At 68.3% G+C, this 54,325-nt stretch carries 51 protein-coding genes and 1 tRNA gene; 24 read left to right on the top strand and 28 right to left on the bottom strand.

What is annotated here, in order from left to right; all coding sequences use genetic code 11:
• A partial coding sequence (locus tag QAR72_RS09015) for a DUF3883 domain-containing protein (protein WP_304617040.1) occupies positions 1 to 206 on the top strand: 206 nt, incomplete at its 5' end.
• A gap of 3 nt (positions 207 to 209) precedes the next feature.
• Here the strand turns inward: QAR72_RS09015 and QAR72_RS09010 are convergent.
• Both QAR72_RS09010 and QAR72_RS15660 read right to left on the bottom strand, forming a co-directional pair.
• Positions 210 to 461, bottom strand: coding sequence for a hypothetical protein (locus tag QAR72_RS09010; protein WP_304617039.1), 252 nt, complete (start codon positions 459 to 461; stop codon positions 210 to 212).
• Positions 412 to 699, bottom strand: a complete 288-nt coding sequence (locus QAR72_RS15660) for a DUF488 family protein (protein ID WP_442953568.1) — start codon at positions 697 to 699, stop codon at positions 412 to 414. The genes QAR72_RS09010 and QAR72_RS15660 overlap by 50 nt, the downstream gene beginning before the upstream one ends.
• A gap of 81 nt (positions 700 to 780) precedes the next feature.
• On the opposite strand from QAR72_RS15660, the gene QAR72_RS09005 reads away from it, so the two are divergent.
• Positions 781 to 1,425 carry a hypothetical protein gene (locus QAR72_RS09005; protein ID WP_304617038.1) on the top strand — a complete coding sequence of 215 codons (645 nt, stop codon included), beginning with the start codon at positions 781 to 783 and terminating at the stop codon, positions 1,423 to 1,425.
• Positions 1,426 to 1,602: 177 nt separating this feature from the next.
• Complete coding sequence (locus QAR72_RS09000; RefSeq protein ID WP_304617037.1) at positions 1,603 to 1,797, top strand: hypothetical protein; 195 nt, start codon at positions 1,603 to 1,605, stop codon at positions 1,795 to 1,797.
• Positions 1,798 to 1,975: 178 nt separating this feature from the next.
• Here QAR72_RS09000 and QAR72_RS08995 read toward each other — a convergent pair.
• From QAR72_RS08995 to QAR72_RS08955, 9 genes are all read right to left on the bottom strand, one after another.
• Positions 1,976 to 2,052, bottom strand: a tRNA-Pro gene (locus QAR72_RS08995).
• Positions 2,053 to 2,099: 47 nt separating this feature from the next.
• Positions 2,100 to 4,685, bottom strand: coding sequence for a nitrate reductase (locus QAR72_RS08990; protein WP_304617036.1), 2,586 nt, complete (start codon positions 4,683 to 4,685; stop codon positions 2,100 to 2,102).
• Positions 4,682 to 5,011: a nitrite reductase small subunit NirD gene (nirD, locus tag QAR72_RS08985; RefSeq protein WP_304617035.1), complete on the bottom strand. Its 330-nt coding sequence runs from the start codon at positions 5,009 to 5,011 to the stop codon at positions 4,682 to 4,684. The genes QAR72_RS08990 and nirD overlap by 4 nt, the downstream gene beginning before the upstream one ends.
• The gene (gene nirB / locus QAR72_RS08980) at positions 5,008 to 7,437 is read right to left on the bottom strand and encodes a nitrite reductase large subunit NirB (protein ID WP_304617034.1); all 2,430 of its coding nucleotides are present in this window, start codon (positions 7,435 to 7,437) and stop codon (positions 5,008 to 5,010) included. The genes nirD and nirB overlap by 4 nt, the downstream gene beginning before the upstream one ends.
• 4 nt (positions 7,438 to 7,441) lie before the next feature.
• Complete coding sequence (locus QAR72_RS08975; RefSeq protein ID WP_304617033.1) at positions 7,442 to 8,236, bottom strand: ABC transporter ATP-binding protein; 795 nt, start codon at positions 8,234 to 8,236, stop codon at positions 7,442 to 7,444.
• An 11-nt stretch (positions 8,237 to 8,247) separates the two neighbouring features.
• On the bottom strand, positions 8,248 to 9,141 hold the full coding sequence (gene ntrB, locus QAR72_RS08970; protein ID WP_304617032.1) for a nitrate ABC transporter permease: 894 nt from the start codon (positions 9,139 to 9,141) through the stop codon (positions 8,248 to 8,250).
• A 10-nt stretch (positions 9,142 to 9,151) separates the two neighbouring features.
• Complete coding sequence (locus tag QAR72_RS08965; protein WP_304617031.1) at positions 9,152 to 10,444, bottom strand: CmpA/NrtA family ABC transporter substrate-binding protein; 1,293 nt, start codon at positions 10,442 to 10,444, stop codon at positions 9,152 to 9,154.
• Positions 10,445 to 10,720: 276 nt separating this feature from the next.
• Complete coding sequence (locus QAR72_RS08960; RefSeq protein WP_304617030.1) at positions 10,721 to 11,896, bottom strand: ABC transporter substrate-binding protein; 1,176 nt, start codon at positions 11,894 to 11,896, stop codon at positions 10,721 to 10,723.
• Positions 11,893 to 12,474, bottom strand: coding sequence for an ANTAR domain-containing response regulator (locus QAR72_RS08955; protein ID WP_304617029.1), 582 nt, complete (start codon positions 12,472 to 12,474; stop codon positions 11,893 to 11,895). The genes QAR72_RS08960 and QAR72_RS08955 overlap by 4 nt, the downstream gene beginning before the upstream one ends.
• A gap of 550 nt (positions 12,475 to 13,024) precedes the next feature.
• Here QAR72_RS08955 and nrdH point away from each other — a divergent pair.
• From nrdH to nrdF, 4 genes are all read left to right on the top strand, one after another.
• Positions 13,025 to 13,246, top strand: coding sequence for a glutaredoxin-like protein NrdH (gene nrdH / locus QAR72_RS08950; RefSeq protein ID WP_304617028.1), 222 nt, complete (start codon positions 13,025 to 13,027; stop codon positions 13,244 to 13,246).
• Positions 13,247 to 13,254: 8 nt separating this feature from the next.
• Positions 13,255 to 13,668, top strand: coding sequence for a class Ib ribonucleoside-diphosphate reductase assembly flavoprotein NrdI (gene nrdI, locus QAR72_RS08945; RefSeq protein WP_304617027.1), 414 nt, complete (start codon positions 13,255 to 13,257; stop codon positions 13,666 to 13,668).
• Positions 13,653 to 15,776, top strand: a complete 2,124-nt coding sequence (gene nrdE, locus QAR72_RS08940) for a class 1b ribonucleoside-diphosphate reductase subunit alpha (protein WP_304617026.1) — start codon at positions 13,653 to 13,655, stop codon at positions 15,774 to 15,776. Before nrdI ends, nrdE begins: the two co-directional genes overlap by 16 nt.
• A 69-nt stretch (positions 15,777 to 15,845) precedes the next feature.
• Positions 15,846 to 16,814, top strand: coding sequence for a class 1b ribonucleoside-diphosphate reductase subunit beta (nrdF, locus tag QAR72_RS08935; protein WP_304617025.1), 969 nt, complete (start codon positions 15,846 to 15,848; stop codon positions 16,812 to 16,814).
• Between the two features lie 31 nt (positions 16,815 to 16,845).
• On the opposite strand, the gene QAR72_RS08930 is transcribed toward nrdF, so the two are convergent.
• The 8 genes from QAR72_RS08930 to hutI all read right to left on the bottom strand — a co-directional run bounded on the left by QAR72_RS08930 (position 16,846) and on the right by hutI (position 26,503).
• Positions 16,846 to 17,922 carry a sensor histidine kinase gene (locus QAR72_RS08930; RefSeq protein WP_304617024.1) on the bottom strand — a complete coding sequence of 359 codons (1,077 nt, stop codon included), beginning with the start codon at positions 17,920 to 17,922 and terminating at the stop codon, positions 16,846 to 16,848.
• 118 nt (positions 17,923 to 18,040) lie between these two features.
• Positions 18,041 to 19,591: a TRAP transporter large permease gene (locus QAR72_RS08925; RefSeq protein ID WP_304617023.1), complete on the bottom strand. Its 1,551-nt coding sequence runs from the start codon at positions 19,589 to 19,591 to the stop codon at positions 18,041 to 18,043.
• On the bottom strand, positions 19,588 to 20,091 hold the full coding sequence (locus QAR72_RS08920; RefSeq protein ID WP_304617022.1) for a TRAP transporter small permease subunit: 504 nt from the start codon (positions 20,089 to 20,091) through the stop codon (positions 19,588 to 19,590). Before QAR72_RS08920 ends, QAR72_RS08925 begins: the two co-directional genes overlap by 4 nt.
• Before the next feature lie 56 nt (positions 20,092 to 20,147).
• Positions 20,148 to 21,233 (bottom strand): TRAP transporter substrate-binding protein, encoded by a 1,086-nt coding sequence (locus tag QAR72_RS08915; RefSeq protein WP_304617021.1) that lies wholly within the window; start codon positions 21,231 to 21,233, stop codon positions 20,148 to 20,150.
• Positions 21,234 to 21,287: 54 nt separating this feature from the next.
• On the bottom strand, positions 21,288 to 22,991 hold the full coding sequence (gene hutU, locus QAR72_RS08910; RefSeq protein ID WP_304617020.1) for a urocanate hydratase: 1,704 nt from the start codon (positions 22,989 to 22,991) through the stop codon (positions 21,288 to 21,290).
• Position 22,992: 1 nt separating this feature from the next.
• A complete protein-coding gene (gene hutG, locus QAR72_RS08905) occupies positions 22,993 to 23,778 on the bottom strand; it encodes an N-formylglutamate deformylase (RefSeq protein WP_304617019.1) in 786 nt (261 codons plus the stop codon).
• Complete coding sequence (hutH, locus tag QAR72_RS08900) at positions 23,775 to 25,301, bottom strand: histidine ammonia-lyase (RefSeq protein ID WP_304617018.1); 1,527 nt, start codon at positions 25,299 to 25,301, stop codon at positions 23,775 to 23,777. The genes hutG and hutH overlap by 4 nt, the downstream gene beginning before the upstream one ends.
• The gene (gene hutI / locus QAR72_RS08895) at positions 25,298 to 26,503 is read right to left on the bottom strand and encodes an imidazolonepropionase (protein WP_304617017.1); all 1,206 of its coding nucleotides are present in this window, start codon (positions 26,501 to 26,503) and stop codon (positions 25,298 to 25,300) included. The genes hutH and hutI overlap by 4 nt, the downstream gene beginning before the upstream one ends.
• Positions 26,504 to 26,587: 84 nt before the next feature.
• Here hutI and QAR72_RS08890 point away from each other — a divergent pair, with 84 nt between their 5' ends.
• Both QAR72_RS08890 and QAR72_RS08885 read left to right on the top strand, forming a co-directional pair.
• Positions 26,588 to 27,949, top strand: coding sequence for a formimidoylglutamate deiminase (locus QAR72_RS08890; RefSeq protein WP_304617016.1), 1,362 nt, complete (start codon positions 26,588 to 26,590; stop codon positions 27,947 to 27,949).
• Positions 27,949 to 28,647, top strand: a complete 699-nt coding sequence (locus tag QAR72_RS08885) for a GntR family transcriptional regulator (protein WP_304617015.1) — start codon at positions 27,949 to 27,951, stop codon at positions 28,645 to 28,647. Before QAR72_RS08890 ends, QAR72_RS08885 begins: the two co-directional genes overlap by 1 nt.
• On the opposite strand, the gene QAR72_RS08880 is transcribed toward QAR72_RS08885, so the two are convergent.
• Entirely contained in the window at positions 28,644 to 29,516 is an 873-nt protein-coding gene (locus QAR72_RS08880; protein WP_304617014.1) for a LysR family transcriptional regulator, read from the bottom strand. The two genes, QAR72_RS08885 and QAR72_RS08880, sit on opposite strands and share 4 nt — an antisense overlap.
• A 98-nt stretch (positions 29,517 to 29,614) precedes the next feature.
• On the opposite strand from QAR72_RS08880, the gene QAR72_RS08875 reads away from it, so the two are divergent.
• Positions 29,615 to 30,832 (top strand): aminopeptidase P family protein, encoded by a 1,218-nt coding sequence (locus QAR72_RS08875; protein WP_304617013.1) that lies wholly within the window; start codon positions 29,615 to 29,617, stop codon positions 30,830 to 30,832.
• 86 nt (positions 30,833 to 30,918) lie between these two features.
• Entirely contained in the window at positions 30,919 to 31,893 is a 975-nt protein-coding gene (locus QAR72_RS08870; RefSeq protein ID WP_304617012.1) for a hypothetical protein, read from the top strand.
• Positions 31,894 to 31,905: 12 nt separating this feature from the next.
• Here the strand turns inward: QAR72_RS08870 and QAR72_RS08865 are convergent, their stop codons facing one another.
• The 4 genes from QAR72_RS08865 to QAR72_RS08850 form a co-directional block, all read right to left on the bottom strand.
• Positions 31,906 to 32,253, bottom strand: coding sequence for a hypothetical protein (locus tag QAR72_RS08865; RefSeq protein ID WP_304617011.1), 348 nt, complete (start codon positions 32,251 to 32,253; stop codon positions 31,906 to 31,908).
• Between the two features lie 51 nt (positions 32,254 to 32,304).
• Positions 32,305 to 33,129, bottom strand: a complete 825-nt coding sequence (locus QAR72_RS08860) for a manganese catalase family protein (RefSeq protein WP_304617010.1) — start codon at positions 33,127 to 33,129, stop codon at positions 32,305 to 32,307.
• A 79-nt stretch (positions 33,130 to 33,208) separates the two neighbouring features.
• The gene (locus QAR72_RS08855; protein WP_304617009.1) at positions 33,209 to 33,709 is read right to left on the bottom strand and encodes a YciE/YciF ferroxidase family protein; all 501 of its coding nucleotides are present in this window, start codon (positions 33,707 to 33,709) and stop codon (positions 33,209 to 33,211) included.
• Positions 33,710 to 33,785: 76 nt separating this feature from the next.
• On the bottom strand, positions 33,786 to 34,787 hold the full coding sequence (locus tag QAR72_RS08850) for a LacI family DNA-binding transcriptional regulator (protein WP_304617008.1): 1,002 nt from the start codon (positions 34,785 to 34,787) through the stop codon (positions 33,786 to 33,788).
• A gap of 141 nt (positions 34,788 to 34,928) precedes the next feature.
• Between QAR72_RS08850 and iolG the strand changes: the two genes are divergently transcribed.
• The 9 genes from iolG to iolB all read left to right on the top strand — a co-directional run bounded on the left by iolG (position 34,929) and on the right by iolB (position 45,665).
• Positions 34,929 to 35,933, top strand: a complete 1,005-nt coding sequence (gene iolG / locus QAR72_RS08845) for an inositol 2-dehydrogenase (protein WP_304617007.1) — start codon at positions 34,929 to 34,931, stop codon at positions 35,931 to 35,933.
• 108 nt (positions 35,934 to 36,041) lie between these two features.
• Positions 36,042 to 36,965: a sugar ABC transporter substrate-binding protein gene (locus tag QAR72_RS08840; RefSeq protein WP_304617006.1), complete on the top strand. Its 924-nt coding sequence runs from the start codon at positions 36,042 to 36,044 to the stop codon at positions 36,963 to 36,965.
• Positions 36,966 to 37,022: 57 nt separating this feature from the next.
• Positions 37,023 to 38,129, top strand: coding sequence for an ABC transporter permease (locus QAR72_RS08835; RefSeq protein WP_304617005.1), 1,107 nt, complete (start codon positions 37,023 to 37,025; stop codon positions 38,127 to 38,129).
• 1 nt (position 38,130) lies between these two features.
• The gene (locus QAR72_RS08830) at positions 38,131 to 38,907 is read left to right on the top strand and encodes an ATP-binding cassette domain-containing protein (RefSeq protein WP_304617004.1); all 777 of its coding nucleotides are present in this window, start codon (positions 38,131 to 38,133) and stop codon (positions 38,905 to 38,907) included.
• Complete coding sequence (locus QAR72_RS08825) at positions 38,907 to 40,001, top strand: Gfo/Idh/MocA family protein (protein WP_304617003.1); 1,095 nt, start codon at positions 38,907 to 38,909, stop codon at positions 39,999 to 40,001. The genes QAR72_RS08830 and QAR72_RS08825 overlap by 1 nt, the downstream gene beginning before the upstream one ends.
• On the top strand, positions 39,998 to 41,914 hold the full coding sequence (locus QAR72_RS08820) for a bifunctional 5-dehydro-2-deoxygluconokinase/5-dehydro-2-deoxyphosphogluconate aldolase (RefSeq protein ID WP_304617002.1): 1,917 nt from the start codon (positions 39,998 to 40,000) through the stop codon (positions 41,912 to 41,914). Before QAR72_RS08825 ends, QAR72_RS08820 begins: the two co-directional genes overlap by 4 nt.
• A gap of 98 nt (positions 41,915 to 42,012) precedes the next feature.
• A complete protein-coding gene (gene iolD, locus QAR72_RS08815) occupies positions 42,013 to 43,842 on the top strand; it encodes a 3D-(3,5/4)-trihydroxycyclohexane-1,2-dione acylhydrolase (decyclizing) (protein ID WP_304617041.1) in 1,830 nt (609 codons plus the stop codon).
• A 10-nt stretch (positions 43,843 to 43,852) separates the two neighbouring features.
• A complete protein-coding gene (gene iolE, locus QAR72_RS08810) occupies positions 43,853 to 44,761 on the top strand; it encodes a myo-inosose-2 dehydratase (protein WP_304617001.1) in 909 nt (302 codons plus the stop codon).
• A gap of 109 nt (positions 44,762 to 44,870) precedes the next feature.
• Positions 44,871 to 45,665: a 5-deoxy-glucuronate isomerase gene (gene iolB / locus QAR72_RS08805; RefSeq protein WP_304617000.1), complete on the top strand. Its 795-nt coding sequence runs from the start codon at positions 44,871 to 44,873 to the stop codon at positions 45,663 to 45,665.
• Positions 45,666 to 46,133: 468 nt separating this feature from the next.
• Here iolB and QAR72_RS08800 read toward each other — a convergent pair whose 3' ends face one another.
• Entirely contained in the window at positions 46,134 to 46,334 is a 201-nt protein-coding gene (locus QAR72_RS08800; protein WP_304616999.1) for a nicotinate phosphoribosyltransferase, read from the bottom strand.
• Between the two features lie 202 nt (positions 46,335 to 46,536).
• Between QAR72_RS08800 and QAR72_RS08795 the strand changes: the two genes are divergently transcribed.
• The 3 genes from QAR72_RS08795 (at position 46,537) to QAR72_RS08785 (ending at position 51,456) form a co-directional block, all read left to right on the top strand.
• Positions 46,537 to 48,117, top strand: coding sequence for a sodium:solute symporter family transporter (locus QAR72_RS08795; protein WP_304616998.1), 1,581 nt, complete (start codon positions 46,537 to 46,539; stop codon positions 48,115 to 48,117).
• A gap of 147 nt (positions 48,118 to 48,264) precedes the next feature.
• A complete protein-coding gene (locus tag QAR72_RS08790) occupies positions 48,265 to 48,894 on the top strand; it encodes an NAD(P)-dependent oxidoreductase (protein ID WP_304616997.1) in 630 nt (209 codons plus the stop codon).
• A 75-nt stretch (positions 48,895 to 48,969) separates the two neighbouring features.
• A complete protein-coding gene (locus QAR72_RS08785) occupies positions 48,970 to 51,456 on the top strand; it encodes a membrane-bound PQQ-dependent dehydrogenase, glucose/quinate/shikimate family (RefSeq protein WP_304616996.1) in 2,487 nt (828 codons plus the stop codon).
• 181 nt (positions 51,457 to 51,637) lie between these two features.
• Here QAR72_RS08785 and QAR72_RS08780 read toward each other — a convergent pair whose 3' ends face one another.
• Entirely contained in the window at positions 51,638 to 52,867 is a 1,230-nt protein-coding gene (locus QAR72_RS08780; protein WP_304616995.1) for an extracellular catalytic domain type 1 short-chain-length polyhydroxyalkanoate depolymerase, read from the bottom strand.
• 26 nt (positions 52,868 to 52,893) lie between these two features.
• Positions 52,894 to 53,295, bottom strand: a complete 402-nt coding sequence (locus QAR72_RS08775) for a CopG family transcriptional regulator (RefSeq protein ID WP_304616994.1) — start codon at positions 53,293 to 53,295, stop codon at positions 52,894 to 52,896.
• Positions 53,296 to 53,458: 163 nt separating this feature from the next.
• On the opposite strand from QAR72_RS08775, the gene QAR72_RS08770 reads away from it, so the two are divergent.
• On the top strand, positions 53,459 to 53,596 hold the full coding sequence (locus QAR72_RS08770; protein ID WP_304616993.1) for a hypothetical protein: 138 nt from the start codon (positions 53,459 to 53,461) through the stop codon (positions 53,594 to 53,596).
• A gap of 14 nt (positions 53,597 to 53,610) precedes the next feature.
• Here the strand turns inward: QAR72_RS08770 and QAR72_RS08765 are convergent.
• Positions 53,611 to 54,325 (bottom strand): phospholipase D-like domain-containing protein (locus tag QAR72_RS08765; protein WP_304616992.1); only part of this gene is annotated, 715 nt, incomplete at its 5' end.

Below are 54,325 nucleotides of genomic sequence, written 5' to 3'. Positions count from 1 at the left end.
TCGAGGTCAAGACGACGAACGGATGGGAGCGCACGCCCTTCCACATCACCCGCAACGAACTGGCCGTGGCCGAGGAGCGCAGGTCGGAATGGCGTCTGTTCCGGCTCTGGAACTTCTCACGCGAGCCCAAGGCGTTCGAACTGCGCCCGCCGCTCGATGCCCATGTCTCGCTGACGGCGACGTCGTATCGGGCGAGCTTTCACTGAGGCTCAGTCGAACACCCGCCCCGGCTGCTCTTCCCACGGCAGGGACGCCACGAAGCACAGGTCGTAGATGCTGATCGTGCTGGGCTCGCGGTGGACAACCAGCCGCTCGAGCACCTCGGGCGCCAGCCACGCAAGCCGCAGGATGCGACTGACATAGCGATCGGAGAGGCCCTCGTCGGCGGCCAGATCGCTGAGCGTGGCGACGTCAGCGCGTTCCAGCCGCTGCCGCCTCCATGTGTGTCTCGAGCGAGCCATCTTGATGAATGTGTTGGACCTCACATCCAGCCTTCAAGAGCTCTTGAGACACCAAAATAGTACGATGGCAATCAAGTGGCTCCTTCTCGGCGCACATAAGAGCAATGCGATGATCCGTGGCACCTTTCAGCAATCGCGCTATCGCCTCCTTGAACTCCTTTCGTGAAGCTAGTCTCTGGCTGACAATGCGGCACAGGACGTCATCGTTTCCGCAGAAGGCTTTGACAACCTGAGCCATGCAGCCTTCAAGGACTTCCTCTCGCTTGTGCCGCATCAGGAAATATCAGTTGTCGCTTATGTCCGCCCGCCCCACGGGCACATGGAAAGCGCCATTCAGCAGCGCATAAAATCTGGCGCCATCAATATCAGTCAGCGACCGCCAATCCCTCGCTACGAGCGCATCCTGAGAAAATACAATGCCCCCAATATTGACTTTCAGCCCGTACTTTTTAGCAAGTCCACGCTAAGAAACGGTTGCGTCGTGCAGGATTTCTTTGCGCGCATCGGTCACACGATCAATCCTGATCAGGTTGTGCTTTTGAACGAAGGCATTTCTCGGGATGCCATCTCGTTCATCCTTGTCATGAACCTGTGGCGCGTTCAGCAGGGGTTTCTGCCTCTGAATATGAACCGGCTCGCTCCTTGGTTAAAGACACTCAAGGGGCCGAAGCTAACGATCCACCCGGACTCGTTCGACGCGGCTGCCCGGCTGAACCAAGGCAACATCTCGTGGGTCGAGAAGTTGCTTGATCGCGGGTTTGCGCGACGAGACCCGCTGCCTGAGGATATCCGTGACCTGTCAGAGCTTCTGACCCCGAGCGACGCGGCTGTTTCGTGGCTGCGGGCACAGGGGGCCGAGGGCGACGGGATACCGGAGGCGATGAACACCGCCTCCAGGACGCGCTTGCGGGCGATATCGGTGCCCGCCATCGAACCGCGCCGAGATCTTCTGGCTGCCCGATGAGATAGGGGGCGTCCACAAGGGAGCGCCTGCCCATGTTTTGCGCATCCTGGCCATTGCGCTTGAGACGGGGCGGCGGCCCGGCGATCTGCCGTTGCTGTCCAGCGAGCACATCCACCGACTCCCTCACGGCCGGCAGGTCGTGATCTGGACGCAGAAGCGCAAACGGCTGGCTTCGCTGTGCTGATCGACGCCACGCCCGCCGATCAGGCGCGGCTCATCGTGAACAAGCGCGGGATTCCCTACCAGCACGAAAACTACCTTGGCGACGCCGTCAGCCAGTGGCGTGACAGCCTGAAATTGCGGCGTGAGCTGAGGCTCTACGATGCACGCGGACCGCTGCGACCCGGCTGCTTGAGGCTGGGGCAGAGCTGAAGGAGATCGCCACCCATATGGGCTGGTCTCTCAAACAAGCTTCGGAGGTCATCGAGCGCTATTTGGCCCTGTCGCCCGCCATGTCCGACAGCCTCGCCGAGAAGCTGCGGAAGGCCGAAAAGCGAACGTCTCTGTAAAATGACCTGTAAGACGGAGACTAGGGAAGACCCCTAAGTCATGGTCGGGGCGAGAGGATTCGAACCTCCGACCTACGGTACCCAAAACCGTCGCGCTACCAGGCTGCGCTACGCCCCGACGCCTGCCGCATACCCCATCGCCCGGGCTGAGAAAAGCGCAAACCGCTACTCGGCCGCAACGGGAAGGGACCGGGCCAGGAGTGCGCGCAGTTCCGGCCGGCAGGAACCGCAATTCGTTCCCGCGCCGAGGGCTACGCCGATGGCCTCGACATTCTGCAGGCCCTCGCGGGCGATGGCGCGCATGATCGTGTTCACGCCGATCTCGAAACAGGCGCAGAGAATCGCGCCCTGATCGGGGGTCGTCTCGCCCGGATGCCCCGCCAGAATCGCGGGGTCGGGGCGGGTCAGGCTGTCGCCCAGATGCGCCCGCGACAGGCGGACCGGCTGATCCGATACGAACAGGGCGGCGACCAGCCCGCCTTCGTCCGACAGCGCGGCGCGGAACAGGCCGCGCGCGGGATCGACCAGGGTCATGTCGGGGGTCGCGCCGAACCAGTTGCGAAACCGGGCCGACCAGTCCGTCGGAATCGCGGCGCCGGCCATCTCGATCTGCCGCCCGCCCGGGATCGCGGCGCTGGCCCAGTAATCGCAATCCGGCACGACATCCCGGCGCGTCACGCAATAGCCGAACCACGACGCCGCAAAGGGACGCAGCTCGACCTGCATCGACTTGCTGGCGGGCTGGCCCGAAACCGGGTCGGTCCGCGCCTCGACCAGCGCGTCGATCCGGCCCGCCGAGGATGTCTGCCCGCTCCAGTGGATCGGCGCAAAAGGATGGCCGATTGCGACCGCGTCCGAGGGCAAGACCCGTAGGATCGCGCAACCGGCGTCGGTCTTCGCCTCGACCAGTCCGGCAGGCATCAGGCCCAGTCGGGCCATGTCCTCGGGGTGGATTTCCAGATAGGGCTCGGCCAGATGGCGGGACAGGCGCGGCGACAGACCGGTCCGCGTCATCGTGTGCCACTGGTCGCGGGTGCGGCCCGTGTTCAGGGTCAGCCTGTCGGGACGGCGCGCTGGCAGGGCGGCCGCCACCGGGACCAGCCGCGCCCGCCCGTCCGGGGTGTGAAAGCGGCCCGATCCGAAAAAGCGCCCGCCGCGCTGCGTGGGGCCTTGCGGCCAGAGCACCGGCGACAGCGCGTCGTAATCGTGCGATGCCAGATCCGAGATGTCGAAATCGCTGCCCAGCCCGCCCGCGATACCCGACAGGGCGGCATGTTCCGCGAAGATCTGCCCCGGGCTGGCCCAGTCGAAACCCTGAAAGCCCATCCGCTGCGCGACCTGCGCGATCTGCCACCAATCGGGCTGCGCCTGACCCGGTGCGGTCAGGGCCGCCCGCTGGCGGCTTATCATGCGCTCGGAATTCGTGACCGTGCCGTCCTTTTCGCCCCATGCGGCCGAGGGCAGCAGGACATGGGCCAGGCGGGCCGTGTCGGTATCGGCGCGGATGTCGCTGACCGAAACGAAGTCGCAGGCGGCGATGGCGCGGGACACACGGTCGGCCTCGGGCATGGTGACGGCGGGATTGGTGTGGATGATCCAGAGCGCCTTGATGCGGCCATCCTCGACCGCGCGGAACATATCCACGGCCTTGAGGCCAGGGCGGCTCGCCATGCGGGGGGCGTTCCAGAACGCGCCCACGGCGGCGCGGTGGGCGGGGTTCTCCAGCTCGAGGTGGCAGGCGAGCATGTTGGCGAGGCCGCCGACCTCGCGCCCGCCCATCGCGTTGGGCTGGCCGGTGACGCTGAAGGGGCCCATGCCGGGGCGGCCGATGCGGCCGGTGGCGAGGTGGCAGTTGAGGATGGCGTTGACCTTGTCGGTGCCGCTGTCGCTCTGGTTGATGCCTTGGGAGTAGACGGTGACGGTTTTTTCGGTCTGCGCCCAGAGGTCCAGGAAGTGCCGCAGGGGGTCGGGCGGCAGGCCCGTATCCTCGGGGCGGCTGGCGCGGGCGGCGGTCAGCGCGGCGTCGAAGCCGGTGACATGCGGCAGGAAGGCGGCGCTGGTGCGGGCGGTGTCGTGGAGGTGGCAGAGCAGCAGGTTGAACAGGTGCCCGTCCGCGCCGGGGGCGAGGGGCAGGTGCAGGTCCGCATCCTCGCAGGTGGCGGTGCGGCGAGGGTCGATGACGACGATCTTCATCTGCGGCCGGGCGGCGCGCGCGGCCAGCAGGCGCTGGTGCAGGACCGGGTGGCACCAGGCGAGGTTCGAGCCGGTCAGCACCACCAGATCGGCCAGTTCCAGGTCCTCGTAGAGGCCGGGGACGGTGTCGGTCCCGAAGGCGCGGCGGTGGCCGGCCACCGAGGAGGCCATGCAGAGGCGGGAGTTTGTGTCGATGTTGGCGCTGCCGATGAAGCCCTTCATCAGCTTGTTGGCGACGTAGTAGTCCTCGGTCAGCAGCTGGCCCGAGACGTAGAGGGCGACGCTGTCCGGCCCGTGCTGGGTCACAGCGTCGGTGAAGCGGTCGGCGATGAAGTCGAGGGCGGTGCTCCACGAGGCCTTGGCCCCGTGGATGCGGGGGGTCAGAAGGCGGCCTGCCGTGCTGACGGTCTCGCCCAGGGCTGCGCCCTTGACGCAGAGGCGGCCGCGGTTCGCGGGGTGGTCGGGGTCGCCCTTGATCGTCAGCCCCCCCTGCCCGTCCGGGCTCGCGAGGACGCCGCAGCCGACGCCGCAATAGGGGCAGGTCGTGCGGACCGTCATGCCGCCCTGCGCGACAAGAAGGCGGCGTCTAGAAGGATGCGGCCGTTCTTGACCTGCACCGCGTAGGTGGCCACGCGGCCCTCGTCTGCGCCCTGGGCCTCGCCTGTGGCCATGTCGAAGACCCAGTTGTGCAGGGGGCAGGTGACGGAGGTGCCGTGGACGATGCCCTCGGACAGGGGGCCGCCCTTGTGGGGGCAGCGGTCGTCGAGGGCGAAGACCTGATCCGTGGCGGTGCGGAAGATGGCGACGCAGCCCTGGGCGGTGCGGACGACGCGGGCGCCTTCGCGCGGGATGTCGTGGAGTGCGGCGATGTCGATGAGGTTCATTCGGCGGCCCTCAGGGTCAGGTCGGCGACGGGGGACCATTCCGCCGGGCGGGCGGCGTGGTCGGCCCAGGGATCGGCCTGGTAGACCGACTGGCTCAGCATGAAGCGGTCGTAGAGCGCCGCGCGGGTGGCGGGGTCCGCCACCTGCTCGCGGCACCAGTCGAGGCCGACCTTGTCCACCCATTTGTAAATGCGGTGCAGGTAGCGGGCGTTCTCGCGGTAGAGCTGGACGAAGGCGGCGGTGACCTCGCAGACCTCGTCTTCGGTGGCGACGGTCAGCAGGGGCACCGTCTCGCGCACGTCCATGCCGGCGGCGCCGGCGACCGAAATTTGGAAGCCGCTGTCCACGCAGACGATGCCGATGTCCTTGCAGGTTGCCTCGGCGCAGTTGCGGGGGCAGCCCGAGACGCCCAGCTTGACCTTGGCCGGGGTCCAGGAGCCCCAGAGCAGCTTTTCGAGGCGGATGCCGAGGCCAGTCGAATCCTGCGTGCCGAAGCGGCAGAACTGCTGGCCGACGCAGGTCTTCACCGTGCGCAGGCCCTTGGCATAGGCATGGCCCGAGACCATGCCGGCCTCGTTCAGGTCTGACCAGATGGCGGGCAGGTCCTCTTTCCGCACGCCCAGCAGGTCGATGCGCTGGCCGCCGGTGACCTTGACCATGGGCACGTTGTAGCGGTCGGCGGCATCCGCGATCGCGCGCAGCTCGGCCGGGGTGGTGACGCCGCCCCACATGCGCGGGACGACGGAGTAGGTGCCGTCCTTCTGGATGTTGGCGTGGTTGCGCTCGTTCACAAACCGGCTCTGGCGGTCGTCGCGGTAGTCCAGCGGCCAGTCGGCAAGCAGGTAGTAGTTCAGCGCCGGGCGGCAGGAGGCGCAGCCGCCGGTGCTGCGCCAGCCCAGCTCCTGCATGACCGCCGGGATGGACTTGAGGCCCATCGACTTGATGAGGCGGCGCACGTCCTCATGCGTGTGGTTGGTGCATTTGCACATGGGCGGGTTGGCGTTGGCCGCGAAGCCGTCGCCCAAGGTCAGGGCCATGACCTGCTCGACCAGCCCGGTGCAGGTCCCGCAGGAGGCGCTGGCCTTGGTCAGGCCGCGCACGGCGTCGAGGGTGGTGGCGCCGCCCTCGATGGCGCGGGTGATCTGTCCCTTGCACACGCCGTTGCAGCCGCAGATCTCCGCCTCAGGCGGCAAGGCTGCAACGGCTGCCAGAGGGTCCGCCTGGGCACCTCCGGCAAAGGCGGGGCCGAAGATGAGGGTGTCGCGGTCCGCGGTCACGTCGGCGCCCGAGCGGATCTTGTCGAAGAACCACGCGCCGTCGGCCGTGTCGCCATACATGACGGCGCCGATCAGGCGCTCGCCTTCCAGGATCAGGCGCTTGTAGATGCCGCGGCCGGGGTCGCGGAAGACGATGTCCTCGCGGCCGGGGGCGTCCGCGAAGTCGCCGGCGCTGAAGAGGTCGCAGCCGGTGACCTTCAGCTTGGTCGCGGTCTGGACGGGCTTGAAGGCAGACTCTTGCCCCGCCAGTGTCGCGGCCAAGACCTTGGCCTGATCGTAGAGGGGGGCGACGAGGCCGAAAAGCTGGCCGTCATGCTCGGTGCATTCGCCAAGCGCGTAGATCGCGGGGTCGGAGGTCTGAAGCTGGTCGTTCACGGTGATCCCACGCGCGACCTCAAGACCGGCGTCGTTCGCCAGCCGCGTCTCGGGGCGGATGCCGACGGCCATGCAGACGAGGTCGGCGGGGTAGACGGTGCCGTCTTCCAGCAGCACGGCTTCGACGCGATCCTCGCCGAGGATGGCTTTCGTGGCGCCCTTGCAGTGGATGCGGATGCCGCGTTTCTCGAGGTCCTTTTGCAGCAGGTAGCCGGCGGCGGGGTCTAGCTGGCGCTCCATCAGGTGGCCTATGAGGTGGATCACCGTCACCTCGGCGCCGCGGGCGGCCATGCCGGCGGCGGCTTCCAAGCCCAGAAGGCCGCCGCCGATGACCACCGCCTTCGCGCCGGGGCGGGAGGCGGCGATCATGGCGTTGGTGTCCTCGAGATCGCGGTAGGAGACGACTCCGGGCAGCTTGTGGCCGGGGACCGGGATGATGAAGGGGGCCGAGCCGGTGGCGATGACCAGCGCGTCGTAGGGCACCGCGCCGTTCCTGCCGTGGACAACCTGCGCCTCGCGGTCGATGGCGGTGACGGCCTCGCCGAAACGGGTGGTGACGCCTTGGGCCTGATACCAGGCCTCGTCATGGGTGACGATCTGCTCGTAGGTCTTTTCGCCCGACAGGACCGGGGAGAGCATCAGGCGGTTGTAGTTGCCGCGCGGCTCGGCGTTGAAGAGGGTGACAGTGTAGGCGCCGGGGGCGGCCTCGAACAGATGCTCCAGCATCCGGCCCGAGGCCATGCCCGCGCCGATGACGACGAGGTTCTTTGTCATGGGCTTACTCCGCCGCTTCGACGAAGCGGTGACGTTCGTAAAGGAAGCGCAGCACCGCCTCGCGGGCGCGCACGTAGTCGGGGTGGCTGGCGAGGCGGATGCGGTCGCGGGGGCGCGCGAGGGGAACCTCCAGCACCTCGCCCACGGTGGCAGCGGGGCCGTTGGTCAGCATGACGATGCGGTCGGCCAGCAATACGGCCTCGTCCACGTCATGGGTGATCATGATCATGGTGTTGCCGAGGCGGGCGTGGATCTCCATCACGGCGTCCTGCAAGTGGGCGCGGGTCAGGGCGTCGAGGGCGCCGAAGGGCTCGTCGAGGAGCAGGATCTTCGGCTCCATCGCCAAGGCGCGGGCGATGCCGACGCGCTGCTTCATGCCGCCGGACAGCTCGGCCGGGCGCTTCTGGGCGGCGTGGCCCATCTGCACCAGATCGAGGTTCTGCATGATCCAGTCGTGGCGCTCGGCCTTGGACTTGGTGCTGCCGAAGACCTTCTGCACGCCCATCTTCACGTTGTCATAGACGGTGAGCCAAGGCAGCAGGCTGTGGTTCTGGAAGACCACGGCGCGGTCGGGACCGGGGGCGTTCACCTCTCGCCCTTCCAGGATGATGCCGCCCGAGGTGGTCTCGGTGAGGCCCGCGATCATGTTCAGGAGGGTGGACTTGCCGCAGCCGGAATGGCCGATGACCGAGACGAACTCCCCCTTGGCGATGTCGAGGCGCACGTCCTGAAGAACGACGTTCGACCGGCTGCCCGAGGTGAAGGTCTTTCCGGCGTGATCGATCTTGAGATAGCTCATGGTGTTTCTCCTCAGACCGTGGTGCCGCGGCTGACCTTGGTGCCGATGAAGGCGACCAGGCGGTCGAGCGCGAAGCCGGTGGCGCCGATGTAGAGCAGCGCGACGAAGATGTCGGTCAGCATGGAGCTGTTCCACGCGTCCCAGATGAAGAAGCCGATGCCCACGCCGCCGGTCAGCATCTCGGCCGCGACGATGGCCAGCCAGGCGAGGCCGACGCCGATGCGCAGCCCCGAGAAGATGTAGGGGGCGGCGGCCGGGACCATGATCTTCCAGAAGAACTCGAGCGGGCTGAGGCGCAGGACGGCAGCGACATTGCGGTAGTCCTGCGGGATGGCGCGCACGCCGGCGGCGGTGTTGATGATGACGGGCCAGATCGCGGTGATGAAGATCACGAAGATGGCCGAGGGTCGGCTGTCCATGAAGGCGGCAAGGCTGATCGGCAGCCAAGCCAGCGGCGGCACGGTCCGCAGCACCTGGAACAGCGGATCGACGCCCCGCATTAGCCAGGCGGACTGGCCGATCACCGCGCCGACCGCGATGCCGACAAAGGCAGCGAGGCCGAAGCCGATGCCGACACGTTCCAGCGAGGTCAGGACGCGCCAGCCGAGGCCAATATCCTGGGTGCCGGCGACGTAGAAGGGCTCCAGGATCAGGTCCCCGGATTGTTGCCAGATCTCGATCGGCGAGGGCAAGGCGGCACCGCCCCCGGCCAGCAGGAGCTGCCAGAGGCCGAGGAGCGCGGCGACGACCAGCACGGGCGGCAGGACGTTGGCGGCGGCGGCGCGGCCGAGCCGGGCGGCGCGGGCAGAGGCGGCGCTGCGCGGGCGGGGGATCGCGTGGACGGTGGCCGCGGGCCGCGGGGCGGCGGCGGCGGCGGCGGGGCGCTTGAGGGCGGTGACGGTCATTCCTGCCTCCTCAGACCATGGCCTTGATGGACTGGGCGGCGAGATAGCCGTCCGCATCCGCGGGATCGAAGGTGGTGCCGTCGAAGAAGGTCTCGGTCCCGCGGCTGTCGCCCTTGTCGCCGGTCTCGAGGCCGAGCGCGGCGGCCGCCTCGAGCCAGAGGTCCGAGCGGTTGGTCTGATCGACCAGCGCGGCCGTGTCCAGATCGCCCGGCAGGTAGCCCCACCGCTTGTTCTCGGTGATGAACCAGCTGTCCAGCGACTTCCACGGGAAAGAGGCGCTGCCGTTCTCGCCCCAGAAGCGCATCGCCAGATCGGGGCGGCTCTCCTCGCGGCCGTTGCCGTAGTTGATCTCGCCCTTGATGCGGGCGGCGATGTCGGCGACGGGGACGTTGTACCATTGGCGCTTGGACAGGATCTCGGCCATCTCGTCCTTGTTGGCGGCCTCCTCGCACCACATCTGCGCCTCCATCACGGCCATCAGGATGGCGCGGGCGGCGTTGGGGTTCGCGTCCACCCAATCGGCGCGCATGCCGAGGATCTTCTCGGGGTGGTTCGCCCAGATCTCGCCGGTGGTGCAGGCGGTGAAGCCGATGCCCTGGTTCACCAGCTGCTCGTTCCACGGCTCGCCGACGCAGAAGGCCTCCATGTTGCCGACCTTCATGTTGGCGACCATCTGCGGGGGCGGGACGACGATCAGGTCGCACTCGGTCGTGGGATCGATCCCGCCCGCGGCCAGCCAGTAGCGCATCCACAGGTCATGGGTGCCGCCGGGGAAGGTCATGGCGACGGGGATCTCCTGCCCGGCGGCGCGGCGGGCGGCCCAGATCTCCTTCAGGGGGGCGCTATTCAGGCCGACGCCGCTGTCGGCATAGGCCTGGGTGACCGAGATGCCCTGGCACTGCTCGTTCAGGGACAGAAGGTTGTACATCGGCAGCGGCTGGTTGTTCTGCGTGACCGTGCCGGTGGAGTAAAGGTGCACCTTCGGGCGCAGGATGTGCCCGCCGTCGATGCCCCCGCCCGAGGAGCCGAGCGCCATGTTGTCGCGCGTGGCGCCCCAGCTGGCCTGCTTCTCGATCCGCATGTCGGTCAGGCCGTGCTTTTCGTAGAAGCCCTTTTCCAGCGCGATGATCAGGGGCGCGCTGTCGGTCAGCGCGATATAGCCGAGCGTGGCGCCGGTGGTTTCCAGCGCGGGCGTGGCGGCCCAGGCTCCGCCCGGCAAGGCAAGCCGCGCGGCAGCGGCGGTGGCCGCGACCGAGGCGGCGGATTTCAGGAAGCTGCGGCGGGTCGGCGTGATCAGGCTCATCTGGCGATCCTTTGCGTGGCCCAGGGGGCCGGGAATGGCGGGACGGCAATGGAAAAAAGCCACCGGCGCGTGACCCGTCATCGGGACAAGCGTGGTGGCGTCGTTGCCGGAGAAAGGGGGTCCGCAGCCTTGCGGAAGATCGGTGGCCGGGGCGCCGTTGCCCTGTGGCCTTGTTCTGACCTTGGCGCATCGGGGGCGAATCGGTCAAGAAAGGGGCCGTGGATTTCTGGCGGCTTTCGCCAAGTGCCGCCAAGCGCAGCGCGACTGCCTGCGAAATCAGCGCGAATAGATCGGCGGGTCGAAGGTTTCGCCGTCGAAGAAGGCATCGGGGCCCAGAATCATCTGCCCCTTCTCGCTGGCGACGGGGGTGGGATGGGTCATCGCCCCCTCGATCCGCGCCGAGGCGCCGGGCATGTCCGCCCCCGCCGCCCTGAGGTGCCGCCGGTAAAGGTCGGTGCGGAAGCAGGCGCCAGCCGCCTCCATCGCCGCTTGCGGGTCAAGGTGATGGGCCTCGGCGATCCCCCGCGCCAGCAGCGCCGCCGTGCTGCGCCAAGGGAAATTCGCCCCGCCCGCGTGGAAGCGGATGAAGTCGGGGAAATGCCGGACCTCGCCCTGCGGGGTGACATGGAGGCGGCCCAGAAGACCCCGCTCGCTGAGTTCCGGCGAGAGGTTCAGGTAGTCGGGCCTCGACAGGATCTCGACCGCGGTGCCGCGGTTCTCGGGGATGTCGAGCCAGCGGCAGGCGCGCCAGACGGCCCGCATCAGCGCGCCGGTCAGTTCGGGCTCGCCTTCGGTGAAGGCCCGGGTCAGGACCAGCCCCTTTTCCGGCGGCGCGTTCCAGATCGCACGCCCGGCCAGCAGCAACGCCCCCGCCGCCGTCTCGACGGCGTAGGAGGCCCAGGGCTCGCCCACGCAGAAGGCGTCGACCTCGCCCGAAGCCAGCGCGTCAGCCATCATCGGCGGCGGGACGGTGTGGATCGACAGGCGCGGCTCGAGCACCGACCCCTTCAGCCAGTGCCGGACCAGATGCGCCTGGGTCGAGAAAGTGAAGGGGACGCCAACCCGCAGCGACGGCCCCGCCACCTGCGCGAGTGCGTCCCGCGCTTCCTGCGCATCGCCGAAGCCGAAGCCGTGGCCGATGCCCCGCAGCCGCTCGGCGAGCGCTGCGTTGACCGCGATGGCCTGCCCGCCCTGGCTGATGAACATCGCCAGATCGAAGGCCGGGTAGTCCGGCCCAAGGCCAAGCGCCTGCGCGATGGGCAGCGGCACCAGCATATGCGCGGCATCGATCCCGCCCGTGCCCAGCATGTCGCGGCTCTGCGCCCAGGAGCGCAGGCGGATCAGGTCGAATTCCAGCCCCTCTTCGGCGGCAAAGCCGATCTCGGCACCGATGATCAGGGGGGCCGCATCGATCAGCGGCACATAGCCCAGGCGCAAGGTCGTCGCGCTCATGTCAGAAGCCCCGCCGCCATGACCAGCTGCTGCGCGATGTCGGCGACGCGGCGGCCTTGGTCCATCGCCGTCTTGCGCAGAAGGGCATAGGCCGCTTCCTCGTCGATGCCACGTGCCTTCATCAGGATGGCCTTGGCGCGGTCGATGATCTTGCGCTCCTCCAGCGCGGCGCGGGTCGCGGCCAGTTCGGTCCGCATCTTGTGGAACATGTGGAAGCGCGCGATTGCGGCGTCGAGGATCGGCTTGATCCGATCGGGTTGCAGCCCGTCGACGACATAGGCCGAAACGCCCGCCTCGATCGCCGCTCGGGTCATCTGCTCGTCCGAGCGGTCCACGAACATCGCCACCGGCCGGTCCATCGGCCCCGAGGCGAAGGCCAGTTCCTCGAGCACGTCGCGCGAGGGGTTGGCGATGTCGATCAGCACGATGTCGGGCTTGAGTTCGGTGATCCGCCGCGCAAGGCCGGTCTCTTCCGAGATGACGGCGATCTCGTGCCCCTCGGCTCCGCCCAGACCGTCGACGATCCGCAGGGCGCGTTCCCGGTCGCGTTCGACCACGATGATGGAGAGCTTCGGCATACCTTCCGTCTAAGCGCGAGGCCGCGCGGACGGCAGGTGGATCAGCCCATCCGGCAGGCGGAAGCGGAGCGTCCGGGCGTTTATGCCCGCATCTGCGGCAGGGGGCGGCGCGATGCCCGCTTTCCGGGCAATTCCCGCCGCGCCAGGGCGATCACGATTCGTGCTTGGCGGCGGCTTGGGGGCGGATGCGGCGAATTGGCCGGGCGACCGTGAATTCGCCCGCGACGCTCTGGAAAGCCCGGAATATTCAGGCTAGACGGGCGGCCCGCCGGGTTGCTCCCGTGTTCGGGCATCCACGAAATGACCCAGCAGACCATACCAGATATTGACACCCGATTAACGCTGCGGTCTATATGATGTGGCATCGCATCCACGGCTCACGCTCCGGTAGAACGGGTTCTTCCCGTCGAAACGTCCTTTTTCAGGGGGTTTTGGTCACCGTCGCGGCCGGGCCGTCCGGGGGGCGATGGCAAGACATCACAAGGACCGGGCGGCGGGTCCGGGGGCGGCAGCCCTAGCCCCGCGCCTCTGACAGGAAAGCGAGCAGGGCATGACCATCATCGTTTACAGCAAACCCGCCTGCGTGCAGTGCACCGCCACGACCCGTGCGCTGGATGCCCGCGGCCTTGACTATGACGTGATCGACCTGACCCAGGACGACGAGGCCATGGCCCGCGTGACCGAGCTTGGCTATCGGCAGGCCCCGGTCGTCATCGCGGGCGAGGCGCATTGGGCGGGCTTTCGCCCCGACATGATCAGCGCCCTGGCCTGACCGGGGCGATGGCGGGGCTGGTCTATTTCTCGTCGAGCTCGGGGAACACCGCGCGGTTCGTGCAGGCGCTTGGTCTGCCTGCCGCGCGCATCCCCATCCGCGAGGCCGAGCCCATGCCCGCCCCCACGGCGCCCTACGTGCTGATCTGCCCGACCTATGCCGATGGCACCGGGGCGGGCGCGGTCCCCAAGCAGGTGATCCGCTTTCTGAACGACCCCGCCCGCCGCGCCCTGATCCGTGGGGTGATCGGCGGCGGAAACCGCAATTTCGGGCCGACCTATGCCCTGTCGGCCCGGATCATCGCCGAGAAATGCCGCGTCCCGGTGCTGGCCACGTTCGAGCTGGCAGGGACGGAAACCGATATCGCCCGCATCCGCGACGGGCTGACCCTGTTCTGGAGAGAGCCATGCTTGACGCCGTGAAGCCCGACCTCGACTACCACGCGCTGAACGCGATGCTGAACCTCTATGACGGCGAGGGGAAAATCCGCTTCGACGCGGACCGCATGGCCGCGCGGCAGTATTTCCTGCAGCACGTCAACCAGAACACGGTCTTCTTCCACTCGCTGGACGAGAAGCTCGATTACCTGGTGGACGAGGGCTATTACGAGGCCGAGGTGCTGGCGCAGTATCCGCGCGAGTTCCTGCACGCGATCTGGGCCGCCGCCTTCAAGCGCAAGTTTCGCTTTCCCACCTTCCTCGGCGCGTTCAAGTATTACACCAGCTACACGCTGAAGACCCGCGACGGGCAGCGCTATCTGGAGCGCTATGAGGACCGCGTGGTCATGGTCGCGCTGACGCTGGCGCGTGGCGATCAGGCGCTGGCAATGTCCTTCATGGAAGAGATGCTGTCGGGCCGTTTCCAGCCCGCCACGCCGACCTTCCTGAACGCCGGCAAGAAGTCCCGCGGCGAGCTGATTTCCTGTTTCCTCCTGCGGATCGAGGACAACATGGAGTCCATCGGCCGCGCCATCAATTCCTCGCTGCAACTGTCGAAGCGCGGCGGCGGCGTCGCGCTGATGCTCACCAACATCCGCGAGGCCGGCGCGCCGATCAAGGGGATCGAGAACCAGTCCTCGGGCGTCATCCCGGTGATGAAGCTGCTGGAGGATAGCTTCAGCTACGCGAACCAGCTGGGCGCGCGGCAGGGGGCAGGGGCCGTTTATCTCAACGCCCACCACCCGGACATCCTGCGCTTCCTCGACACAAAGCGCGAGAACGCGGACGAGAAGATCCGCATCAAGACGCTGTCGCTTGGCGTGGTGATCCCCGACGTGACCTTCGAGCTGGCGAAGCGGAACGAGGACATGTACCTCTTCTCGCCGCACGACGTGCAGAAGGTCTATGGCGTGCCCTTCTCGGAAATCTCGGTCAGCGAGAAATATCATGAGATGGTCGAGGACAAGCGCATCAAGAAGAAGAAGATCAACGCGCGGGCGTTCTTCCAGACGCTGGCCGAGATCCAGTTCGAATCGGGCTATCCCTACATCATGTTCGAGGACACGGTGAACCGCGCCAACCCCATTGCGGGGCGCATCACCATGTCGAACCTGTGCAGCGAAATCCTGCAGGTCGCCGAGGCGTCCGAGTTCAACGAGGATCTGGGCTATGCCAAGATGGGCACGGACATCTCGTGCAACCTGGGCAGCCTGAACATCGCGCAGACGATGGACGGGCCGGATTTCGGCGCGACGGTCGAAACGGCGATCCGGGCGCTGACGGCGGTCTCGGAGATGTCGGCCATCGACGCGGTGCCCTCGATCCGGCGCGGCAATGACGAGGCTCATGCCGTGGGTCTGGGCCAGATGAACCTGCACGGCTTCCTGGCACGCGAGCGGATCCATTACGACAGTCCCGAGGCGGTCGAGTTCACCAGCGTCTATTTCGCGGCGATCACCTATCACGCGATCCGCGCCTCGAACGCGCTGGCGCGCGAGAAGGGGACGACCTTCAAGGATTTCGACAAGTCGCGCTATGCCGACGGGACGTTCTTCGAGAAATATGTGACCCGCGACTGGCTGCCCGAGCGGCCCGAGGTCGCGCGGCTGTTCGAGGGGATCACGCTGCCGACCCGTGAGGATTGGGCGGCTCTGCGCGAGGCGGTGATGAAGGACGGGCTTTACAACCGAAACCTTCAGGCGGTGCCGCCTACGGGCTCGATCAGCTACATCAACAACTCGACCAGCTCGATCCATCCGATCGTCTCGAAGATCGAGATCCGGAAGGAGGGCAAGATCGGCCGCGTCTATTACCCCGCGCCCTTCATGTCGAACGAGAACCTGGAATATTACCGCGACGCCTACGAGATCGGGCCGGACGCGATCATCGATGTCTATGCGGCCGCGACCGAGCATGTGGATCAGGGCCTGTCCCTGACGCTGTTCTTCCCGGCCGAGGCCACGACCCGCGACATCAACCGCGCGCAGATCAAGGCGTGGAAATCGGGGATCAAGACGATCTACTACATCCGCCTGCGCCAGGCCGCGCTGGAGGGGACCGAGGTGCAGGGCTGCGTCAGCTGCTCGCTTTGACGGGCGTCGGACCGGGGGCCAGCCCCCGGACCCCCGGGATATTTGGACAACGAAGAAGAGGCTTGGGCGATGCGTGACATGGTGACGGGCGCGGCGCGCGCGATCAACTGGAACCGGCTGGAGGACGAGAAGGACCTGGAGGTCTGGAACCGGCTGACGGTGAACTTCTGGCTGCCCGAGAAGGTGCCGCTGTCGAATGACGTGCAGTCCTGGGCGACGCTGCGGCCGGCCGAGCGCGAGCTGACGATCCGGGTCTTCACGGGGCTGACCATGCTGGACACGATCCAGAGCAGCGTCGGCGCGCCCGCGCTGATGGCCGATGCGATCACGCCGCATGAGGAGGCGGTCCTGTCCAACATCGCCTTCATGGAGGCGGTCCATGCGCGGTCCTATTCGTCGATCTTCTCGACCCTCTGCCTGACGCCCGAGGTGGATGACGCCTTCCGCTGGTCCGAGGAGAACCCGCATCTGCAGCAGAAGGCACGGCTGATCCTGCAGGAATACGCGGCCGGGGCCGATCCGCTGAAGCGCAAGATCGCGAGCGTCTTCCTGGAAAGCTTCATGTTCTATTCGGGCTTCTACCTGCCGATGTACTGGTCGAGCCGGGCCAAGCTTACGAACACCGCCGACCTGATCCGACTGATCATCCGCGACGAGGCGGTGCATGGCTATTATGTCGGCTACAAGTTCCAGCGCGGGCTGGAGCGAGTGTCCGAGGCCGAGCGGGCCGCGCTGAAGGATTTCGCCTTTTCGCTGATGTTCGACCTATACGAGGTCGAGAGCCGCTATACGGAGCAGCTATATGACGGGATCGGGCTGACCGAGGATGTGAAGGCCTTCCTGCATTACAACGCCAACAAGGCGCTGCAGAATCTGGGCTACGAGGCGCTGTTCCCGCCGGCCGCCTGCGAGGTGAACCCCGCGATCCTGGCCGCCTTGTCGCCGGACAGCGAGAACCACGACTTCTTTTCGGGGTCGGGTTCGTCCTATGTCATCGGCAAGACCGTCGCGACCCAGGACGAGGACTGGGATTTCTGAGACGGAACGGGGCGCCTGCGGGCGCCCCTGTTCATGCGGCGAGGCCGCCTTGCGGGGGATCGACCGCGAAGCCCAGCCGCGCCACGGTGCCGCCTTGCGGGTGCCGCTTCAGTGACAATTCCCCGTTCAGCGCCGTCGCGAATTGCCGCGCCACGATCAGGCCGAGGCTTTCGGAGCGTTCCAGCGCGAAGCCGTCGGGCAGGCCCGGGCCGCGGTCGCGGATCTCAAGCGTCGCGGCGGTGCGGCCCTGGCCGGCCGGTCCGTCCACCTTGAGCCGCGCGGTGACATGGTTCACGCGGCCCTGCGCCGCCGCATGTTCGATCGCGTTCATGACCAATTCGCTGGCGATCAGCCCCAGAGGCACGGCGCTGTCATGGGGCAGGGGCAGGCTGTCGGCACTGAATTCGAGCTGCACATCGCCCGCGCCCGCGACCTCGACCACATCGGCCAGCACGTCGCGCAGGTAATCGGCCGCGTCCAGATCCTGCATGTCGGGCGCGTGCAGCCGGCGTTGCAGCAGCGAGATCGAGCGGATGCGCGATTGCGCCGCCAGCAGGGCATGGCGCGCCGTCTCGTCGGTGATCTGCTGGCTTTGAAGCCTGAGCAGCGCGGCCACCGTCGAGAGGTTGTTCGAGATGCGATGCTGCAGCTCGGAGAACATCAGACTGCGCGCATGGGCCAGATGGGTGGCCCGCGCCTCGGCCCGCAATCGTTGCAGCAGCGCGCGGCGGGCGGCGGTGATGAACACGACCTCGGTCGCGATGATGAGCGTGTAGAAGCCGAGCGCCAGAACCGAGCCCGCATCAAGCGACAGCCGGCCCACCGGCTCGATGAACGAATGCAGCGCGATCAGGCCGCAGACGACGCCCACCACGATACCAGATCGCAGCGACGACAGGACCAGCGTCAGCATCACGGCCGGAAAGAAGGTCAGGAAGGGAAAGCCCGGCGGCAGGATGTCGTTCAGCGCATGGCGCAGGCCGGTCGAGATGACGATGGCCGACAGGGCGAACGTGATCTCGTAGCGCAGGCTGCGCCGCGCCACCAAGGCGGCCCCCAGGGCCCGCATGAAACGCCCCGACCGTTCCGGTCGGGTACTGGTCACCATCTGGCCAGCCATTGCATCGCCCCCTCGAGTCAGCGCAGGTATTTGGCCGTTTACTCGTCATTTGGTATCACGTCTGGACGCGCCAAAGCAAAGCTTGATCTTTGTTTGTCGCGCTGCGTCAGAAGGCGGCGCGGGGCAGCCACGTGCCGATGGCGGGCCAGAGCCAGATCAGCGCGATCGCCAGCCCCTGCAGGGCGATGAAGGGGATGACGCCGCGATAGATCATGCCCGTCGTGATCGAGGCCGGCGCCGCTCCGCGCAGGTAGAACAGCGAAAAGCCGAAGGGCGGTGTCAGGAACGAGGTCTGCAGGTTCACCGCGATCAGGACCGCCAGCCAGATCGGGTCGTGGCCCATCAGGATCAGTGGCGGCACCAGCAGCGGCAGCAGGATCACCGCGATTTCCACGAAGTCGAGAAAGAAGCCCAGCACGAAGATGAAGGCCATCGCGAAGATCAGCGCGCCGGTCGGGCCTCCGGGCAGCGCCTCGAGGATCGCGGCGATGCGATGCTCGCCGCCCAGGCCCACGAAGACAAGCGAGAAGTAGCTGGCCATCAGGATCGTGGCGAAGATCATCGAGGTGACGGTCAGGGTCGAGGTCAGGACCGGGCCGAAGACCCCCGCGCGCATCAGGCGCCAGCCCGCCACGAGGATCGCGGCCGTGCCCCACAGGACCAGCCCCGCATAAAGCGCCGCGCGCAGATATTCGGCCAGGCCAGCATCCGAGCGCTGGATCCGCACCGGCCAGCCGCCTGCCAGCACCGCCAGCAATGCCAGCGCGACACCCCCCGAGATCAGCAGCCAGCGCGGCATGCCGTGTCGCCCGCCCGCCAGCAGCAGCGCGCCGATGGCGCCCACCGCCGCCGCCTCGTTCGGCGAGGCGACGCCGCCGAGGATCGCGCCCAGCACCGCCACGATCAGCAGGACCGGCGGCAGGATCGCGGCCAGCACGGCGCCAAGGGGCGGGCGGCTGACGGCCTCGCTCAAGGCCGGGGCATCGGCGGGGCGCAGCCAGGCGCGGATCAGGATATAGGCGACGTACAGCGCGACCAGCAGCAGCCCGGGCACCAATGCGGCGGCGAAGACCTGCCCGACCGACACCGTCTGGATCGAGAACAGCCCCTGCGCGTATTGCGCCTGCTGAAAGGCCGAGGACATGACATCGGCCAGGATGATCAGCAGGGTCGAGGGCGGGATGATCTGGCCAAGCGTGCCCGACGTCGCCACCATCCCCGCCGCCAGCGACGGGTTGTAGCCGTTCCGCAGCATCGCGGGCAGCGCGATCAGGCCCATCGCCACCACCGTCGCACCGACGATCCCGGTCGATGCCGCCAGCAGCGCGCCCACCAGCACGACCGAGACGCCAAGCCCCCCGCGCATCGTGCCGAACAGGCGGCCCATCGTCTCGAGCAGGTCCTCGGCGATGCGGCTGCGTTCGAGGATCACACCCATCAGCACGAAAAGCGGAATCGCGGTCAGGACCGGGTTCGTCATGATCCCGAAAAAGCGCTGCCCGAGCGCGCCCATCAGCCCGATATTGAACTGCCCGAGCGCCGCGCCCAGCAGCGCAAAGCCCGTCGCCACGCCGGCAATGGCGAAGGCCACCGGATAGCCGCTGAGAATCACGGCGATCAGCGCGCCGAACATGATCAGGTCAAGGGGCAGGGTCATGCGTCTTGTCCTTTCAGGCGCAGCAGGTCGCGGATCAGCGCCGACAGGCCCTGGATCAGCAGCAGCACGCAAAAGACCGGGATCAGCGTCTTAAGCAGGAACGAGGCCGGGATGCCGCCCACGCTGATCGGCCCCTCCAGGATCGCCCAGGACCGCCGCACCGTCGGCCATGACCAGTAGAGCAGGATCAGAAGGCCGGGCATCAGCAGCGCCAGATGGCCGATGACATCGACCATTGCCCGGCCGCGCGACGACAGCTTGGCATAGAAGATGTCGACCCGCACGTGACCGCTCACCAGCAGCGTGTAGCCCGCGCCGATCATGAAGATCGCGGCATGCAGATACAGCACCCCCTCGGTCAGGAAGATCGAGGAATAGCCGAAGACGTATCGCAGCACGACGATGGCGAATTGCAGCAACACCATGGCCAGCGCCAGCCAGCGCACCGACAGCCCCGCCGCGCGGTTGATCCAGTCCAGCATGTCGGCCAGTCGCAGCATTCTCGCCCCCGTTCCGCCAGGGCGCGAGGCCGGGTCCGGCCCCGCGCGGGTCATTGTCAGCCTTCGTGGACGGCCGCGCGGGCGTTCAGTTGCCCGCCTTCCGAATAGGGCATGTAGCCCGCCATCAGATCGCGGTATTCCAGATAGCTTTCGGTGATGCGCCGGACCAGTTCGTCGCTGTCCTCGCGCAGACCGGCCACGACCTCGTCCATCGCCCCGGCCATCGCGGCGACTACCTCCTGGGGCAGTTCGCGCACGGTGACGCCGTGTTCGTTGACCAGCTCACGCAGCGCCATGGCGTGTTTGGTGTTGTATTCGGTCAGAACCGGGTTGTAGAGGCTTTCGCAGGCATAGGTCACGGCCTCTTTCAGATCGTCCTCCAGCGCGCTGAAGGCGTCCAGATTGACCGCGCATTCCTCGGCCGAGGAGGGCTCGCCCACGCCCGGCCAGTAATAGTTCTTGGCGACCTGCTGCAGGCCAAGCGCGGAATCCGACCATGGGCCGATGAACTCGCCCGCATCCAGCGCGCCCGATTGCAGCGCCTGGAACATCGCGGGTCCCGGCATCGCCTCGACCGCCATGCCAAGGCGCGAACAGACCTCGGAATTCAGGCCTGTGGTCCGGTATTTCAGCCCGCGCAGATCGTCGAGGCTGTTGATCTCGTTGCGGAACCAGCCCGCCCATTGCGGCCCGGAATTGCCGCAGAGGAAGGGTTTCAGCCCGAACCGGCCATACATCTCGTCGTAAAGCGCCTGCCCGCCGCCATGCAGCATCCAGCCATGCTGTTCGATCGCGGTCAGGCCGAAGGGCTGGCTGCCGAACAGCAGGATGCCGCGCGATTTCGATCCCCAATAGGCCGGAACCGCGTGATAAAGCTCGGCCGTGCCTTCGGCCACGGCATCGAAGACGCCGGGGCCGGGCACGATCTCGCCAGCGGCGAACAGCTCGACCTGGATGCGGCCACCCGACAGGGCGGTGATGCGGTCGGCCAGCATCTGCGCCGCGATGCCGGGTCCGGGCAGGTTGCGCGGCCAGGCCGAGACCATGCGCCATTGCCGCACGCCCTGCGCCAGGGCCGGCGCGGCCAGCGCCGAGGCCGCGGCCCCGATGCCCGCCGTGGCAAGGAAAGAACGTCGCTTCATGATGTCACCTCTCTGTTGGGGGAAGGACGCCGTTCGGCGGCGCCTCGGTTCTTGTCAGTCCTTCAAGATCGCGGGCAGGTTCAGCCCATGCTCGCGCGCGCAATCCAGCGCGATGTCGTAGCCTGCATCGGCGTGCCGCATCACGCCCGTCGCCGGGTCGTTCCACAACACGTTGGCGATGCGCCTGTCGGCATCCTCGCTGCCGTCGCAGCAGATCACCATGCCGGAATGCTGGGAAAAGCCCATGCCGACCCCGCCGCCGTGATGCAGGCTGACCCAGGTGGCACCTGACGCGCAATTCAGCAGCGCGTTCAGCAAAGGCCAGTCGCTGACCGCGTCGCTGCCATCCTTCATCGCCTCGGTCTCGCGGTTGGGGCTGGCGACGCTGCCGCTGTCCAGATGATCGCGACCGATCACCACGGGCGCCTTCAGCTCGCCATTCCTGACCATCTCGTTGATGGCCAACCCCGCGCGATGCCGGTCGCCCAGACCGATCCACATGATCCGCGCGGGCAGGCCCTGGAACGCGATGCGTTCGCGCGCCATGTCCAGCCAGTTGTGCAGATGGGCATTGTCGGGGAACAGCTCCTTCATGCGCTGATCGGTCTTGTAGATGTCCTCGGGGTCGCCCGACAGCGCGCACCAGCGGAACGGGCCGATCCCCTTGCAGAACAGGGGCCGGATATAGGCCGGCACGAAGCCCGGAAAGGCGAAGGCGTTGTCCAGCCCCTCCTCCAGCGCGACCTGGCGGATGTTGTTGCCGTAATCCAGCGTCGGCACGCCCGCATTCCAGAAGCCGACCATCGCCGCCACATGGGCCTTCATGCTGGCGCGGGCGGCCTGTTCGACGGCCTTGGGATCGGTTTCCTGCTTGGCGCGCCAATCGGCCACGCTCCAGCCCAGGGGCAGGTAGCCGTGCAGAGGATCATGCGCGCTGGTCTGGTCGGTCACGATGTCGGGGCGGCCATTGGGCATCGGCTCGCCTGCCTTCATGCGGCGCAGAAGCTCGGGGAAGATCTCGGCGGCGTTGCCGATCAGGGCGACGGATTTCGCCTCGCCCGCGCGGGTCCAAGTGTCGATCATCGCCAAAGCCTCGTCCAGGCTGTGCGCCTTGGCGTCGCAATAGCGGGTGCGGATGCGGAAATCGGCCCGCGTCTCGTCGCATTCGACCGCAAGGCAGCAGGCCCCCGCCATCACCGCCGCCAGAGGCTGCGCGCCGCCCATCCCGCCGAGCCCCGCCGTCAGGATCCAGCGCCCGCGCAGATTGCCGTCGTAATGCTGTCGCCCGGCCTCGGCAAAGGTCTCGTAGGTGCCCTGCACGATGCCTTGGGTGCCGATATAGATCCAGCTTCCCGCCGTCATCTGGCCATACATGGCCAGCCCCTTGCGGTCGAGTTCGCTGAAATGCTCCCATGTCGCCCAATGGGGGACCAGGTTCGAATTGGCGATCAGTACGCGCGGCGCGTCCTTGTGGGTGCGGAAGACGCCCACCGGCTTGCCCGACTGGACCAGCAGGGTCTGGTCCTCCTCCAGTGCGCGCAGGCTGTCGCAGATGCGGTCGAAATCCTCCCATGTACGGGCGGCGCGGCCGATACCGCCATAGACGACCAGTTCATGCGGGTTCTCGGCCACGTCGGGATGCAGGTTGTTCATCAGCATCCGCAAGGGCGCCTCGGTCAGCCAGCTTTTGGCGCTGATCTCGGTGCCTGTGGCGGGATAGATGTCGCGGGCATTGTGGCGCGGATTGTGGGCGGTCATGTCAGGCTCTCAGCTTGGGGGCCAGATCGGCCAGGCGATGCAGGATGGCGGCCAAGGCCGAGCGCAGGGCGTCGGCACGGGCCGGGTCATAGGCGAAGGGCGGGGCCTCGGATGCCAGATGCGTGGACTGCGCCAGCTCCATCTGGATTGCGTGCAGACCCTCGGCCGGCCGGCCGTAATGGCGCGTGGTCCAGCCGCCCTTGAAGCGCCCGTTGACCACGGTGGGGCGCCCTGTCGCGACAGCGACCTCCTGCGCGGCGGCCTCGACGGCCGGCGCGCAGGACGCCCCCTCGGCGGTCCCGATGTTGAAATCGGGCAGCACGCCCTCGAACAGGAACGGGATGCGCGACCGGATCGAGTGGCAATCGTAGAGGATCGCGACCCCGTGCCGCGCCCGAACCCGGTCCAGTTCGGCCGCAAGTGCCGCGTGATAGGGCGCGTGAAAGGCCAGACGCCGCGCCTCGACATCCTCGGGCGGCTGATCCCAGATCGGCTGGCCGTCGAAATCGGTCAGCGGCACCAGCCCGGTCGTGTTCTGACCCGGATACAGGCTCGCCCCGTCCGGAGGCCGGTTCGCGTCGATGACATAGCGGTGGAAATGTGCCTGCACGATGCTGGCACCGGGCAGCAGCCCGTCATAGAGGCGCGGCAGGTGCCAGTCGGTATCGGCCAGCACGCGGCCGCGATCGTTCAGACGCACAGCGATCGCTTCGGGCAGGTATGTGCCGGAATGGGGCAGGGCCAGAACGACCGGCAGATCGCCTTGGGTCACGGTGACGGGATTCATAGGGCCAGCCCCTCCAGTCCCGCCGCGGCGATCAGGCGTCCGTCGGCCATCATCCGCGCCATCGCCGCCAGATCGGGCGCCAGATAGCGGTCTTCGGCCACGGGCGGCACCTCGGCGCGGATCGCGGCCAGCACCGCGCGCAGCCGGGCCGAGGTCAGCAAGGGCGCGCGGAACCCGATGCCCTGCGCCGCAGCCATCGCCTCGACCCCCAGAATGACGTCCAGATTGTCGGCCATCCGCCCCAGACGCCGCGCGCCATGGGCGGCCATGCTGACGTGATCCTCCTGATTGGCGCTGGTGGGGGTGCTGTCGGTGGAACAGGGATGGGCCAGATGCTTGTTCTCGCTCATCAGCGCGGCCGTCGTGACCTCGGCGATCATCAGCCCGCTGTTCAGCCCGGGATCTGGCGTCAGGAAGGGCGGCAGATCGTGGCTCAGCGTCGGATCGACCATCAGCGCGACGCGGCGCTGCGCGATGGCGCCGATCTCGGCCAAAGCCAGCGCGATCTGGTCGGCGGCAAAGCCCACGGGTTCTGCGTGGAAGTTTCCGCCCGAGACGATCTGGCCGTCATCCAGCACCAGCGGGTTGTCGGTGACGGCGTTCGCCTCCATCTCCAGCGTCGTGGCGGCATGGCGCAGGATGTCCAGGGCCGCGCCCGCGACCTGCGGCTGGCAGCGGATGCAATAGGGGTCCTGCACCCGGCTGTCGCCCTCGCGGTGGCTTTCGCGGATCTGCGAGCCCTCCATCAGCGCGCGCATGGCATCCGCGACCTCGATTTGGCCGCGATGGCCGCGCAGCGCGTGGATCTGCGGATGAAGCGGCGCGGTCGAACCCATGATCGCGTCGGTGGACAGCGACGCCGTGACCAGCGAATTCAGCGCGCAGCGCCATGCCCTGAACAGCCCGATCAGCGCCAGAGCGGTCGAGAATTGCGTCCCGTTGATCAGGGCCAGCCCCTCCTTGGGGCCAAGCGTGACGGGGTTCAGCCCCGCCTGCGCCAGCGCCGCGCCGCCCGGCATCCGCTGGCCGTCAAGGATCGCCTCGCCCGCGCCGATCATCACGGCGGCCATATGCGCCAAGGGCGCCAGATCGCCCGATGCCCCGACCGAGCCCTGGGCGGGCACGACCGGGGTGACGCCGCGTTCCAGCATCGCCTCGATCAGCGCGACGATCTGCCAGCGTACGCCCGAGGCGCCGCGCCCCAGGCTGAGCAGCTTCAACGCCATCATCAGCCGGGTGGCGGGCATGTCCAGCGCCTCGCCCACGCCGCAGCAATGCGACAGGATCAGGTTGCGTTGCAGAATCGCCGTATCCTCGGGCGCGATCTTGACCGAGGCCAGCTTGCCAAAGCCGGTATTGACGCCATAGACCGCCTCGCCGCCGGCCGCGGCGCGTTCGACATGGGCGGCTGCGGCCTCGATACCTGGGCGGGCCGAGGGGGCCAGCCGTGCGGCCAGCCCGTCGCGCCACAGCGCCTCAAGCTGCGCCAGGGTGACCGCACCGGGGGTCAGAGTGATGGTCATGTCTCACCTTGCAGGATGCCGCCGAAGACGCGGCGATGAAGCGGGTTGAAGCCGATGCGCCAGGCCAGCTCCGCCGGGTCGCGCGCGTCCCAGACGGCCAGATCGGCGCGCATTCCCGGCGCGATCCGGCCCTGATCGGTCAGGCCAAGCGCCGTGGCGGCATGGCAGGTGACGCCCGCCAGCGCCTCGGCCGGGGTCAGGCGGAAAAGCGTGCAACCCATGTTCATGGCCATCAGGATCGAGGTCATGGGCGAAGTGCCGGGATTGCAATCGGTGGCCAGTGCCATCGGGACGCCGTGGCGGCGGAAGGCATCGACCGGCGGCATCTGTGTCTCGCGCAGCGTGTAGAACGCGCCCGGAAGCAGCACGGCGACCGTGCCGGACGCGGCCAGCGCGCGGGCATCGTCCTCGGTCGCGTATTCCACATGATCGGCCGACAATCCGCCAAAGCCTGCGACCAGCGCCGTGCCGCCCTGATGGGTCAGCTGTTCGGCATGCAGCTTGACCGGCAGGCCAAGCGTGCGCGCCGTGTCGAAGACCCGCGCCATCTGCGGGGCGGAAAAGGCGATCCCCTCGCAGAACCCGTCCACCGCATCGACCAGCCCCTCGGCATGGGCGTGATGCAGCGCGGGAATGGCGATCTCGTTCAGATAGGCATCGGGGCGGCCCTGAAATTCGGGCGGGCAGGCATGAGCGGCCAGCCAAGTCGTCACCACACGGACCGGTCGCAGGGATGCCAAGGCGCGGGCGGCGCGCAGCATCCGCAGCTCGGTCTCGGGTTCCAGCCCATAGCCGGACTTGATCTCGACGGTGGTGACGCCTTCGGCCAGCAGCGCGTCCAGCCGGGGCAGGGCACCCGCGATCAGCGCGTCCAGATCGGCGGCACGGGTCGCGCGCACGGTCGAAAGGATGCCGCCCCCGGCCTCAGCGATCTGCTGGTAGCTGGCGCCCTCCAGCCGCATGGCGAATTCGCGTGCGCGGTCGCCCGCATGGACCAGATGCGTGTGGCAATCGATCAGCCCCGGCGTGACCAGCCTGCCCCCAAGATCATGCGCGGGCAGCGCGGCGTGTTCGGCAGGCAGGTCCGCCGCCGGACCGGCCCAGAGGATGCGCCCGAGGCCAACGGTGATCGCCCCGTCCTCGACCAGATCCCCCGTTTCCGGCATCGCCAGACGGCCATTGCGGAACAGCGCTTCTGCCATGCGAATCCCCGTTAATGCTGTCTTTAAAAAAATATGCGTGTGTATAATATGGCTGTCAACGCGGAATCACGGGGGTCAGGGACGATGCAGGTGATCTGGGCAGAACAGGCGCTGTTGCCTGAGGGTTGGGCAGAGCATGTGCGGATCGAGATCGCCGCCGATGGCCGCATCGCCAGCGTCACAGCGCGCGCCCCGCGCGAGGGGCAGGCCCACGCGGTCATACTGCCCGCCCCTGCCAATCTGCACAGCCACGCCTTCCAGCGCGCCATGGCCGGCCTGACCGAGGCGCGCGGCCCGGCCGTGGGCGACAGTTTCTGGACCTGGCGGCAGCTGATGTTCCGCTTTCTGGACCGGCTGGATCCGGACCATGTCGAGGCCATCGCGGCCTATGTTCAGATGCAGATGCTGGAGGCCGGCTACGCCTGCAATGTGGAATTCCACTATCTGCATCACCGGCCCGGCGGGCTGCCCTATGACGATTTGTCCGAGATGTCGTCGCGCATCGCCGCCGCCTCGGCGCGGACGGGGATCGGGCTGACGCTGTTGCCGGTCCTCTATCAATACGGCGGCTGCGACGGGCGGCCCTTGGCACCGGGGCAGATCCGCTTCGGCAACGATCCCGACCGTTTCGCGCGGCTGGTTCAGGGCGCGGAGACCGCCCTGCGCTGCCTGCCGGCGGATGCGCGTCTTGGCATAGCGCCCCACAGCCTGCGCGCGGTCAGCCCCGAGGGACTGGCGGCCGCTGTCGCGATGGCGCGCGGCCCGATCCACATGCATCTGGCCGAACAGCAGGCCGAGGTCGACGAGGTCATGGCCGCCCATGGCGCGCGGCCGGTCCGCTGGCTTCTGGACCACGCGCCTGTCGATCAGGATTGGTGCCTGATCCACTGCACCCAGATGCAGCCGGACGAGACCCAGGGACTGGCCCGCAGCGGCGCCGTGGCCGGGCTCTGCCCGATCACCGAAAGCTCGCTTGGCGACGGGATCTTCGACGGGCTGCGATGGCAGGCGGCGGGGGGGCGGTTCGGCATCGGGTCCGACAGCAATATCCGCATCAGCCTGTCCGAGGAATTGCGGACGCTGGAATATTCGCAGCGCCTGCGCGACCGGGGGCGGGCGCTGCTGGCGCGGCCCGGCGCATCGACCGGGCGGGTTCTGTTTCAGTGCGCGGCGCAGGGCGGTGCGCAGGCGGCGGGGCGTCTGGCGGGGGAATTGCGCGCTGGCCTCTGGGCCGACATGCTGGCGCTGGACGGCGCGGCGGTGGATCTGGCGGGTCTGCGCGGGGACAGCGTGCTGGATGCGTGGATCTTTGCGGGCGATGACAGGATGGTGCTTGATGTCTGGTCCGCCGGGCGCCATCTGGTCAGCGGCGGCAGGCACCGGGACCACGACGCGATCACGGCCGGCTATGCGCGCGTCATGCAACAGACAAGGGACATGCTCTGATGCCATCCGAGACGGTCACATGGCAGGCGATCCAGGCCGAGGTCATGGACCGCATCCGCCGCCGCATCTGGGCGCCGGGCCATCTGCTGCCGCATGACGACAAGCTGGCGCTGGAATTCGGCTGTGCGCGCGCCACGGTCAGCCGGGCCCTGCGCGAACTGGCCGATGCGGGGCTTCTGGACCGGCGGCGCAAGGCGGGAACGCGCGTGGCCACCAGCCCGGTGCGCAAGGCGACGCTGGAAATCCCGGTCATCCGGTCCGAGATCGAGGCGCGGGGCGCGCGCTACGGCTATGCGCTGATCGCGCGAGAGACCGCGCCCGCGCCTCTGCAGGTCCGCAGCGTGATGGGCCTTCCCGAGCGGGCCGAGCTGCTGCATGTGGTCGCGCTGCATCTGGCCGATGACGCGCCGTGGTGCCTTGAGGATCGCTGGATCGACCTGACCACCGTGCCCGCGATGGCCGATGTCGATCTGGGTCGGATCAGCGCGAACCAGTGGCTGGTCGAGAACGTGTCCTATACACGGGGCACGCTGGCGCTGACGGCGGGTCTGGCCGATGCCGCCACGGCCGAGGCGCTGCGCTGCGCACCGGGCGATGCTGTCTTCGTGATCGAGCGCGCGACGTTCCTGCACGACCGCCCGATCACCTTTCTGCGCCAGAGCCATCCGGGCAGCTTCCGCCTGACGACCTCGATCTAGGGATCTGCCCCGGCTGCCTCGGCCAAGGCCCATTCCCGGAACAGGCGGATGGCGGATTCCTTGCGTCCGCCGGCCCCTTCGGCCCAAGTGAGGTAATAGGAAAACTCATCCTTCACCGTGATGTCGGACAGCAGGATCAGCCGGTTCTCGGCCAGATCCTCGCCGATCATCGCCTGCGCCGCCAGGGCAACGCCCTGACCCGACAGGGCTGCCGCACGCAGCAGGTTGAAATCCTCGAAGACCGGGCCGGGCAGATCGGCCGGTGCGACCAACCCGGCGCGTGCAAGCCAGTCGCGCCAACCGCCTTGGTCCGTGTCGTGCAGAAGGCCCGCTTGCAGCATGGCCTCGGGCGAGCTCGGCGCGGCCAAGGCCGGGCTGCAGACGGGCACCGAAGCGCCGGGCAGAAACCGCGCCGCATTCGGGCCGGGTGGCGCAGCGGCGAAGGTGAAGGCCAGATCGGCATCGCGGAAATCGACCGAATGGGCGTGATGGGCATAGACGATCCGCAGCGATATCCGGGGATGGCGAGTGCGGAAGCGCGGCAGGCGCGGGATCAGCCAGCACAGGGCGACCGACGGGATGGCGGCGACGACCAACGCCTCGGACGGGGGCTGCGCGCGCTGGCAGGCGGCCTCGATGCTGCCGAAGGCCAGCGTGAGGTCGCGCGCCAGCGCCTGACCGCGCGGCAGCAGGCGAGGCTGGCGCCCGCTGCGGTCAAAAAGCGGCGCGCCCAGCCAATCCTCCAGATTGCGGATCTGGTGGCTGATGGCGGGCTGGGTGACATGCAGGGCTTCGGCGGCGGCGCGGAAGCTGCCCGTCCGGGCGATGGCCTCGAAGGCGCGCAGGGCGTTCAGCGGTGGCAGGGACATGAGGCACCGATTAGTTTTCCTCATCATCCGATCACGAAAGCTGCTTTGACGCAAGCCGCGCCCCGCCCCAGACTGCCCCCGTGATCGAAGGAGCCGCCATGACCGAGCGCGAAAGACTGCAATCCTATGTCGGCAACGGCCAGAAGGCCCGCCCGACCTTTTCCGATGCCGAGATGGGCCGCCGCCAGAATGCCATCCGTGCCTGGATGGCCGAGCATGAGGTGGATGCGGCGCTGTTCACCTCGTATCACAACATCAACTATCTGTCGGACTTCCTCTATTGCCAGTTCGGGCGGCGCTACGGTCTGGTGATCGATCATCAGGGCGCGACCACGATCAGCGCCGGCATCGATGGCGGCCAGCCCTGGCGGCGCAGCTTCGGCGGCAACATCACCTATACGGACTGGCAAAGGGACAATTATTTCCACGCCCTGCGCCAGCTTGTGGGCCAGGCGCGCCGGATCGGGATCGAACATGATCATGTCACGGTCGAGCTGCTGGCCCTTTTGCGGGCCGAGTTTCCGGGCGTCGAATTCATCGATATCGCCGCGCCCGCCATGCGGATGCGGATGATCAAGTCGGCCGAAGAGATCGCCTTCATCACCCGGCTGGCCGCCATCGCGGATGAGGGCGGCGCGGCCTGCCTCGAGGCCGCCGCCGTGGGCGTTCCCGAACACGAGGTCGCGCTGCATTCTACCGCCACGATGGTCCGCAGCATCGCCCGGACCTGGCCGGATGCCGAATTGATGGATACCTGGACCTGGTTCCAGTCGGGCATCAACACGGATGGCGCGCATAATCCGGTCACGTCGCGGCGCATCAGGCGCGGGGACATCCTGTCGCTGAACTGCTTTCCGATGGCCGCGGGCTATTACGTCGCGCTTGAACGCACGCTCTTTGCCGAAATCGCCAGCGACGAGCATTTACGCCTGTGGCGCATCAATTGCGAGGTCCATGATCGCGGCAAGGCGCTGCTGGTTCCCGGCGCGCGGTGCAGCGACATCGCCAGGGAACTGAACGAGATCTATGCAAGCCACGGCCTGCTGCGCTATCGCAGCTTCGGCTACGGCCACAGCTTCGGCGTGTTGTGCCATTACTACGGCCGCGAGGCGGGGCTGGAACTGCGCGAGGATTGCGACACCGTGCTGGAACCCGGCATGGTCGTGTCGATGGAGCCGATGATCACCATCCCCGAAGGGCAGCCCGGCGCGGGCGGCTATCGAGAGCACGACATTTTGGTGATCGAGGAGGGCGGCAACCGCAACATCACCGGCTTCGCCTATGGCCCCGACCACATGATCCTGCCGCCGCGCTGATCGCCGGGGCCCTGCCGGAGTGAATCGCGGTTGCCGGGCCGGGGGTTTCGGGTTTTCCTGCGGGCAACACAGGAAGGCCCGACCTCATGCACCCCAACCCGCCGGCAAGCGGTCCCGATCTCGCCCCGTGGAAGGCGGCGCAGGCCACGCTGGCGCCGCTGCTGGCCGAGGCCGCCCTGGCGGCCGGTCGACTGGACGCGACGCTGGCCGCGCTGCCCCGTGACACGGCGCGGGGTGCGCTGGACCGGCTGGCGCTGATCGAGACCGAGACGATGCTGTGGACCGAGGGGCTGGTTCTGGGCCGCGACGAGATCGGTCGCGATCTGGCGGACGCGCGCGCGGCCTCGGACCCGCAGGCGATGCGGCTGGCCCGATGGGCGATGCGGCGGCTGGCCGGGCAGGGGCGGCTTGACGATCTGGCCGGGTTTCTCGGCCTCTATCGTGGCGGCGCCGCGCCGCCCGGTGCAATCCCGGCCTTGCCCGAGATGCGCCCGCGTGGCGTCGACTTCGATGATGCGGCGGCGGAATTCCTGTCGGTCATGGCGGGGCTGGGCGGGCTGCATCCGCTGGCGCGGGGGCCTCTGGCGCTGATGGCGTGGCGGCTTGCGGGATTGTCCCCACCCGAGCGTGTGGCCGAGGGCGCCGCATGGTCTGCGCGCGACATGGCACAGGGTTTCGAGGTTCTGACCTTCCTGCCCTTGGGTCGCCACGGGCGCCGCGTCTGGACGGCCTATGGCGCGCCCGAGGATCGGCTGGCCACGCATCTGGCGGGTCTGCGCGACGGCGCGACCGAGGCCCGGTCCGAGATCCTGCGCCTTTGCCGTTGGGCCGATGCGGCCCGCGCGGCGACGGCCCGGATCAAGGGCACGAACCCGGGCCGCGTGATCGAGGCCCTGTCCGCGCGCCCCCTGCTGTCGGCGCCCGAGGCCGAGGCGATCACCGGCCTGTCGCGCATCACCGCCGAGCGGATGCTGAACCGGATGACCACAATGGGCCTGATCCGCGAGGTCACGGGCGGGCGGCGGTTCAGGCTGTGGACCGCGCGGCTGGAGGCCGCCTGACGTCCACCGGCCCTAGAACACCAGGATGATCAGGACCAGCACGACCGCGCCGATGGCCAGCCAGGCGCCGGTGGACAGGACCGGTTTGCGTGAGGGCGGGGCGGCATGTCCCGGCGGCGGCACGACGCCTGGCATCCCGTCGCGTCCGGCCGTGCCAAAGGCGGTCTGGCGACCCTGCGCCTCGTGATCGGTGATCGGCGCCATCCCGGGCGCGAGGCCCGGCGCGACCGCGTCGGGGTGGCTCGTCATGTCGGCCTCGGGGCCGGGATCGTCGGGACGGCGCCCCGTCTCCATCTCTGCGCGCAGCATGTCGGCTTCGTCGCCGCGCGGCGGGATCGGGTGGTGGTTCTTGTCGGCCATGTCTTGGCTCCTTCCTATGGGGCGGGCCGGGCCGAGGCCCGACCCGTCGGGTCACATCTGATCGGATTGCGCGCCGCTGCCCGGCCGCGCCTTGCCCAGATCGGGCTTTTCGCCAAGCGCCTGCATGGGCTGCGAGGCAAAGCTGCCCTTGCCGTCGGGCGAGGTTCCCTCGGACCAGCGGCCCGGCGCGGGATCGCTGCCATCGGACTGGAAGCCCAGAAAGGCGTAGCTGAAGGATTGCGCCTCGTCCGATTGCGGGAAGCTGTTGGGGATCGGGAAGACCTCCTTGGCGCCGCCCAGATCCTCGAGCGCGGCCATGAACTGGTTCTGATGCATCGTGTCGCGCGCGATCAGATAGGACAGCATGTCCTTCATCCCCGGATCGTCGGTCATCTCCCACAGCCGGACGGCAAGGGTGCGGCCCGTGGATTCGGCGGCGATGTTGGCCACCATGTCGGCCGCCACATTGCCGCTGGCATAGATGTGGGACATGTCGAAGGGCACGCCGTCACTGTCAACCGGCATGGCCGACAGGCCCGCCGACAGCATGTTCTTGAGGTTCATGCCGCCCATCACGGCGCCCACGGCGGCATCCTGCGCGCCCTCTTCCTGCATCGTCAGGGGCGCGCCTTCCAGGTTCAGCGCGACCGCGGTGGCCAGCATTTCGATATGACCCAGCTCCTCGGCGGCGGTGTTCATCAGCAGGTCGCGGAACCGCGTGTCGCCGCGCGCGCCGCAGGCCTGAAAGAAATACTGCATCGCCACGCGGATCTCGCCCTCGACGCCGCCGATGGCCTGTTGCAGGGCGCGCGCGAAAAGCGGGTTCGGCTTTTCGACGCGGACGGGATATTGCAGCTTGTTGTCGGTCAGAAACATCGGATTCTCCGGGTTCGGACCCGGCGCATGGCCGGATGGGGGTTCGGAGGGGCCGGGCGCCCCTCCGCTTCGGGACGGGTCAGGATTCCGCGGTCTCGGCTGCCGCGTTCACCACCGTCTCGGCCAGTTTCGTCAGGATCTCGTCGGTCGCGCCTTCTTCCTGCAGGGTCTGGTCCAGCAGGCGTTCCGCATCGGACAGGCCCAGCTGCTTCGCCCAGGCCTTCAGAGTGCCGTAGCGGGCGATCTCGTAATGCTCGACCGCCTGCGCGGCGGCCAGCAGGCCCGCATCCAGCGCGGGGCTGCCCTTGAACTCGTCCATGATCTCCTGCCCCTCGGCGATGATGCCTTCGATGGCATCGCAGGTCTTGCCGCGAGGCTTCTTGCCGATCGCCTCGAAGACCTCGGACAGGCGCTCGTACTGGGCCTGCGTCTCCTGTTCGTGCGTCTCGAAGGCGGCCTTGAGATCGGGATTCTGTGCTGCACGGGCCATCTTGCGAAGCGCGGTCGCGATCTTGCGCTCGGCATAGTAGATGTCCTTGAGGGTCTCGTGAAACAGCGTGTCGAGAGTTTGGTCGGCCATCTGGCTCCTCCTTGAGGTGAGGGCCGATGAACCGGCGCGGCGGCGCTTTGTTCCAGCGCGCCGCGTGGCGACGCGCTCAGGTCGTCGAGCGTGCGACGAACAGGCCGGGCAGATGCACGTCGCTGGACAGCCGTCCTTCCAGCACGTCGAGCAGGCGTTCCGTCATCGCGGTGATGGGCTGGCGATAGGTCGTCAGCCCATAGGCGGGCGACCCGGCCAGCGGGATGTCGTCGAAGCCCGTGACCGCCACGTCCTGCGGCACGCGCAGACCCAGGCGGTAGCGCAGCGCATCCATCGCGCCGATCGCGATGATGTCGTTCTCGCAGACCAGCACATCGGGGCGCGGGCCGCCCTCGGCGAAGAGGGCAGTGACGCGGTCGATGGCGGCGCCGAAATCATAGGCGTCTGCATGGATCGACCGGACGCTGAATCCGGTCCGGGCCTGCCAGTATTCGGTGAAGGTCGTCTTGCGGTGCAGCTTGGCCGACTGCGTGTCGGGACCGGCCAGATAGACCGGGTGCTGATAGCCGCGCGACAGCAGGTGGTCGGCGATCTCGCGCATGGCGATCACGTCGTCGCAGGCGATGGTCAGGGTATCGGGGTTCTGGCTGTAGCGGGCGAAGATCACCAGCTTCTTGACCCGCCGCGCCCCAAGCGCCGTGCCCAGGATGCGGTCGTCGAAGCGCGTGCCGATCACGACCGCCGCATCCACCCGGCGCTGGCTGGCGGCCAGCAGCGCGGCCGAGGCATCCTCGCTGTCGGACATATGCACGAGCAGCGTCCCCCAGCCGCGCGTCCACAGGATGCGGGTCAGGCGCTCCAGCACGACCAGCTTGTGGGGATTGCTGAAATCGTTGTTGATGATGGCGACAAGGTTCGACCGGTCCGAGGCCAGGGACGAGGCCAAGAGGTCGGGCGCGTAGCCAAGCGCCTCGGCGGCGGCCAGCACCTTCTCGCGGCTCTTGCGCGAGATCGAGGCGTCCTTCTTGAAGGCCCGCGCGACCGTCCAGCGCGACACCCCTGCCGCATTCGCCACATCGTCGGCCGTGACCGCGCCATTGTCCTGCATGTCGTCCATACGCCCAGACTACCCCAGCCGGCCCCCCGTCGAAAGGCGTTTGCACGCGCGTGCAGATTTTTCTTGCACGCGCGTGCAAGCGGCGGCAGTCTGGCGCTAACGGATCACCGGAGGGGGTGATTCGACGGGAGGAATGACAGAATGCTGAACGTGGCGCTGCTGGGCGCTGGCCGTATCGGTCAGGTCCATGCCGAATCCATGACGGCGACGCGCGACAGCCGCGTCGTGGCTGTGGCCGATACGAACCGCGAGGCGGCCGAGGCTCTGGCCGCGCGGATCGGCGCTGCCGCCCGCAGCGTGGACGAGATCATCGCCGATCCTGCCATTGACGCGGTGCTGATCGCTACATCCACCGACACCCATTCCGACCTGATCACCCGCGCCACCCAGGCCGGCAAGGCGGTGCTGTGCGAAAAGCCCGTGGACCTGTCGCTCGAGCGCGCCCTGACCACGCTGGCCGCCGCCGAGGCGACGGGCCGCCCTGTGATGATCGGCTTCAACCGCCGCTTCGATCCGAATTTCGCGGCTCTGAAGGCCGGGTTCGATCAGGGCCGCATCGGCAAGGGCGAGCTGCTGTCGATCACCTCGTTCGATCCCGCGCCGCCTCCGGTGGAATATGTCCGGGTCTCGGGCGGGCTGTTCCGGGACATGATGATCCACGATTTCGACATGGCCTGCTGGCTGTTCGGCGGCCCGCCCGCCCGCATCACGGCGCATGGCGCGGCGCTTGTCGATCCGGCCATCGGCGAGGCGGGTGATGTCGATACCGCCGCCGTCACGATGGTCTGGGACGATGGCCGCATCGCCGTCATCAAGAATTCGCGCCGCGCGGCCTATGGCTATGACCAGCGGGTCGAGATCCTGGGCGAAAAGGGCCTGCTTTCGGCGCGCAACGTGCTGGAGAACACCGTCGAGGCCCTGACGGCCGAGGGTGCCGTGGCCGCCAAGCCGCTGCACTTCTTCCTCGAACGCTACATGCGGGCCTATCAGATCGAATGGCAGGCCTTTCTTGATGCCGTGACGCAGGGCCGGCCGATGCCGGTCACGCTGCGCGAAGGGGTGGCCGCTCTGGCCTGCGCCGAGGCCGCGACACGGTCGCTGGCGACCGGCGCCACGATTTCCCTGACGCCCGACATGCTGGGCTGAAGGGCCGGCCCGCCCCGGCATGGGCGGGCCGAACGATCCGCGCGCAACGTCGCGCAGGATGGCCGTCCATGGGAGAGGGCGGCCCATCGCAACCTGGGAGGAAACCACATGACCAAGCTGAAGACCGCCGTTGCCGTCGCCGCGCTGATGGCTCTGGCCGCGCCTGCGATGGCGCAGAACATCATCGTCGTGGCCCACGGGCAGGCGAACGACCCCTTCTGGTCGGTCGTCAAGAACGGCGCCGCGCTGGCGGGCGAGCATACCGGCGCCAGCGTCGATTTCCGCGCGCCCGAGGTCTTTGACATGGTGGCGATGAGCCAGCTGATCGACGCGGCCGTGAACCAGTCACCCGACGGGCTGGTCGTGTCGATCCCGGATGCCGATGCGCTTGGGCCGTCGATCCGCCGCGCGGTCGAGGCGGGCATTCCGGTGATCTCGATGAATTCGGGCGGCGATGTCGCAGCCGAGATGGGCGTGCTGCTGCATGTCGGCCAGTCGGAATACGATGCCGGCGTGGCTGCCGGCCAGCGTCTGGCCGAGATCGGCGGCACCAAGGCGATCTGCGTCAACCACGAGGTCGGCAACGTCTCGCTGGATCAGCGCTGCGCGGGCTTTGCCGAGGGCTTCGGCCAGCCGGTGCAGGTGATCCCGACCCAGAACGACCCGACCGAGGTTCAGTCGCGCGTCCGCGCCGCGCTGGAATCCGACCCCGAGGTGGACACGGTCCTGGCCCTCGGCGCCAGCCTGGCCGGCGAGCCCTCGGTTGCCGCCGTCGAGGCGCTTGGCCGTGACGACGTGCATATCGCCAGCTTCGACCTGTCGGCGGGCTTCCTGCAGGCCGTGGCCGACGGCAAGGCCACCTTCGCCATCGACCAGCAGCAATACCTGCAGGGCTATCTGCCGGTGGCCTTCCTGGCGCTGAACGCGACCTATGGGCTGATGCCGGGCGGCGACGTGCCCTCGGGTCCGAACCTGGTGGGTCAGGACAGCGCCGCGCAGGTGATCGAGCTGTCCGCTCAGGGCATCCGCTGATCCGGCGGGGCGGGCGATGCGCCCGCCCCCCTCATCCGACAGCAGGGGGAACCGACCATGGCCGACAGTGCCAGCCTCTCCGCCGACGAGCGGATCAAGACCGAATCCGTCGTCACGCGCCTGATGAAACGCCCCGAACTGGGCGCGATCGGCGGCGTGATCCTTGTCACCATCTTCTTCATGGTCACGGCCAGCCCGGCCATGTTCACGCTGGCCGGGATCATGAACTTCATGACGCCCGCCGCACAGCTTGGCATTCTGGGCATTGCGGCCGCCATGCTGATGATCGGGGGCGAATTCGATCTGTCCATCGGCTCGATGGTGGCCTTCGCGGGCATGATCTTCGGGGTTCTGGTCGTCAACATGGACCTGCCGCTGATCCTGGCGATCCCCATGACCTTCGTCTTTGCCGGGCTGGTGGGCGCGGCCAACGGGATGATCGTCCTGCGGACCGGCCTGCCCAGCTTCATCGTGACGCTGGCCTTCCTGTTCATCCTGCGCGGGGCCTCGCTGGTGGGGCTGAAGGTCTTCACGGGCGGCGCGACCCAGCTTCGCGGCGTGCGCGACGCGGTGGCGGGCGACTGGCTGGCGCCGATCTTCTCGGGGCATGCCTTCGGCGGGCTGTTCCGCTGGATGGCCGAGCAGGGCTGGATCGCCACGCTGGCCTCGGGCGCGCCTGCCGTGCCGGGCGTGCCGGTCTCGATCCTGTGGTTCGTGGGCTTCGCGGCGCTGGCGACCTTCGTGCTGCTGCGCACGCCTGCGGGCAACTGGATCTTCGCCACCGGCGGCGACCGGGTCGCTGCCAGCAATTCCGGCGTGCCGGTGCGGCGGGTGAAGATCTCGCTCTTCATGCTGACGGCCTGCGCGGCGGCGCTGGTGGCGATCATCACCGTGATCGATACCGGATCGACCGATGCGCGGCGGGGCTTCATGAAGGAATTCGAGGCGATCATCGCCGCCGTCATCGGGGGCTGCCTGCTGACCGGGGGCTACGGGTCCGCCATCGGCGCCTTCTTCGGCGCGATCATCTTCGGCATGGTCACGATCGGTCTGACCTATACCGGCTTTGACCAGGACTGGTTCCAGGTCTTCCTTGGGGCGATGCTGCTTCTGGCCGTGGTCTTCAACAACGCCATCCGCAAGCGCGTGACGGGGGAACGCTGAGATGTCCGAACCGATCATCCGCATGGAGAACATCAAGAAGCATTTCGGCAACGTGATCGCGCTGAACGGCGTCACCTTCGATGTGCGACCCGGCGAATGCCATTGTCTTCTGGGCGATAACGGCGCGGGGAAATCGACCTTCATCAAGACCATGTCGGGCGTTCACAAGCCGACCGAAGGCACGATCACCTTCGAAGGCCGCCCGATGGAGTTCAACAGCCCACGCGACGCGATGGAGGCGGGGATCGCCACGGTCTTTCAGGACCTTGCCATGATCCCGCTGATGAGCGTCACGCGCAACTTCTTCATGGGCCGAGAGCCGACCAAAGGCCGTTTCATCAAGCGCTTCGACATCGAGACCGCGAACCGCATCACGATGGAGAAGATGCGCCAGATGGGCATCAACCTGCGCGCCCCCGACCAGGCCGTGGGCACGCTGTCAGGCGGCGAACGCCAGACCGTCGCCATCGCGCGGGCGGTCCATTTCGGCGCCAAGGTGCTGATCCTGGACGAGCCGACCAGCGCGCTTGGCGTGCGCCAGACCTCGAACGTGCTGGCCACCATCGCGCGGGTCCGCGCGCAGGGCGTGGGCGTGGTCTTCATCAGCCACAACGTGCGCCACGCGCTGGCCGTGGGCGACCGTTTCACCGTGCTGAACCGGGGCCAGACCCTCGGCACCGCCAAGAGAGGCGAGATCGACGCCGCCGAATTGCAGGACCTGATGGCGGGCGGGCAGGAACTGGCCCAGCTGGAAGGCAGCCTCGGGGGGACGATCTGATGGCGCCTGGCGTCGCCCTGATCGGCACCGGCTTCATGGGCAAGTGCCACGCCATGGCCTGGCGCAACGTGGCGACGGCCTTTGGCGGCACGCCTCCCCGGCTGGAGGTTCTGGCCGATGCCACGTCCCCCGATGACACGGCCCGCGCCTGGGGCTTTGCCCGCGCGACCGCCGACTGGCAGGCCGCGGTCATGGACGAGGCTGTCGATGTGGTCAGCATCACCACCCCGAACGGCCTGCACCGCCCCATGGCCGAGGCGGCCTTGCGCGCGGGCAAGCATGTCTGGCTGGAAAAGCCGATGGCCCTGACGCTGCAGGACGCGCAGGCCATGGCCGATCTGGCAGCCGCCCATCCGGGTCAGGTGACGCTTCTGGGCTACAATTACCTGCGCAGCCCCGCCTTTCAGGCCGCCCGCGCGATGGTGGCGGACGGTGTGATCGGCAAGCCCCTGGCCTTTCGCGGCGTCTATGACGAGGATTATTCCGCCGATCCGTCCCTGCCCTGGTCCTGGCGCATGACGCATCAGGGCGGCGGTCTGGGCGCGCTTGGCGATCTGGGCTGCCATCTGGTCAGCGTCATGGTCGCGCTGATGGGGCCGGTCGCGGAACTGACGGCCATGACCCAGATCGCCGTGCCGATGCGCCCCTCGCCCGACGGCCCCCGCGCGGTCGAGAACGAGGACAGCGCGCTTGCCCTGATCCGGTTTGCCAGCGGCGCGCAGGGCTCGTTCGCCACGTCCCGCGTGGCGCGCGGCCGCAAATGCCGCCTGCAATGGGAGATCCACGGCTCGGACGGCACGCTGGTCTTCGATCAGGAACACATGAACGAATTGTGGGTGCATCGCGCCGGCGATGCAGGCTTCACCCGCCACCTGACCGGCCCGGCCCAACCCGACTTCGCCGCTTTCTGCCCCGCGCCGGGGCACAATTTCGGCTTCAACGAGCAGAAGGTCGTGGAATGCCGCGACCTGATCCGCGCCATCGAGGGCGGCACCCCCTGCGCGCCGGGCTTTGCCGAGGCGTTGCAGATCGAACGGATCATCCACGCCATGGCGGCCTCGGACGGTCGCCCCGTTACTCTGGAGGGCGCATGAAATCTCTTGACGTGATCACGATCGGTCGATCCTCGGTCGATCTTTACGGCCAGCAGGTGGGCGGGCGGCTCGAGGATATGGGGTCCTTTGCCAAATATATCGGCGGGTCGCCCACGAACATCGCCTGCGGGACGGCGCGGCTTGGGCTGCGCTCGGCCGTGATCACGCGGGTGGGCGACGAGCATATGGGCCGCTTCATCCGCGAGCAGCTGATCCGCGAGGGCGTGGACGTGCGGGGCGTCGCGACGGACCCCGAGCGGCTGACGGCGCTGGTGATCCTGGGCATCCGCGACCGGGACAGCTTTCCGCTGATCTTCTACCGCGAGAACTGCGCCGACATGGCGCTGACCGAGGCCGACATCGACGAGGGCTTCATCGCCGAGGCGCGCTGCGTGCTGGCGACCGGTACGCATCTGAGCCATCCGCGGACCGAGGCGGCGGTGATGCGCGCGCTGGAGCTGGCCCGCCGGCACGGCGCGCGGACGGCGCTGGACATCGACTATCGCCCGAACCTCTGGGGCGTCGCGGGCCATGGCGAGGGCGAGAGCCGCTTCGTCGAAAGCGCCGCCGTCACCGCGCGGTTGCAGGCGACGCTGCCGCTGTTCGACCTGATCGTCGGCACCGAGGAGGAGTTCCACATCGCCGGCGGGACGACCGATACGCTGGCGGCGCTGCGCGCGGTGCGCGCGGTCTCGGACGCGGTGCTGGTCTGCAAGCGCGGCGCGGCGGGGGCCGTGGCCTTCGAGGGCGCCATCGCGGGCTGGGAGAGCGGCCAGCAGGGGCCGGGCTTTCCCATCGAGGTCTTCAACGTCCTGGGCGCGGGGGACGGCTTCTTCTCGGGACTGCTGAAGGGCTGGCTGGACGGCGAGCCCTGGCCCCGCGCGCTGGAATACGCCAATGCCTGCGGCGCCTTCGCGGTCAGCCGCCACGGCTGCACCCCGGCCTATCCCAGCCTCGAGGAGCTGCGCTTCTTCCTCGGCCGCGGCGTCCAGCGCCCCGACCTGCGCAACGATGCCGCGCTGGAGCAGATCCACTGGGCGACGAACCGGCAGGGCCGGATGGGCGGCGACTGGACGACGCTGCGCGTCTTCGCCTTCGACCACCGGATGCAGCTGGAGGAGATGGAGGGCTATACGCCCGCCAGGGGCGGCGCGTTCAAGCGGCTCTGCCTCGAGGCCGCCCTGCAGGTGCAGGACGGCAAGGGCGGCTACGGCATCCTCTGCGACAACCGGATCGGGCGAGAGGCGCTGCACGCGGCCTCGGGCACGGGCCTGTGGATCGGGCGGCCGGCGGAATGGCCCGGCTCGCGGCCGCTGGCGCTGGAGCCCGAGCTCGGCCCGGATTGCGGGGGCTTGGGCGAATGGGCGCGCGAGAACGTGGTCAAGGTGCTGTGCTTCTGCCATCCGGACGACGATCCGGCCCTGCGCGCCGCGCAGGAGGCGACGGTGGGCCGCCTTCATGCCGCCGCGCGCCGGAACGGGCTGGATTTCCTGCTGGAGATCATCCCCTCAAAGGTCGGGCCGGTCGATGATGACACCACCGCCACGCTGATCCGGCAGTTCTATGCTGCGGGCATCCATCCCGACTGGTGGAAGCTGGAGCCGCTGACCAGCCGCGCCGCCTGGGCCAAGGCCATCGCCGCGATCGAGGACCATGACCGCCACACCCGCGGGATCGTGGTCCTAGGCCTCGACGCGCCCGAGGCCGAGCTGGCCGCCAGCTTCGAGGTCGCGGCCGGCTTCGATCTGGTTCGCGGCTTTGCGGTCGGGCGGACGATCTTCGGCCAGATCGCGCGGGACTGGCTGGCGGGACGGATGGACGATGCGGCCGCGGTGGCCGGGATGGCGGCCCGCTACCGCCGGCTCTGCGGGATCTGGGACGCGGCGCGCGCGGCGGCGAAGGTGGCGGCATGAGCGCGCGCGACCTCGGGGGGAAAGAGGGGGCGCTGCCCCCGTCGCCTGCGGCGACTCCCCCGGGGTATTTGGACAACGAAGAAGCGGCGGAGGCGCGGATGACGGGTGTGGTGCGGTTGACGGCGGCGCAGGCGATGGTGCGCTGGCTCTCGGTCCAGATGACCGAGGAGGGCGAGCGCTTCATCGACGGGGTCTGGGCGATCTTCGGGCATGGCAACGTGGCGGGCCTCGGCGAGGCGCTGCACGGGATCGGCGATGCGTTGCCGACCTGGCGCGGGCAGAACGAGCAGACGATGGCGCATGCCGCCATCGCCTATGCCAAGGGAAAGGCGCGGCGGCGGGCGCAGGCGGTGACGGCCTCGATCGGGCCGGGGTCCACGAACATGGTGACGGCGGCGGCGCTGGCGCATGTGAACCGGCTGCCGGTGCTGTTCATCGCGGGCGACGTCTTCGCGAACCGCCGTCCCGATCCGGTGCTGCAGCAGGTGGAGGCATTCGGCGACGGCACCCTGTCGGCCAATGACTGCTTCCGCCCCGTGGTGCGCTATTTCGACCGCATCACCCGGCCCGAGCATCTGCTGACCGCGCTGCCGCGCGCGCTGCGGGTGATGACCGATCCGGCCGAATGCGGGCCGGTCTGCCTGGCCTTCTGCCAGGACGTGCAGGCCGAGGCCCATGACTGGCCCGAGGCCTTCTTCGCGCCGCGCGTCTGGCGCATCCGCCGGCCCGCGCCCGATGCGGCCGAACTGGCCGAGGCAGCGGCCATGATCCGTGCGGCCCGGGCGCCCGTGCTGGTCTGCGGCGGAGGCGTGATCTATTCCGGGGCCGAGGACGTGCTGGGCGCGTTCGCGAGCCGCCTCAACATCCCGGTGATCGAGACGCAGGCGGGCAAGTCGGCGCTGGCGCAGTCCCATCCGATGAACTTCGGCGCGGCCGGGGTGGACGGCTCGGCCGCGGCCAATGCGGCGGCGCGGGGCGCGGATCTGGTGATCGCGGTGGGGACCCGGCTGCAGGACTTCACCACCGGCTCGCGGACCCTGTTTCCCGAGGCGCGGCTTCTGGCGGTGAACGTGCAGGCGCATGACGCGGGCAAGCACGGCGCCGTCACGCTGGTCGCCGACGCGCGTGTGGCGCTGGAGGCGCTGGCGGCCGAGCTGGAGGACCTGCGCTTCGACGCCGCCGACCCGCAGGCCCGCGCCGACTGGCTGGCGGCCGTCGCGGCGCATTGCGGCGCGGCCCCCCAGGGTCTGCCGACCGACGCGCAGGTGATCGGCGCCGTCCAGCGCGCCGCGCCCGAGGGCATCGCGATGTGCGCCGCCGGCACGATGCCGGGCGCGCTGAAGCTGCTGTGGCAGGCCAGCCGGCACGGCTATCACATGGAATACGGCTATTCCTGCATGGGCTACGAGATCGCCGGCGCGATGGGCCTGAAGCTGGCGCGCCCGGACCGCGAGGTTCTGTGCTTCGTGGGCGACGGCAGCTACATGATGGCCAACAGCGAGCTGGCGACGGCGGTGATGCGGCGCATCCCCTTCACGGTGATCCTGACCGACAATCGCGGCTATGGCTGCATCAACCGCCTGCAGGCCCATTCCGGCGGGGCGGCCTTCAACAACCTCTATGCGGATTGCAACATCGAGGCTCAGCCGCAGATCGATTATGTCGCGCACGCCGCCAGCATGGGGGCGCATGCGGTCAAGGCGGCGGACCTCGCCGACCTCGGGTCCCAGATCGCCGCCGCGCGGGGCCGCGACATTCCGACGGTCATCGTGATCGAGACGACCCCGCGCCCGGGCCCCGGCGACGGGCTGGAAGGGGCGGGCCATTGGTGGGACGTCGCCGTTCCGGCGGTCGGCGGGACCGACAATCTCAAACAGGCCTATGCACGCTACATCGCGGATGTGGCGCGGCAGGCCCTGATCAACTGAAGGCGCGACCATGATCCTCTACGGCACGAACCCCATCGCCTGGGCCAATGACGACGACCCGTCCATCGGCGCCCATATCCCGACCGAGCGGATCCTGCGCGAGGCCGCCGAGATCGGCTTCGACGGGATCGAGAACGGCCACCGCTGGCCCGACGATCCGCAGGCGCTCAAGGCGCTGCTGGGCGGGCACGGGCTGCGCTTCGTCTCGGGCTGGTATTCGACGCATCTGCTGGCGCGTTCGGTCGAGGACGAGATCGCGGCGGTCCAGCCGCATCTGGCGAAGCTCAAGGCCAATGATTGCCGCGTCTGCATCGTCTGCGAATGCTCGAACACGGTGCATGGCGATCCGGCAAAGGCGGTCAACGACCGGCCTCGTCTTAGCGCGACGGAAATGGCCGCGTTCGGAGCGAAGATGGAGGCCTTCGCGGCTTGGCTGGCCGGACAGGGCATCACGCTGGCCTATCACCACCACATGGGCACCGTGGTCGAAAGCCCCGAGGAGATCGACGCCTTCATGGCCGCCACCGGCCCCGCGACGCATCTGCTCTTCGACGCCGGCCATTGCGCCTTCGGCGGCGGCAAGCCCGAGGCGGTGCTGCGCCGCCACGCCGCCCGCGTCGCCCATTTCCACGCCAAGAACATCCGCCGCCCCGTGACCGGGCGCGTGCGGGCCGAGAACCTCTCGTTCCTGCAGGGCGTGCTGGCGGGCGCCTTCACCGTGCCCGGCGATCCCGAGGGCGCCATCGACTTCGTGCCGCTGCTGCGCGTTCTCGCCGAGGCCGGCTATGACGGCTGGCTGGTGATCGAGGCCGAGCAGGACCCTGTGCAGCGCGATCCGCGGCACTACCAGTCGATGGGCTTGAAGGCGCTGAAGGACGCGGCGCGGGCGGCGGGTCTGGACCGCCGCGTGCCCGCCTGACGCCACGCGGGCCGCAGTCGGCACCGGACGGAGGGGCGACAGCCCCGACCGGTGCGGCGACCCCTCGATGGGGTCGTTGCGCCGGGCTCGAGAACGGAAAGGGACGAGGATGGCAAACCTGTTGAGACGGCCCTTCGGGGCGCATGGCGAGGTGCACCGGATCATGCCGGCCGATGCGGGCTGGCGGTATGTGGGCTTCGCGCTGCACCGCCTGCGCGCGGGCGAGCGGATCGCCGAGGCGACCGGCGATCGCGAGGTGATCCTGGTCATGGTCGAGGGCAAGGCCGCGTTTCGCGCGGCAGGGCGCGACTGGGGCGTCATGGGCGAGCGGATGGATGTCTTCGAGAAGACGCCGCCGCATTGTCTCTACGTTCCGGACGGTCAGGACTGGGCCGCCGAGGCGGTGACCGACTGCACCCTCGCGGTCTGCTCGGCGCCCGGCCGGGGCGGGCATCCCGCGCGCCGGATCGGCCCCGAGGGCATCACCCTCACGCAGCGCGGCGAGGGGACCAACACGCGCTGGATCAACAACATCGCCATGGAGGCCGAGGATCATTGCGACAGCCTCCTCGTGACCGAGGTCTTCACGCCGGCCGGGCACTGGTCCTCCTATCCCAGCCACCGGCACGACGAGGACGACTTCCCCCGCATCACCTATCTCGAGGAGACCTATTACCACCGCCTGAACCCCGCCGATGGCTGGGCGATCCAGCGCGTCTACACCGACGATGGCAGCCTCGACGAGGTCATGGCGGTGCGCAACCACGACGTCGTCCTTGTGCCGCGCGGCCACCATCCCTGCGCCGCCCCGCACGGGATGGAGCTCTATTACCTCAACGTCATGGCAGGCCCCAGACGCGCATGGCGCTTCGTCAAAGCGCCCGAGATGGAGCGGATCGGCTGAGTGATGGGAGCGATCTGCCGCATGAAAGAACGCCGGCTCCGGCCATCAACTCTATCGGCAGACAGTCGCGAACTCGCCTCATCAACGGCATGCTCGAGATCGGTCAGAAAAGGGATCTGAGATGCTCACGGGCTCTTTCGGCGGGTCTGCAAGCGCAGATGATTAGCGAAAACAAATATGCGCCGACCGCGGTCGCCGAAAGGCAGAAACACTCTTAGCCATATCCAGCACCTCAATCGCCCACCTGCCATTCAGGGCACTGACACTGCGGTTGCGCCAGATGGCGTAGGCGCGGCAGTCGGTCAAGCGGTTGTACACGGGCTGGTGGAAGACCCCGTCCATCGGGTGAAGTCCACCGCGAATGCGCCGCGCCAGTTTCGCGAGAGGGCAGCTGGCCCTTTGCACGAGTCAGACGAGCCTTCAATCGCGTCTGAAGCTGTAGTCACCTCGCGCGCCGTCGCGGGCCCGTCAGTTGTCGATTTCCTGTGCCTCTTCGCGTGCTTCCGTCATGGGCGCGGGCTCCTCCTGCGTAGCCCATCCACCGAAGACCATTATGGCCACAAGGAGAAGAAAGCCGCCCGGGATCAGCGCGTAAAGCAACGAACGCGGCATGCCCCGTTTGGGCTCAGGCTGCGGCTTGTTTGCCTCGGACTGAGGTTTTCTGGCCATGGGAAGCTCCTTTGCGAATGGTTGGCGGCTGTAACTGCCATAGCGCCGAGATGTTTCAGACAGTGCCGCTTGCGATGAGGCGCTGCCTCGTTCAGGCCTGACGGGAACCTCGGTAAGGTGTGGCGGTTGAGGTACAAGATGTCGCAGGAACGCCGGACAGAACCACGAAGGCGGGGCGCCCGGGTCTAGAAGGACGATTGCCATGCCCGAATTCGAGGTTTCCCCCATCGATCTGTCCATCGCGGGGATCTACGTCGTCGTGGTCCTTGCCATCGGGCTTTGGCTGAGCCGGGGCCAGAAGGACAGCGAAAGCTATTTCCTCGGCGGTCGCGGTGCGGTCTGGCCCATCATCGGCATTTCGCTGATGTCCGCGAACCTGTCGGGCACGTCCTTCGTGGGCCTTGCCGGGGCGGGCTATGGCGACGGGATCGCGGTCTGGAACTACGAATGGATGGGGACGCTGGTCCTGATCTTCTTCGCGCTGTTCATCCTTCCCTTCTACCTGCGCAGCAAGGTCAACACGATGCCCGAATTCCTCGAGCAGCGTTATGACCGCCGCGCGCGCAAGGTCTTTGCCGGCTTCTCGATCTTCACCGCGATCTTCATCGACAGCGCCGGTGCGCTGTTCGCGGGCGCGCTGACGATGCAGCTGCTTTTTCCAGAAGTGCCGCTCTGGACGCTGATCGCGATCATAGCCGCGCTTGGCGGGGGTTACGTGATCTTCGGCGGCCTGAAGGCGGTCATGATCACCGACACGATCCAGGGCGTCCTGCTGCTGCTGGTCGGCACGATCATCTTCGTCATGGTCTTCATCGAACTGGGCAGCTCATGGCAGGCCGTGCGCGATGCGGCGCCCGAGGGGGGCTTTACCATCGCCAAGCCCGCCGATGACGATTTCCTGCCCTGGCCCGGCATCTTCACCGGGGTCATCTGGCTCAGCTTCTACTACTGGACTACGAACCATGTCGTCGTGCAGAAGGTGCTGTCGGCCAAGGACGTCAATCACGGTCGGTGGGGCGCGCTGCTGGCGGCGTCGCTGCAGGTGCCGTTCCTGTTCATCCTGATCCTGCCCGGCCTGATGGGCCGCGAATTGTTCCCAAATCTTGAGGAGCAGGATCACATCTGGCCTGCCCTGGTGTTCGAATTGCTGCCCATCGGCCTGCGTGGCCTTGCCCTGGCGGCACTCGTCGCGGCGCTGATGTCCACGATCGACTCGGTGCTGAACGGTTCGGCCTCGATCGCGGTCAACGACTTCATCAAGCCCCGCAAGAAGGAGTGGAGCGACAAGCGCATGCTGCTGATCAGCCGGTTGCTGGTCGGCGGCTTCATGATCGCGGCCGCGCTCTGGGCGCCGGTCATCGGTAGCTTCGGCGGCATCGTGGAATACTTCCAGTCCTTCCTGGGCTATGTGACCATGCCGGTCGTCGTCGTGTTCCTTGCAGGGCTGTTTTCGTCAAGGCCACCGCGTCATGCAGCCTTCTGGACGCTGTCGATCGGCATTCCGGTCGGCCTTGCCGGGTTCGCGATCTTCGAATTCGCCGAGTTGATCGACCTGCAATTCCTCTATGGCACGGGCCTGATGCTGCTGCTGTCGCTGGCGATCCTGGTCGGCATCACCCTGCGCAGCGAGGCGCCCGAACTGGAGGCCGAAACGACCTTCAGCCGGCAGACCTGGCAGGACGAGACGCGCGAATTGTCGGACCTGCCGAAATGGCAGAACCCCCGCCTTCTGGGGGCCGTCCTTGTGGTCGCGACCATGGCGGTCGTCGTGATGTTCATCTGAGGGCTTGGGGCCAGTCGCGATCGGGATCGTCCGGCGGGGCAGGGAGCGCTTCTTGATCTGGCGCAAGGCCAGCGCGGCGGTCCGGGTGCATCCTGAGACACGGGCCGTCGCCGGCGGCGCCGAACCGGACCAGCGATGCGAGGGCGGATGCGATTGTTCATTATGGGGGCGTCGGGCGGCGTCGGGCGATGCCTGATCGAACAGGCGCTGGCGCGCGGCCATGCGGTCACGGCGCAAAGCCGCAGCGGCAACGGCCTGCAACCGGAGCCGGGCCTGCGGGTGGTGATCGGCCAGCCAACCGATGCGGCCTTTCTGGAGCGCGCCATCGCGCGCCACGACGCGGTCGTCATCTGCGTGGGCACCGGCGATCGCGGGCCGACGACGCTGTTCTCGGATGTCACCGCCTCGGTCCTGCAGGCGATGCAGGCGACCGGGGTCAGGCGGCTCGTCGCGGTGACGGGGGTCGGGGCGGGCGACAGCCGGGGCCATGGCGGCTGGCTTTACAACCGGGTCATCTTTCCGCTCTTCACGCGCAACCGCTACCGGGACAAGGACCGGCAAGAGGCGATGATCCGGCTCAGCGCGACCGACTGGACCATCGTCAGGCCCGCCCCCTTTGCCCGCAAGGCGACGGGTCGCGCGCCCGAAATCTTCACCACCATCCCCGCCGGGCTGCAATTGCGCGCGATCACCCGCCCCGAGGTCGCCGACTTCATCCTGACCTGCCTCGAACAGGATGGCTTCCTGCACCAGACGCCCTTCATCGGGCATCGCTGACCCCTGCACCCGACGCGTCGCGGGAACAACCGCCCCGCGGCGCGGTTGGCAGGTGACGGTGCCGGGGAGGGGACCATGCCACAGATGCAAGCACGACGCCGGGGATTCGGCTTCTGGGCCGCGATGGCGGTTGCGGTGATGATTCTTGTCTTCGGGGTGCCGATCCTGGCGGGCGGGCTGTGGCTCGCTGCGCTTGGGGGGTCCTGGTATTACATCTTCGCGGGGGCGGGGCTGCTGATCACCGCGTTCCTGCTGTTCCGCCGGTCGATGGCGGCGGTCTGGGTCTATCTGCTGACCTTCGCCGGAACCCTGGTCTGGGCCCTGTGGGAGGCCGGGCTGGACGGCTGGGCGCAGGTGCCGAGGCTGGTCGCTCCGACGGTCGTGCTGGTCCTGATCCTGGCGCTGATCCCGGTCCTGCGCGGCCGCCCGGCGCGGATGCGGGGCGCGGCTGCGGCAGCGATGGCGGGCATCTGCGCGCTGGCCGGCGCGGGATATGTCCTGGCGATCTCGTCGGCCGGCGGACGCGCCATGGCCCAGTCCCAGCCCCCGGCCATGCCCGCAGAGCCCGCACCCGCCGAAACCGCCGAAGACGATGCGCCTGCCACGCCCGAGGGCACATCCAGCCCCACGGGCGTCGCGGTCGCCCCCGCGCGTCAGGCACGGGCGGCGGGCGCGGATTGGGTCGCCTATGGCGGGGACAACCACGCCACCCGCTATTCGCCCCTGTCCCAGATCACGCGCGAGAATGTCGCCGATCTGGAACTGGTCTGGGAATTCCGCACCGGCGACATGCCCGAGGGGGACGAGCGGTTCTCGAACCAGAACACGCCGCTGAAGATCGGCGATCGGGTGCTGATCTGCTCGGCCATGAACAAGGTGATCTCGCTGGATGCGGCGACGGGGCTGGAACAATGGCGCCATGATCCCGTCGTGCCGAAGGACGCCATCCCCTATAACGCGACCTGCCGCGGGCTGGCCTATTACCAGGCGCCCGAGATCGCGCCCACGGATCTGTGCCATGAACGGGTGCTGATGAACACGCTGGATGCGCGCCTGATCGCGGTCGATGTGGCGACGGGCCAGCCCTGCACGGGCTTCGGCAATGACGGGGTCGTCGATCTCGAGGTCGGGCTGGGCCGCACCGCGCCGGGCTGGTATGCGCCGACATCGCCGCCCACCATCGTGCGCAACATCGCGGTCGTGCATTCGCAGGTGCGCGACGGCCAGCGCCGCGACGCGCCCTCGGGCGTGATCCGGGGCTATGACGTGGTGACGGGCGAACTGGCCTGGGCCTGGGATCACGCCCGCCCCGACATCACCGGCCTACCCCCCGAAGGCGAGACCTATACGCGCGGCACCTCGAATGTCTGGACGATCTCGTCCGCGGACGAGGAACTGGGTCTGGTCTATCTGCCCCATGGCGTGCCCTCGGTCGATTACTGGGGCGGCATGCGCAGCGATCTGGAAAACGTCTATTCCACCGCGCTGGTCGCGCTGGACGTGACGACCGGCCAGCCGGCCTGGCATTACCAGACGGTGCATTACGATGTCTGGGATTACGATCTGGGCGCGCAGGGCACGCTGATCGACTTTCCCACGCCCGACGGCCCGGTGCCCGCCCTGATCCTGCCTACCAAGGTGTCGATGTACTGGATCTTCGACCGCCGCACCGGCGAATTGCTGGTCGAGGTCGAGGAACGCCCCGTCCCCCAGGGCGGCGTCGAGCCCGAGCGCCTGTCGCCCACCCAGCCCTTTGTCGTGGACTTTCCGCATGTCATGAAGCCCGATATCGAAGAGCGTCACATGTGGGGCATGACGCCGCTGGACCAGCTGTTCTGCCGCATCCAGTACCGGCAGAGCCGGTATCAGGGCATGTATACCCCGCCCTCGACCGATTGGTGGATCCAGTTCCCGGGCTACAATGGCGGCGTCGATTGGGGCGGCGTCGCGGTGGATGTGCCGCGCGGCATCATGGTGTCGAACTACAACGTCACCACCAACCGCAACCGGCTGGTCCCGCGGGCCGAGGTCGACCGCCACGGCATCGTGCCCATCGACGAGCCGGGCTGGCAGGACAACAGCCCCGAGGACGTCTCGCCCCAGGCCGACACGCCCTTCGGGATCGAGGTGAATGCGGGCTGGCGCGTTCCCCTGACCGGGATGCTCTGCACGCAGCCGCCCTATGGCGGGATCATGGCCGTCGATCTGGAAACGCGCCAGGTGCTGTGGGACCGGCCCTTCGGCTCGGCCCGCAAGAACGGGCCGTTCGGCCTGCCCTCATTCCTGCCCTTCGAGATCGGAACGCCCAACAATGGCGGCGCGGTGGTGACGGCGGGCGGGCTGATCTTCATCGCCGCGACGACGGACGATTACCTGCACGCGCTGGATATCGACACGGGCGAGGTTCTGTGGCGCGCCGATCTTCCGGCGGGCGGTCAGGCCGGACCGGCGATGTATGAATCGCAGGGCAGGCAATTCCTGATCATGAATGCGGGCGGGCACAATTTCATGGAAACGACCATCGGCGATCACTTCCTGGCCTACGCGCTGCCGCAGCGCTGAGCCGCAGGCCGGGCGATGCGCCCGGCCCGGCCACGCGGCCTCAGGGCCGGAACCCGCCCTGCTCAGACGATCCCGCCGCCGCCCGCCGCGACGGCGGGGCGCGTCTCTGCCGCCCTCGCCCGCCAGCCCGAGGCCCGATAGGCCGCGACCGGGTCGATGGCCGCCCCGAGGGTCTGGCCGACTACACCGAGGCCTGCCGCGCCTGACGGTGCAGGAAGAAGCGCACCATCTGGGCCGAGGCATCAGGACCGGCAGGGTCGGCATAGCTGCCCTCGGACCGCCCGCCCGACCAGGCATGGCCCGCGCCGTCGATGCGCCAGGACTCGATCAGGGGCGTGCCGTCATCGGCCTCGACCACGTCGCGGCGATAGCTGCGGCCCCCGGCGCTGCCGCGTTCGTGGCGCGCCGCGCCGGGCAGGGCGGGCCTCGCCGCCGCGACTAGCCGTTCGGCATTCGACGGGTGGACCGTCGCATCCGCGGTGCCGTGAAAGACGATCATCCGCACCGTGCCCCGCAGCGCAGGCCCCGCGCGCTCGCCTTGTCCCCGCATCGCCCCAAAGGCCGAGGGGATGTCATGCGCGGCTCCGTGCGGCAGGCCCGAATGGATGCCGACCGCCGCGAAAAGGTCGGGCTGCGTCGCTGCAAGGGTCGCGGCCATCGCGCCGCCCGCCGACAGGCCCGCCGCGAAGATGCTGTCTTGGGGCACAGCGAATTCGGCCGCGACGGCGCGGGTCAGGGCCGCCAGCAGCGCGGCCTCGCCCGCCTCGGCGCCCTGATCCTGCGGGCGGAACCAGTTCCAGCAGCCCTGCGGGTTCTGGGCGCGGGTCTGGTGGGGATAGACCACGATCAGCCCCGCGCGTTCGGCATGGCTGTTCATGTCGGTGCCGCGCGCGAAATCGTCGGGGTCCTGCGTGCAGCCGTGCAGCATGACGATCAGCCCCCTGGCGCCGTCCCCGATCCCCGAGGGCAGGAACAGCCGGTAATCCCGCGCCCCGAGGGCCGAGGCGAAGCGCCGCGTCTCGTAACGCGCGCCCGGCGGCAGCGCGGGCGCCGCGTTCGTGCGCGGCATGGCCATCAGGCCCTGCGGCAGCACCGATCCCTGCGGCCCAAGGCAACCCATCCGGCCCAGCATCTGCTGCAGATCGCCCGGCCGGAACCCCGCCGTCGCGGCACCATCCCCGTCCGCCGCTGCGGCTGCGGGCGCGGCTTTGGGCGGCCTCACGGCGACCAGCTCGGCATCCTCGATGCGTGGGCGCGCCGCCATCGGGGCAGGAGAGGGCAGGGGCAAGCCGCCCTGCGCGGCGCTGCCCTGGCCCAAGGCCGCCTGAATGATGCGCGTGGCCTCGGCGCTGTTGCCGGCGCGCGTCTGTTCCAGCGCACGGCTCATCGCCGCTGCGAAAGCGTTGTTCATGGTCAGGTCTCCGGGCTCTCGAGCCCCTAGGTGATGCGGTCCTTCAGGGCCGCCTTGACGGCAGGCGAGGCCTGCAGCGCGCCCAGCACCGTCAGCGATGCGATCGCCGCCTGCGCCAGGTCGGGGGTGATGTCCGGGGCGATCCGCGCCAGCCCGACCACCTTGATGTGCAGCCGCTCGCCCTTGGCGACGGCGTCCTCCAGCTCTTGCCGGGTGACGTCGCGCAGGCCCAATTGCAGCATGTGCCGCTCGATCGAGCGGCTGACGGCATCGGCCTCGCCCGCAAGCTGGTTGCGGATGGCGGTGCGGATGAAGTCGCTGCGGTTCGCGTAGAACCCCTCCTGCACCAGCAGGTCGATCCGGCCCAGATCCACATGGCCCAGGTTGATCGTGATCTTCTCGTTGTCGAGCGGTTTTGTCGGCTTCATGTCACACCATCCACATGGATGGTATATGGATGATGCACGCCCCGGCTTCAAGGGGTGGCGCAGGCGGTCGCGCTTTCAAATCGCGCCGTCAGGCCCCACATGAGAGAGGCAAGGCATTCGCGCCCCGTCCGGGACGCGGCGCCCTTGCAGGAAAGGACCATCAGTGGAACCAGAGATCGAGCGGACGGATGCGGACCTGAAACGGCTGATCCTGCGCATCTGCGAGGAACTGGGCATGACCCCGCAGGCAGCCCGCCACCTGGCCGAGCCCTGCGTCAAGAACCGGCGCAAGATGGCGTGACGCGCTGCGGCACCCTACAGCATCCATTCCACCGGCAGCCAGCTTCCCACCCTGACGAAGACGCGGCGGAACAGGCTGGCATTCGGTTCCTGCCGATGGACCTGCTCGGCGCCGTCGGGGCCGGTCTCGCGCCATTCGATCCCGCCGGCAGGGGCAGGCGTGACCGCATAGAACAGGCTGGCATCGTCCAAGGCGGCCGACAGCGACCCGGCGATGCGGGGGCTTTCGATCAGCACGCCCATCTCGGTGTTCAGCATGGCCGAGCGCGGATCCAGGTTGAACGACCCGATGAAGATGCGCCTGCCGTCGATGGCGAATGTCTTGGCATGCAGGCTTGAGGTCGATCCGGTCAGCACCTGCGCCAGGCTGAAATCCTCGCGTTCGGCCCGCGCGCCGGGGCGCGAGCGCAGTTCCAGCACCTCGATCCCTCGGGCGACCAGATCGGCGCGATAGCGCATCCAGGCCGAATGCACGATGGGCACATCCGTCGCCTCGAGCGAATTCGTGACCAGCCTCACCCGCCGCCCCGCCTGTGCGAGATCGCCGAACATCGCGGCCCCCCGCGCGCCGGGGATCAGATAGGCCGAGACGACCTCCAGCCGGCTTTCGACCCCGTCCACCAGCGCCGACAGCCTGCCCATCAGCAGATCGTCCCGCGCGGCCCGGCCCAGCCCCTTGGCGGGATCGTCGCTGACCAGCACGGCCTCGGTCCATTCCAGGATGTCCCGG

Origin of the sequence: Paracoccus sp. (in: a-proteobacteria), from assembly GCF_030604785.1 — a bacterium.
GTDB lineage: Bacteria > Pseudomonadota > Alphaproteobacteria > Rhodobacterales > Rhodobacteraceae > Paracoccus.
This window is presented reverse-complemented; position numbering and strand designations above follow the sequence as displayed.

Bases quoted from the DNA above. Each gene is read 5' to 3' on its own strand.
- QAR72_RS08775 (WP_304616994.1), bottom strand. From the start codon at position 53,295: ATGAAGCCGACAAAACCGCTCGACAACGAGAAGATCACGATCAACCTG.
- QAR72_RS08875 (WP_304617013.1), top strand. From the start codon at position 29,615: ATGACCGAGCGCGAAAGACTGCAATCCTATGTCGGCAACGGCCAGAAG.
- QAR72_RS08915 (WP_304617021.1), bottom strand. From the start codon at position 21,233: ATGAAGCGACGTTCTTTCCTTGCCACGGCGGGCATCGGGGCCGCGGCC.
- QAR72_RS08835 (WP_304617005.1), top strand. From the start codon at position 37,023: ATGGCCGACAGTGCCAGCCTCTCCGCCGACGAGCGGATCAAGACCGAA.
- hutG (WP_304617019.1), bottom strand. From the start codon at position 23,778: ATGAATCCCGTCACCGTGACCCAAGGCGATCTGCCGGTCGTTCTGGCC.
- QAR72_RS08800 (WP_304616999.1), bottom strand. From the start codon at position 46,334: ATGGCCAGAAAACCTCAGTCCGAGGCAAACAAGCCGCAGCCTGAGCCC.
- QAR72_RS08890 (WP_304617016.1), top strand. From the start codon at position 26,588: ATGCAGGTGATCTGGGCAGAACAGGCGCTGTTGCCTGAGGGTTGGGCA.
- QAR72_RS08795 (WP_304616998.1), top strand. From the start codon at position 46,537: ATGCCCGAATTCGAGGTTTCCCCCATCGATCTGTCCATCGCGGGGATC.
- nrdI (WP_304617027.1), top strand. From the start codon at position 13,255: ATGGCGGGGCTGGTCTATTTCTCGTCGAGCTCGGGGAACACCGCGCGG.
- QAR72_RS08975 (WP_304617033.1), bottom strand. From the start codon at position 8,236: ATGAGCTATCTCAAGATCGATCACGCCGGAAAGACCTTCACCTCGGGC.
- nrdE (WP_304617026.1), top strand. From the start codon at position 13,653: ATGCTTGACGCCGTGAAGCCCGACCTCGACTACCACGCGCTGAACGCG.
- QAR72_RS08840 (WP_304617006.1), top strand. From the start codon at position 36,042: ATGACCAAGCTGAAGACCGCCGTTGCCGTCGCCGCGCTGATGGCTCTG.
- QAR72_RS08930 (WP_304617024.1), bottom strand. From the start codon at position 17,922: ATGGTGACCAGTACCCGACCGGAACGGTCGGGGCGTTTCATGCGGGCC.
- QAR72_RS08870 (WP_304617012.1), top strand. From the start codon at position 30,919: ATGCACCCCAACCCGCCGGCAAGCGGTCCCGATCTCGCCCCGTGGAAG.
- QAR72_RS08925 (WP_304617023.1), bottom strand. From the start codon at position 19,591: ATGACCCTGCCCCTTGACCTGATCATGTTCGGCGCGCTGATCGCCGTG.
- QAR72_RS08785 (WP_304616996.1), top strand. From the start codon at position 48,970: ATGCCACAGATGCAAGCACGACGCCGGGGATTCGGCTTCTGGGCCGCG.
- QAR72_RS15660 (WP_442953568.1), bottom strand. From the start codon at position 699: ATGGCTCAGGTTGTCAAAGCCTTCTGCGGAAACGATGACGTCCTGTGC.
- QAR72_RS08880 (WP_304617014.1), bottom strand. From the start codon at position 29,516: ATGTCCCTGCCACCGCTGAACGCCCTGCGCGCCTTCGAGGCCATCGCC.
- nrdH (WP_304617028.1), top strand. From the start codon at position 13,025: ATGACCATCATCGTTTACAGCAAACCCGCCTGCGTGCAGTGCACCGCC.
- QAR72_RS08965 (WP_304617031.1), bottom strand. From the start codon at position 10,444: ATGAGCCTGATCACGCCGACCCGCCGCAGCTTCCTGAAATCCGCCGCC.
- QAR72_RS08990 (WP_304617036.1), bottom strand. From the start codon at position 4,685: ATGACGGTCCGCACGACCTGCCCCTATTGCGGCGTCGGCTGCGGCGTC.
- QAR72_RS08960 (WP_304617030.1), bottom strand. From the start codon at position 11,896: ATGAGCGCGACGACCTTGCGCCTGGGCTATGTGCCGCTGATCGATGCG.
- QAR72_RS08920 (WP_304617022.1), bottom strand. From the start codon at position 20,091: ATGCTGCGACTGGCCGACATGCTGGACTGGATCAACCGCGCGGCGGGG.
- iolB (WP_304617000.1), top strand. From the start codon at position 44,871: ATGGCAAACCTGTTGAGACGGCCCTTCGGGGCGCATGGCGAGGTGCAC.
- QAR72_RS08780 (WP_304616995.1), bottom strand. From the start codon at position 52,867: ATGAACAACGCTTTCGCAGCGGCGATGAGCCGTGCGCTGGAACAGACG.
- iolE (WP_304617001.1), top strand. From the start codon at position 43,853: ATGATCCTCTACGGCACGAACCCCATCGCCTGGGCCAATGACGACGAC.
- QAR72_RS08820 (WP_304617002.1), top strand. From the start codon at position 39,998: ATGAAATCTCTTGACGTGATCACGATCGGTCGATCCTCGGTCGATCTT.
- QAR72_RS08830 (WP_304617004.1), top strand. From the start codon at position 38,131: ATGTCCGAACCGATCATCCGCATGGAGAACATCAAGAAGCATTTCGGC.
- nrdF (WP_304617025.1), top strand. From the start codon at position 15,846: ATGCGTGACATGGTGACGGGCGCGGCGCGCGCGATCAACTGGAACCGG.
- ntrB (WP_304617032.1), bottom strand. From the start codon at position 9,141: ATGACCGTCACCGCCCTCAAGCGCCCCGCCGCCGCCGCCGCCGCCCCG.
- QAR72_RS08850 (WP_304617008.1), bottom strand. From the start codon at position 34,787: ATGGACGACATGCAGGACAATGGCGCGGTCACGGCCGACGATGTGGCG.
- iolG (WP_304617007.1), top strand. From the start codon at position 34,929: ATGCTGAACGTGGCGCTGCTGGGCGCTGGCCGTATCGGTCAGGTCCAT.
- nirD (WP_304617035.1), bottom strand. From the start codon at position 5,011: ATGAACCTCATCGACATCGCCGCACTCCACGACATCCCGCGCGAAGGC.
- iolD (WP_304617041.1), top strand. From the start codon at position 42,013: ATGACGGGTGTGGTGCGGTTGACGGCGGCGCAGGCGATGGTGCGCTGG.
- QAR72_RS09010 (WP_304617039.1), bottom strand. From the start codon at position 461: ATGGCTCGCTCGAGACACACATGGAGGCGGCAGCGGCTGGAACGCGCT.
- QAR72_RS08865 (WP_304617011.1), bottom strand. From the start codon at position 32,253: ATGGCCGACAAGAACCACCACCCGATCCCGCCGCGCGGCGACGAAGCC.
- QAR72_RS08860 (WP_304617010.1), bottom strand. From the start codon at position 33,129: ATGTTTCTGACCGACAACAAGCTGCAATATCCCGTCCGCGTCGAAAAG.
- hutI (WP_304617017.1), bottom strand. From the start codon at position 26,503: ATGGCAGAAGCGCTGTTCCGCAATGGCCGTCTGGCGATGCCGGAAACG.
- QAR72_RS08790 (WP_304616997.1), top strand. From the start codon at position 48,265: ATGCGATTGTTCATTATGGGGGCGTCGGGCGGCGTCGGGCGATGCCTG.
- hutH (WP_304617018.1), bottom strand. From the start codon at position 25,301: ATGACCATCACTCTGACCCCCGGTGCGGTCACCCTGGCGCAGCTTGAG.
- hutU (WP_304617020.1), bottom strand. From the start codon at position 22,991: ATGACCGCCCACAATCCGCGCCACAATGCCCGCGACATCTATCCCGCC.
- nirB (WP_304617034.1), bottom strand. From the start codon at position 7,437: ATGACAAAGAACCTCGTCGTCATCGGCGCGGGCATGGCCTCGGGCCGG.
- QAR72_RS08885 (WP_304617015.1), top strand. From the start codon at position 27,949: ATGCCATCCGAGACGGTCACATGGCAGGCGATCCAGGCCGAGGTCATG.
- QAR72_RS08855 (WP_304617009.1), bottom strand. From the start codon at position 33,709: ATGGCCGACCAAACTCTCGACACGCTGTTTCACGAGACCCTCAAGGAC.
- QAR72_RS08825 (WP_304617003.1), top strand. From the start codon at position 38,907: ATGGCGCCTGGCGTCGCCCTGATCGGCACCGGCTTCATGGGCAAGTGC.
- QAR72_RS08955 (WP_304617029.1), bottom strand. From the start codon at position 12,474: ATGCCGAAGCTCTCCATCATCGTGGTCGAACGCGACCGGGAACGCGCC.
- QAR72_RS09005 (WP_304617038.1), top strand. From the start codon at position 781: ATGGAAAGCGCCATTCAGCAGCGCATAAAATCTGGCGCCATCAATATC.